Raw genomic sequence first — 57,671 nt, forward strand, 5'->3', positions numbered from 1 at the left:
TCCCTACCGACCAACTCAAATCTCTGTGGCAAAGAGGGGACATCTAGCGGACTAGGATTATTTGAGTTTATCTGAGTATTACTAGCCCTAGGACCGCTTAACTTAACTCGTGCGACAACTTTTCCTCTATCAACACCAGGAATCCATCTATCACTAGGTGTAACATTTGTCACCGTAGCCGTTATTCCACCACGAGTGACCGGAGACCACGTCAACTGACTTGCATCGACGCCACCTATGAGCAAATCAAAATACAACCCATCTGAACCTGTAGTTGGAAAGTTTCGGTCGTAAGATGCAGAATCGTTAGACTGAGTTAAAAAACCCTTATTAGGATTCCATATGCTAGATGGGCCGGCGTAATAGTTTGTGCCAAGGTTAAGATTTGGGCGTGCGTGACTCGCAAAATAACAAGCAACAGGACCAGTAACACCATACGGATTAATATAATAATCCACCGTAGCTCCACTAAAACTTGTTCTACTAGGAACACCGTACTGGGTCTGTAAATATCCCCCTGTACTACTTAATCTTACCCTATAAGGAGCCTTACATATATCCAATGCACCGTTACGACTAACTGTATTGCCATCCTTATCCGTAAACGATACCGATATTCTTCCCGATACACCATTTACAGCCGGCTCATCTCCATCATCATCTCGCCAATAATTATACCTTGTGACCAAATCACTTAAACTCACTGAATTAGTTGATGATGGGACTATCATTTCTATATGACTTAAATTACTCCCAACGTACGGCAAACTGATTGGATTTGTTGAACTTGTTGGATTGGTTGACGGCGTGATTACCCGACCATCCTGCAACCGAATTGACAACAATTTATCCGTTGATGTGGCTTTTGTTCGACCATTGTCGAATGTTAAATACGGCGCACTACCCTCGATATACCTTGATGTATACGCCGTTAATGCCACAGAACACTGTGAATACGACAACAACAATACCACGAAGAACAACGCCGATTTAAGGTATCTAAATAATCTAAGTAAACTGAGTAAGCCTGATAAGCCTGATAAGCCTAATAAGCCTAATAAGCCTAATAAGCTTGGTAAACTTGGTAAACTTGGTAAACCTGAAAATTTAAATAGAAGAGGTAAACGCCTCGACCCCGGCGATAACCCTGCCGATAACGTCTCCGATTTCGCTACGCGAAATGACCTCGCTGATGAAAATAAGAACTGAGTCTGATTTAGACTACCGTGAAAATTAAAAAGTTTTAGGGCGTAGGTTTGGCAGGCCAGATGCCAGATGCCAGATGCCATAAATGGTAACGCATTTCGATCATCCTGTCAAGTAAATTTTTGTTTTATTTCGATTTTTTATAAATGACTGCTCTAATAATGAGCACTCCCTTGCTTTGAAAGCGATTAAATTATAACCGCTTGACCAATAATGCGCTACATTTTTTGTTAAAAATCTGTAAAGTTTTGTTAAAGACTGAGTCAGCTTATGTATGTGCTTTGGGATAAGGGTGTTGGGTGGTGGTTTTTAGCTAAAAACCAATAAACAAAAACTTTAATAAAATCAATACCTTTTCTGACCGATTTTTTGGTAATTAAATGGCTGTTATTAAAGTGCTCTATTTATCACTGATTTGTTAGATGTCATCACGTTGCTAACGTTTTTAACGCATTAATTTTAATTTAAAAAATCCCATAAAAATAAATTAATTTATTTTTTTCTTTTTTAGCGTACAATCAAAATCATCCCCCTAAGCGAGGTAACGTTATGTTATATAATAACAAATCTATGTACCACGAACATCATCTTCATGAATGTTGTCATGATAATTGTCAAAATCTGGCGCATAATCATGCACATTTATCTCATGAGTTACATTGTCATCAAGATTCAACGCATTGTTCTGGTGGCGATTCCCATATGACTAACCCCAAAAATGAGTTTGACGATACTCCTGATGACCCCAACAGGCAAAGTAAGCAGACTAAACTGACATGGAAAATAGAAGGCATGGATTGTGCGCACTGTGCGCAGCAAATTGAAAATAGCTTAAAGACATTACCCGATATTTGCCAAACTAAAATTATCTTTTCTACCGAAAAATTAGTCGTTTTAGTTCCGCAAAAGAATGAACAAACGATTAAATTAATTGAAGATAAAGTTATCGAGTTAGGCTATAAACCCATTTTTGAACCTTCCCCAGAACATTCGCATCATCATGACCATTCCCATAGTTTTGATAAAAAAGCATTAATTCCTTTAGGAGTATTAGGCGCTTTAATTGTGGTGAGCTATATCCTGTTGTTATGTAATAAAACCGTTGGCGAATATGCCTTTATGGTGACAGCAATTGTTGGATTAATGCCTATTTTGAAAGAAGCGGTAATTTTAACGCGTAGTGGTACACCATTTGCGATCGAGTCGTTAATGAGTGTGTCAGCTATTGGGGCTTTATTTATTGGAGCTGCCGAAGAAGCCACTATGGTTATATTTTTATTTATGATTGGTGAGATGTTAGAAGGTATTGCAACAAGTAAAGCCAAAAAAGGCATCTCTTCGCTTGCTCAGCTCATGCCAGAAGAGACCGTTATTATCATTGACGGTGTACGAAAAACCGTTGCCAGTCATAGCTTGAAACCCGATGATATTATTGAAATTTCATCTGGAGGCCGGTTGCCTGCTGATGTGATTTTAATGAGCGAGCAAGCCAATATTGATGAAAGCGCATTAACCGGTGAATCCATTCCAGTTAATTATCTTTCAGGCGACAAAATTATGGCCGGTTCGCTGGTGATTGATAATACAATTCAACTCAAAGTGGTATCAGAAGTCGGGCAAAATGCAGTTGATCGTATTTTACAGATGATTGAAGATGCCGAGGAGCGTAAAGCGCCTATTGAACGTTTTATTGATAAATTTAGCCGTTACTATACGCCTACAATTGCTTTTTTTGCACTATTAGTGATTGTTGTGCCGCCTTTGTTGCTCAGTGCTGATTGGTATACTTGGTTTTATCGTGGCTTGACCTTGTTATTGATTGGTTGTCCTTGTGCGCTGGTGATTTCAACACCTGCGGTGATAACATCGGCCTTATCGAATGCTGCAAAGCAAGGCGTGCTAATTAAAGGTGGTGCGGCGTTAGAGCATATTGGTTCGGTTAAACGGGTTGCGTTTGATAAGACTGGTACCTTAACTGAAGGTAAACCGCAAGTAACTGATGTGATTGCTCAAGATATTTCAAAAGAACAATTATTGGCGCTAGTTGCGGCAATTGAAAGTGGTTCGCATCATCCTATAGGTAAAGCTATTGTTGATTATGCATTGCAGAATCAATTAAATATCAATGAGGCAGGTAATCGTAAAGCAATCGCGGGAATTGGTATTCAAGGCGAGATTGATAATCAGATTTTGTATATTGTTTCGCCAAGCAAAGTTGCGACCGTTTCAACGCCTTTAAATGATGAACACGCTAAAATCATTGCAGAGCTTGAAAGTGCTGGTAAAACCGTGGTAGTTGCGGTAACAAATCAACAATTGATGGGTATTATTGCTCTGCAAGATGTGTTGCGATCAGATGCAATTACTGCAATAAATGAACTTAATCAACTTGGTATTAAATCTTTGATGTTAACTGGTGATAATGCACGAGCGGCCAAAGCTATTGCCGATCAGTTAGGTATGGATTACCGCGCTGAACTGTTGCCTGCCGATAAGTTGATTGCCATTGAAAAAATCCGCAACACAACGTCAATTGCTATGGTGGGTGACGGTATTAATGATTCGCCAGCCATGAAGGCCGCAACTGTGAGTATTGCCATGGGAAGTGGCACAGATGTTGCGCTAGAAGCTGCCGATGCCGCATTGACTAAAAATAGCTTACTCAGTTTGCCTAAATTAATTCGTTTAACTCGCTTTGCTCGTCGTAATATTAAACAAAATATTACCATTGCATTAGGCATTAAGCTGGTATTTTTGATTACCAGTTTGTTTGGTTTTACTGGACTGTGGCTGGCGGTGTTGGCTGATTCTGGCACGACGGCTATTGTGACCGCTAATGCTCTTCGGGTTTTGAAATTTAAAAATAAAAGTTAAGAATATGTTTGCTTAATCTATTCCGCTTTTTATAAGCGGAATAGTTTTGTTAAATCATTTTGGGTTTATTATTCATCAATTCTTAATGATATTTCGCCACCAATATGGGCATTAATTTTACCGTTTTGTTCTAACAATAAAGCACCTTGCTCATTAATACCTTTTGCAATGCCGCGAATGATATTATCACCAATTAATAGTTTTACTGGTCGATTGGCAAAGTTATCAAGTCTATTCCAATCATGAATAAATGGCGCTAAACCATGTTTTTCAAATTCGATTAATTTACTTTTTAAGACTTTGGCCACTTGTGCAACAAGTAAGTTACGATCAACATTACCTAAATTAGCCCATTTTTGGTTAACTATGTTAGTATCAGGATTTGTCATGGTTAGATTGACGCCAACACCAATCACTACATGGGCACAGTCGCCAGTTTTGCCAGCGAGCTCAACTAAAATACCTGCTAACTTTTGGTCATTAAGATAAAGATCATTTGGCCATTTAACTTTGATATTTTGACCTGATAATGTGCGTAAAGTGTCGGCAAGTACTATCCCTACCACCAAACTTAACCCCATTGCTGCGGCCACGCCTTGTTCTAACTTCCAATACATTGAGAAGTATAAATTGCTTCCAAAAGGGGAAAACCATTTTCGCCCTCTTCGGCCTCGTGCTTTTGATTGAAATTCGGCAACACAGCAATCACCCGATGTTAATTGACCGATTCGATCAAGTAGATATTGGTTGGTTGAATCAATAATCGGTAATATTTCACAGTGGCTGTCGGATTGGTAATGCTGATCAATCTTGTTTTTGTTGAGCAAATTAAGTGGCGATGCCAAGCAATAGCCTTTGCCTTGCACTGAAGTTAAGTCAACTCCCCACTCACGCAGTTGTTTGATGTATTTATTGATGCCTGCGCGTGTTATGCCAAATATTGTTGCTAATTCTTCACCTGAATGGTATTTGCCATCTGCGAGTATTTCTATTAATTTAAGTGGATTTTTGTGGCTGCGCATCCGTTCCTCTTTTTTTAATTAATAACACAATGAAGTATAACGAGATTATAGCAAAGCTGACAAATAAATAGGTATTATTCATTTTGTCCATAATAAAGGCAATCACCGCCGGGGCAATCAAACTGCCTAACGTATTGGTCAATAGCATGGCTTGATTCATGGCGACGATATCTTGCTTTTTAACACACGAACAAGCCCAAGCCATGGATATAGGATAAATGGTGTAAATCGTTGCGCCTAATAAGATAATCGCTAATGCATTAAACCAATTAAATATCAGCATGATACATGCAACTAACATGAACAAAGATTCAATTAGCAATACAATCTGCCGTCCAAATTTATCTGCACACCAATTGGCTGGCATTTGTGCTATGACACCGGATAAAATCAGTAGAATCATCCAATTAGCAACTTGAATATCGCTATATCCTAAGTGTGAATAATAAGCCGGTAAGAGTGAATATAACGATCCAATTAACATACCTGCAATAATGCAACCGGTTAACCCAAGCCGCGAGGGTTTATTCAATATCATTGGCATAATGTTAAAGCTGCTTTTTTTCCTTTTTGGTAGTTTATAATGTGTGCGCAAAATAAATAAAATCGCGAGCCCCATTAGTAACATAATAACCAATCCAAAATACAGTACATCTTGTGGAAAATACTGTAACAAAGCTTGCCCCAGAACCGTGCCTAAATAATAAGTGGTTAAATAAACTGCAAGCATCCTTCCACGTGTATGCACTGGACCAGTGAGTAATATGCAACTTTCAATCACCACCCACGTGACAGCGCAAGCAATGCCAATAAAAAAGCGCCACATTATCCAGCTATAAAAATTTATTGAAAAACTTAAGCCAATAGTTGCTATGGCAAAAATAATACAACTGTAGGTATAAGTATGACGAGCATTAAATCTACTAATAAACCAATTGGCAAAAATAGTGCCAATCAAGTTGCCAGTAAAATAACTTGATCCCACAAGACCAATTTGCCCCAGCGAAAACTCATTACGCACTAACCACAATGGTACTTGTGTGTTGAGTGCAGACAACGAGATAGTCACAAAAAGTAAACTTATCAATAAAATAGGAAATGAATACGAATGTTTCATAATGTTATCGCATATAATTTATGGGTTATGCTTTGGCAAACAATAATAATTTTGAGTTAATTACAAATAACTGTCTGCTTCAATTTCGCCCTTGTTGCCGATAAATCGGATTTCTGGCGATAAACTCACCAAGAATTTTTGTAATACACATTTTTTTATATAACGAGCTAATTCAACCACATCTTGTGCTGTTGCTTGATTTTTGTTGACTAATACGAGCGCTTGTTGTTGATGCACAGCAGCTCCGCCTATTTGATAGCCTTTTAGACCACACTGATCGATAAGCCAACCTGCGGCTAATTTTATTTGTCCGTTAACTTGTGGATATATTGGCATGTTTGGGTAAATTTCAAGTAATTTGTCTGCCTCAATTTTGTCGATCACAGGATTTTTAAAAAAACTTCCCCCATTGCCAAGCACTTTGGGATCGGGCAATTTACTGCGGCGAATTTCGCACACTTTATCAAAGACTATTTTGGGGGTGACACTTTTTGGATCAAAGTTTCGTAATTCACCGTAAGTTAATACTGGTTGCCACTGTTTGGCTAATTTAATACCAACATTGATAACCGCATAACCTTGCAAATATGCTTTTTTGAAGATGCTTTCACGGTATCCGTATTGACCATCGGTGACTGTGATGATGTTACCTGTGGCAAGCTCAAGCAGTTCCACATAATCAGCTACTTTTTGAAATTCAACTCCGTAAGCACCAATATTTTGAATAGGTGCCGAACCAACACACCCCGGAATTAATGCGAGGTTTTCAAGCCCTGATATATTTTGTTCTATCGTTTGCAATACAATATCGTGCCAAATTTCTCCTGCGCCAACTTTTAAATACCACGCTTGATCGGTTTCGGTTATTGTGATGCCTTTGATGCGGTTAACAATTACAATACCATCAAAATCACAGGTAAAAAGAGTGTTACTGCCTTCACCAATAATCATAATCGGTAAATGCGGCGAGTTATCTTGCCAAATTTGTTGTAATTGTTCGACTGTTGTAACAGTAATAACTTTTTGAGCAAAAACAGTTAGACCAAATGTGTTAGGAATTTTTTGTTTCATTAATAATCACTACCTTTATTTTGTGAAAGTAGACACCCAAGTGTAATTCGATTTTATCTGTTGTTGTTATGATTTGGGCTCTATTGTACTTGCTTTCTATATTATCACAGGGTTGATGTTATTTGATGATTTATTTGGTCATGAATGCATTTGAATTTTTTTATAAATTTGCTGTTGTGTGTATTTTACTAAAACAATGTTATTTTTTTATAAAAAGCATGAGCCAGATCAAATTAACAACATTATTTATACAAATATTCAACTATTCGATTAAAGCAATGCTTAAATCTTTTTTGTTTTTTGCTATTATATATGGCAACTATACGAGTAATAGTTTTATGAATTATTGTTAGCCCAAAAATAGTCGTCGGTATTTAATTAGCTGTGATTGATTATATCTATTGTGCTTGACTTAAGTGTTGTTTATCAGTTAGAGGATATTATGAAAAGAGTATTTATTATGATCCTAGATTCGTTTGGGATCGGCGGTGCTGAAGATGCAAAAAAATATGGCGATGAAGGAGCTAACACTTTAGGCCATATTGCTGAAGCTTGTGCTTTAGGTAAAGCGGAACAAGGGCGCACTGGGCCATTAAAATTGCCAAATTTAGGTAAATTAGGTTTAATCGAAGCGGCGTACGAATCAACTGGCTATTACCCAAAAGGCATGCAAACTGAAGGCGAAATTATTGGCTCTTACGGCTATGCTAGCGAAATTTCTTCCGGTAAAGATACGCCGTCAGGACATTGGGAAATCGCCGGCGTGCCCGTGCTGTTTGATTGGGGCTATTTTACCAATACCACCAACAGCTTTCCTCAAGATCTGTTAGATAAAATCGTTTCTCGCGCTAAACTCCCCGGTTACCTTGGTAATTGTCATTCATCTGGTACCGTTATTCTTGATGAATTGGGTGAAGAGCATATGGCTTCTAATAAGCCAATTTTTTATACTTCTGCCGATTCAGTATTCCAAATTGCCTGTCATGAAGAGACTTTTGGTTTAGATAGACTTTATGAAGTTTGCGAAATTGCTCGCGATGAACTAAATAAGGGTAATTACAATATTGGCCGTGTTATTGCAAGGCCATTTGTAGGTAAAAAACCGGGCGAATTTGTACGTACAGGTAACCGTCACGATCTTGCTGTTGAACCACCAGCACCAACGATGATTAAAAAGCTTGTTGACGAAAAACACGGTACGGTCGTGTCAATTGGTAAAATTGCCGATATTTATGCCCAAGTTGGGATCACAAAGAAAGTGAAAGCAACCGGTCTTGAAGCCCTGTTTGATGCATCACTTGAAGAAATCAAACAAGCTAAAGATAATACCATTGTCTTTACCAATTTTGTCGATTTTGACTCTTCTTACGGTCACCGTCGTGATGTTTCGGGTTATGCTGCTGCGTTAGAATATTTTGATCGTCGTCTTCCTGAAATGTTAGCACTCATTGAGCCCGGCGATCTGCTTATTATCAGTGCCGATCACGGCTGCGATCCAACTTGGGCTGGTACCGATCATACTCGTGAACATATTCCTGTCATTGTTTATGGCGACAGTGTGCCAGTAGGATCTTTAGGTCATCGTGAAACATTTGCCGATATTGGACAAAGTGTTGCCGATTATTTTGATTTATCGCCAATGGATTACGGTAAATCGTTTATAAAAAAGAAGTAATTTAAATTTGAGTCATACCGACTTAGTAATAAATATCAGGAGAAGTTAATGTCTACCCCGCATATTAATGCCATTGATAATGCGTTTGCAAAAACCGTTTTAATGCCTGGCGATCCACTACGAGCAAAATTTATTGCAGAAACGTTTTTAGAAAATGCCCAAGAAGTAACTAATGTAAGATCGATGTTAGGTTTTACAGGTTATTATAAAGGCCAAAAGATTTCAGTTATGGGACATGGTATGGGTATTCCATCTTGCTCTATTTATGCAACCGAACTGATTAAATTTTATGGTGTTGAAAACATTATTCGTATTGGTTCATGTGGTGCAATTAGCCCTAATGTTAATGTGGGTGATGTTATTGTTGGAATGGGCGCATGTACCGATTCAAAAGTTAACCGCTTACGTTTTAAAAATCATGATTTTGCCGCTATCGCTGATTTTGATTTGACCTGTAATGCCGTTAATGCAGCTAAAAAGTTAGGTGTAAATGTGAAAGTAGGTAATATTTTTTCTGCCGATCTTTTTTATAGCGTTGAGCCTGATATGTTTGACGTAATGGAAAAATATAATATTTTAGGTGTTGAAATGGAAGCTGCTGGGATTTATGGGGTTGCTGCCGAATATGGCGCTAAAGCACTGGCCATTTGCACGGTTTCGGATCATATTCGAAAAGGCGAAGCAATGTCGGCTGAGCAAAGACAGTTAGGCTTTAAAGAAATGATCACCGTTGCACTAGAGTCGGTATTATTAAATCAAAACTGAAACTAAAAATGGCAGAATAACTGCCATTTTTTTTAGCTAATCAATATTGATAGCGATAACAGTTTTCAAATGCATTATTCATATTTATGTGTAGTAGGTTATAAAAATCTTGTTTAATAAGGAAACAAAATGAACACCAAGTTACAACTTAAAATAATATTTTTTCTGCAATTTTTTATATGGGGAAGCTGGTTAATCACCTTAAATTATTATCTTGAGCATCAATTAAATTTTATTGGTATTGAGGTAGCTTCTGTATATGGTTCGATGGCAATTGCTTCACTAATTATGCCAAGTTTACTCGGTATTGTTGCCGATAGATGGATACCAGCCAATCGCCTTTATGTTCTTTGTCATCTAATTGGTGCTATAACACTAATTATTGCTGCATCTGTTACATCACCGTTAATGATGACAATTGTCATGTTAATTCACTGTTTAGCCTTTATGCCTACCATCGCTATTTCAAATTCAATTTCTTATTCATGTTTGAACTCTCAAGGACTTGATGTTATCACTCAGTTTCCGGGAATTAGGATATATGGTACTATCGGTTTCATCGTTGCAATGTGGATAGTTAGCTTTTTGAAATTAGAAGCTAGCAATACACAACTTTATATCGCCGCTGCGGGTTCTCTTTTACTAAGTTTGTATTCATTAACACTTCCATTTATTTCGACATCACAAAACTCAGATAAAAAAAGATCACTTATTAGCTCATTGGGGTTAGATGCGTTTGTATTATTCAAACAACCTAAAATGGTTATCTTTTTTCTATTTGCAGCTTTTTTAGGCGGTATTTTACAAATTACCAATACCTTCGGTAATTCATTTTTGCATAGTTTTGATGATATTCCAGAATTCAAAGATAGCTTAGCAATTCAATACCCTGCTGTATTACTTTCTATTTCACAAATTTCAGAAGTGATATTTATTTTATTTGTACCGTTTTTTATGAAGCGCCTTGGTATTAAATATGTTATGTTAATTAGTATATTTGCTTGGGTTGCCCGCTTTGGACTATTTGCTTACGGCGATCCTTCTCCTTTCGGTTTTGTATTATTACTTCTATCAATGATTGTTTATGGTTGTGCCTTTGACTTCTATAACATTTCAGGCTCGATGTATGTTGAAAAAACGGTCTCGCCAGATATCCGTAATAGTGCACAAGGGCTATTTATGATGATGACTAATGGAATCGGTGCTTATTTGGGAACAATGGCTAGTGGTTTTGTGGTCGATTATTATACTTCAGGAAAAACCGTAAATTGGCATGCTGTTTGGCTTGTTTTTTCAGGTTATGCTTTAGTTTTAGCTATTGTGTTTATGTTGATTTTTAAAAACGAACATTCAAACAAAGAAACAGCTCAAGCTATTAATTAATCATTTATTGTGTGGTAGGTTAAATTTAGCACTACCAATATAATGGCAACAATATAGGTTGTTGCCTTTTTAATTATCAATCAGTCAGCTTTAAAAATATGATTTACCACACAAAAAATCAATCAGTAATGCAAAATAGATGGCTGAAAGCTATCTTATCAAGGTACACTAACTGAGTTTATAATTCACAATGTTAGTATGCTATTTTGAGCTTTTTGATAAGTGTTTTTATATCATTATTACCAGAGCCCATTTAGCTTATTTAAATAGATTAAATTTTTAATGAAAAATCAAATAATACCCAAAGTCATATTACATGAGCATATTGAAGGGAGTATTACCCCAATGATGGCTCGCCAGTTAGCCCAAAAAAACAATATTCCGTTCCCTGCAACTTTATGTTATCCACCTGGCCAATATGATGCTAATGAGTATAAAAATGGTAGATATTCGTACGACGAATCTAAGTTTGAAGAGTTTATTAAAACGTATGATATCGTTTCTAGTTTTCTAAAAAATCCTGAAGATTATTACGATATTACTTATGATTTTCTTTTTAGAAATGCTAAACAAGGGTTAATTTATTGCGAGCTGTTTATCTCCCCTTTTCATATCTGTGCAACACCATCCCACGACGGGCAAGTTGTTTGGAATCAAGATAGATTTCACCAAACACTAAAGCAGATGGATAAGGCTATTATTGACGTTAGTCAGCAATATGATATTACTGTGCGATACCATGTAATTGGTGTTAGACATCTTGGTGCGAATGTGGTTTATGATACTCTGCAATTTATTCAAAATAACCCTCATCCGTTGATTACCGGTTTCAATATCGCAGGTAATGAAAAAGCAGGCCATTTTGATGATTTTAAAGCCGCCCATGAATTAGCCTCTCAACTTAATTTAAAAAAATCGTATCACGCAGGCGAAATAGACTCAGCCGAGAGTATTATTCAAGCGCTTAAACATGGTGCAAATAGAATTGGGCACGGTATTCGCGCCATTGAAGACAAAGTGCTTATTCGTGAACTGATCGATAAAAAAGTCACCCTTGAAATTGCCTTAACAAGCAATCGAATTTTAGTTAATGAGCTGCATGGCGATATTTATAAGCACCCCATTAGGCAACTTTATGACCAAGGCGTTCGCATTACGCTAAATACCGATGATGCAGGGATTTTTGGCACTGATATCGAAAAAGAGTATCACATTGCCCAATCGATTTTCTCATTTTCACGATTAGAATTGCTTGATATCACGCTCTGTGGTGTTCAGGCGGCATTTGTTGAAAACGCAGTTAAAAATCAATTAATTGGCAAAGTTCTAGCATATTTTACATCTGATGATAAGCAATTATTAGAAACATGCATCAATGACCAAAAATATCACCCAGCAATTATTGAACGTTTTTTAGAATATCAAAAATTGTTGGTAGCCATACCAGTTAACTAAATTAGTTGTCAGAATAATAGGAGATTTGCATGAAAAAAACTAAGTTATCCCTCACCTTTTTAGCCCTATTTATTTCTGGCGCGGCATGTGCTGCAACAGTTGATTTAAGGATTATTGAAACAACCGACTTGCACGGCAATATGATGAATTATGATTATTTTAAAGATCAATCCATCGATGCTTTTGGATTAGCCAAAACTGCTAATTTGATTCACCAAGCAAGACGTGAAGTAAAAAATAGTGTGCTGGTCGATAATGGCGATTTAATTCAAGGTAGTCCAATGGCTGATTATGCAGTGCATAAAGGCCTTAACGATGGCGATATTCACCCCGTTTATAAAGCGCTCAATACGCTTGATTATGTTGTTGGTAATATTGGTAATCATGAATTTAATTTTGGGTTGGAATTTTTACAAAAAAGCCTTGCTGGTGCTAAATTCTCTTATGTTAATGCAAATGTCTATGATGCTAAAACCAATAAGCCGTTCTTTAAACAATATCTTATTGTCGATACCCCCGTCGTTGATAGAAGCGGCAATAAACAAACAATTAAAATTGGCTATATTGGCTTTGTGCCACCACAAATTATGCAATGGGACAAACTTAATCTTGATGGTAAAGTTGTGGTTAAAGATATTACCGAAACAGCCAAGCACTTGGTTCCAGAAATGAAAAAGCAAGGCGCTAATATCATTATTGCCATTCCCCATTCGGGTGTTTCTTCTGAACCTTATAAAGCTTTGGCCGAAAATTCGGTTTATTATTTAAGTCAAGTTAAAGGTATTGATGCAATTATGTTTGGCCATGCCCATGGCGTGTTCCCAAGCGAGGAGTTTAAATCATTACCAAATACCGATATCAAAACAGGTAACATTAATCATGTACCAGCTGTTATGCCTGGACATTGGGGTAGCCATTTGGGCGTGGTGGATTTAGTACTTGATGGCGATAAATCTAATTGGCAAGTGACATCAGGCAAATCTGAAGCTAGACCGATTTATGATGTCAAAAATAAAAAAGCACTAGTTGAAGCAGACCCTAAAATTATCGATATTCTAGCCAAAGATCACCAAGGTACGCGTGAATTTGTTGGCAAACCAATTGGTAAGGTTTCAACTGATATTACTAGTTATTTGGCCTTGGTTGAAGATAGCTCAGCGTTACAAATTATTAGCGATGCGCAGATCGATTACGTTAAGCAATTTATTCAAGGTGACCCTGACCTTGATGGATTACCTGTTTTATCGGCCATTGCACCATTTAAAGCAGGTGGCAGGAAAAACGATCCCAGCGCTTTTGTTGATGTTAAAAAAGGTAATTTGTCATTTAGAAATGCAGCAGATATCTACCTTTATCCGAATATTTTGTCTGCCATAAAATTGACAGGTAAAGACGTTAAAGAGTGGTTGGAATGCTCAGCGGGTGTCTATAACCAAATCGATCCCCATTCATCTCAACCACAATATTTGATTAATTGGGACAAATTTAGAACTTATAATTTCGATACCATTGATGGTGTGAATTATCAAATAGATGTCACTAAACCACCGCGTTATGATGCAAATTGTCAGTTAATTAACCCTTCATCAGAAAGAATTAATAGTCTGACTTATCGACAAAAACCGATTGATCCTAACCAAACATTTTTAATTGCCACCAATAATTATCGTGCTTATAGCGGTATATTTCCGGGAACAGGTGAAAAAAACGTCAAATTTAATTCACCTGATGATTTAAGAGTGATTCTTTCAGCTTATATCACCAACACCACCCAAAAATACGGCGCTGTGGAGGTTAGCGTCGACAATAATTGGCGAATTGCCCCAATTATTAGCGATACCAATTTGGATATTCGTTTTGAATCATCACCAACTGATGAAGCTAAAGATTATATTCAAAAGCATTCAATATACCCTATTCACTTTATCGAAAAAGATGATTCAGGTTTTGGGGTTTATCGACTTGATTTACAATCATTGGTTAACACTCAGCTCCAAAATTAATTAGTATTATTATGCCCCCAAAGGATTTATAAATATGAAAATAGAAAAACTAATTGAGCTTGCTAAAACAGCACGTTCTAAAGCTTATGTACCTTATTCTAAATTTCAAGTTGGCGCAGTGCTCATTACTGAAGATGATGAAGCAATTTTAGGTTGCAATGTTGAAAATGCCTCTTACGGCTTAACTAACTGCGCAGAACGCACAGCGATTTTTAAAGCAGTATCAGAAGGTAAACGTAAGTTCAAAAAATTGGTGGTAATTGGTGATACCGATGGACCAATTTCACCTTGTGGTGCTTGTCGTCAAGTTATTAGCGAGTTTTGTGCTAAAAATATGCCGGTTATTTTGACCAATATGAACGGTAAAATTCAGGAAACCACTGTTGGAGAATTATTACCTTGGTCTTTTTCACCAAGTGATTTGGACTAATTTGTTCTTAATCATTTTCCTAACTAAGCTATTACACTTAGGGTGATTTAACAATTAAAGATTCACCCTATTATCAATATAAGAGAGTATCGTTATGAGATTTGTTGATATTATTGAAAAAAAACGCGACGGAAAAGCACTATCAACCGAGGAAATCCAATTTTTTATTACAAACTACACTGACGGCAAAATTCCCGATTATCAAGTTAGTGCTTTATTAATGGCAATTTACTATCAAGGTATGACATCAAAAGAGTGTGCAGATTTAACCAGCGCAATGATGCATTCAGGCGATACAGTAGATCTTTCTTCAATTAAAGGCATTAAAGTGGACAAGCATTCAACAGGTGGGGTGGGCGATACAACAACATTAGTGCTTGCCCCTTTAGTTGCAGCCTTAGATGTACCTGTGGCTAAAATGTCGGGACGTGGACTTGGGCACACTGGTGGTACCACCGATAAATTTGAGTCTATTCCAGGATTTAAAATTGAATTAAGTAAACAAGATTTTATTAATCAAGTTAATCATAAAGGCCTTGCCGTGATTGGCCAATCTGGCAATCTAACACCAGCAGATAAAAAGCTATACTCGTTACGGGATGTAACAGGGACAGTTAATTCTATTCCGCTTATTGCAAGCTCAATTATGAGCAAAAAATTAGCCGCTGGCGCTGATGCCATTGTTCTGGATGTCAAAACTGGCGATGGCGCACTAATGAAAGAGATGGCCGATTCCGAAAAATTAGCCCATGAAATGGTGAATATCGGTAACCAAATTGGTCGTAGAACTATGGCTATCATTTCAGATATGTCACAACCACTTGGTTTTGCAATTGGTAATGCGCTTGAAATAAAAGAAGCCATTGATACTTTACAAGGCCATGGCCCCGCTGATTTAACTGAATTAGTTTTAACATTAGGTAGCCAAATGGTTGTGCTTGCCAATAAAGCCAAAACCTTGGAAGAAGCTAGAGCAAAACTTCAAGAAGTCATTAAAAATGGCAAAGCTATCGAGAAGTTCAAAACTTTAATTGAAGCACAAGGTGGTGATAGTTCTATTGTTGATCATCCTGAAAAACTAGCTAGTGCACCTTACCAAATTGCCCTACCGGCTCTTAAATCAGGTTATGTATCAAAAATTATTGCAGATCAAATTGGTATTGCGGCAATGCAACTAGGCGCTGGACGCGCAACCAAAGAGGACATTATTGATCCAGCGGTTGGAATCGTGTTACATAAAAAAGTGGGCGATCAAGTTGCCGAAGGCGAAGCATTGTTAACCATTCATGCTAGTACAGATAAGCTTGATGCGATTAAGCAAAAATTGTATGACAATATTATTATTAGTGATTGTGCCAATGAACCACAATTGATTTATAAAGTGATTACTGAGTAATCATTGGCAATAAGGATTTAGGAGGCACCATGTATAACTCAAATTTGAATAAAAAAATATCACTGCTTGTTGTTTTGGGGCTATTTTCAGTTAACGCTATAGCGGCTGCTTCAACAATACAATCAACAACACCAAGTTGGGAGAAAAACAAGCCTTATCAATTTACGATCTTACATACTAACGACCACCATGGTCGTTTTTGGCAAAATGATATCGGTGAATATGGTCTTGCTGCACAAAAAACAGTTGTTGATGAAATAAGAAAGGAAGTAGCCACGAAAGGTGGAAAGTTGCTGCTTCTATCTGGTGGTGATATCAATACTGGTGTTCCTGAATCAGATGTACTTCAAGCTAAACCAGATTTTTTAGGTATGAATGAAGTTGGATATGATGCGATGGCGGTGGGTAATCATGAATTTGATCACCCTTTAGCCGTTATTCGTGAGCAACAAAAATGGGCTCATTTTCCATTTTTATCTGCCAATACTTACTTTAAAGGTACTGATAATCGTGTTTTTGATGCTTATAAAATGTTTGATTTAAATGGCATTAAAGTAGCGGTATTTGGATTAACCACAGATGATACAATTTTTTTAGCCTCTCCAAAAAATACTGATGGCGTTGAATTTCGAAAAACATTACCTGAAGCACAAAAAGTTATTGCCCAAATAAAAAAGACAGAAAGTCCAGATATGATTATTGCTGTTACACATATGGGACATTACGAAAATGGAGAACATGGCTCGATGGCACCGGGTGATGTTGAATTAGCCAGAGGCTTGCAAAGTGGCGAATTAGATATGATTGTCGGCGGTCATTCGCAAAATCCCGTTTGTATGGCTAGCCCGAATAAACGCATTACCGAATATGTACCTGGTACCCCATGCGCACCCGATAAACAAAATGGCACATGGATTGTACAAGCCCATGAATGGGGTAAATATGTTGGGCGTGCTGATTTTGTCTTTTTAAATGGTAAAATAACTTTACAAAATTACCAGTTAATTCCAATCAATCTAAAAAAAGAAGTAGATAATGGTGACGGGACCAAACGCCTTGAATATTACACTAAAGAGATCTTACAAGATAAAACACTACTCGAAAATTTAAAACCTTATCAAGAACAAGGTAAACAACAATTACTGGTTAAAAGTGGTGAATTAATCGGTCGCCTTGAAGGTGATCGCAGTGTTGTAAGATATCAACAAAGTAATATGGGACAATTATTACTCAGCGCTTTTATCGAAAAAACCAAGGCTGACATTGGTATTATGTCTGGTGGCATGATTCGCGATTCATTAATTGAAGGCAATATTACTTATCGCGACATCCTAAAAGTTGAGCCTTTTGGTAATAGTGTTGTTTATTTTGAATTGACTGGTAGCGAATTAATCGATTACCTAAAAATAGCACTCAATAAAAAACAAGGTTCGGGGGGATATCCACACCTGAAAAATATCACTCTAACACGATCTGGCGATAATATTAAAGATGTAAAAATTAAAAATGAACCCATTGATTTACAAAAATCATATCGTATTGCTACACTAGATTTTTTAGCTGCAGGCGGTGATGGTTATCCAATAACCAATACTTCACCAACTTATGTGGATACTGGTTATCGAGATGCTGATGTTGTAAAACAATATTTTGAGGAACATTCGCCAATTAATGCATCTGATTATGAACCAACACAATTTATACACAACTAAATTATTTAAGGATGCCTGAGCGTAAATGTTTATTAGCAATACATTGTTCGAGAATAATCGCCATATTATTCGGTAATCGTAACTAAGCTAACAGCTGTAGTGCCGTGTTCAAGGTTTATACCCTATTGTTGGCACTACAGTTTTTTTGTAGTGTTTAATATTGAATGATTTTTATTTAGTAACTTATCAAAATATCATGAAATTTATTAATAATATTCAATAGTTCGTGTAGTTATCATGTGGTCATCACACTCTTTAACTATCCAATCACCTTTTTCGTTATGTTTAGAAAATTGACACTCAAGAGTTGCTTTCTTGTTGTTATCAACATATTTTTTTAATTTGGTTAGCTGACCTTGTTTATTATACTCCATAGTATATGTTTCATTACCGATCACTCTAGAAATCAACTGATTTTTATTATTATATTGAAATGTCATATTCTTATCAAAAAATAGTATCTTATCTTCATCATCGTAGCCGACAGAAACTGAGCGAAGTTTATCTAACTCACCCATTTTTTGAACAAATTTTGTTCTATAGTCTGTTTGGAAAATATCAAATAAATCGGTTTTATTATAATTATCGGTTGCAAACGGATTCGTATAGTTTTGATTTATGCTAGGCAAAGACATGGTAAAATAATCATAAAATTTCCAGCTAGTTCGTTCTGTTTCTAAATCGTCAGAAGCGACAATACTACGCTTCAGTACATAATTATAACTTTTAGTTGTCTCAACAAAAGAAGTAACTAACCCACTATCATCAAAATTCATTTCAAAAACAGAGCTGCCGCCATTATCTAGCAAATGTTGATATTGACCCAATAACTTGTTTTTTATATTGCCTGTTGCAGACTTAATACGATTTTGGGTAAGGGCATGATCAAAAAAGTAATACATTACAACTTGGTTAGTTGAGCGAGCTAAATTTTCTGAAGGATTTGCTTTTGCAAATAATACGGGATCTGATTCTATACCCCAATCATTAATGATGCGATTATATGAAAAAAAATATTTTCTTATTTTTGCTACTTTTTCTTTATCGTAATATGCATAAGTAAAATGTTCCTGATCCCATTTGTTTTCATCTTCACTATAAAAAAATGACTGTCTTATTGAATCATCGTTATCAAAGATAAACTCACCATTGACCAATTTAGCTAACTTAATATCAGACGATATTTGATTTGGAAATTGCCCATCGATGAGTTTAGGGTAACTATAGGCAAAATGTGCATCTTTTTTATTTTCGTCTAACTCTCCAGCATAAAAATATTGTTTAAAGATATCATTATTAACCCAAGAAGGAATTTGTTCAATATTATAAGTGACTGTTGCAAATGAATTTACATTATTGCTCATACCTAAAAAAAATAGTTTATCTAAAGTCACTTGTCCAAAACAAAAACTACCTTTTTTAAATTTTGTGTCGCTGTTTAATTTAGCTAATTGATAGGTTGTGGTTTGGTTGTTAGCATCTAATGAACGGTCTAATAAACCTAAGCTTGTAAAAACTTCTAATCGCCGATTTAATTCGTTATTTATCCACACTTCCGATCGTTCGTTTGCTGGATAACTGAGATCTTTTTTAAGGTAAGGGAATGTTACTTTGCCTAGATAGAAACAAATTGGTTTGTCTTGATCTTCCAGTGTTGCTTTAATTTCTTCCGTTAATTTTACTTTACTTTTATCACATCCTGACAGCATAACCAATAATGTCAGTGGAACAACATTAAAATATTTTTTCATTGTTTTTGATAGTCCTTTTCCTATTACTTTTATTTCTGATAAATCTTTTAAGAAATAATCCATTTTTGATTGTAACATGATTTAGGTAAGGTGATAAGTTTGCTCATTTTTCTTATCTGTTCTAGATCAATATTTGGACAGATTATTATTGATGATTTTTGCTAAAGAACTAAAATTCATATTGATAATATTCAATATTAAAATAGCTATATATCGGAAGGACTTTAATAAAAAAATAGGGACAATCGTCCCTTAATTTTTAACATGTTGTTTATTTATTTTTTTTAAACGCGGCAGCAAATGCATTACCCATCGCATTATTGACACTCGACGATGTGTGCGTTTTTTGGGTATTATTGACGCTCCCTTTATTAATAGATTGACGATTGTCAACTTTCGAAATAGCAGGATCATTTAACCTCATTGATAAAGCGATACGTTTGCGTGGAATATCAACTTCAATCACTTTCACTTTAACAATATCACCAGCTTTTACCACTGTTCTTGGATCGTCAACAAACTTATCTGAGAGTGCCGAAATATGCACTAAACCATCTTGGTGCACCCCAATATCCACAAAAGCACCAAAGTTGGTTACATTGGTTACCGAACCTTCCATAATCATGCCAACTTTTAGATCTTCCATCGTTTCGATATCATCAGCAAATTGAGCGGTTTTAAATTCAGGCCTTGGATCACGTCCAGGTTTATCGAGCTCTTTAATAATATCAGTTACAGTTGGAACGCCAAAATGGTCATCAACATAATCAACTGCGTTAAGCGATTTTAAGTAATTTGTATCACCTAAAATCTCTTTTAATGATTTATGATTTTTTTCTAAAATTCGCTCTACGACAGGATAAGCCTCTGGATGAACCGCTGATGCATCAAGTGGATTTTTACCATCCATAATCCGTAAAAAACCAGCACACTGCTCAAATGCTTTAGGACCTAAGCGTGATACTTTTAATAACTGCTTACGGTCGGTAAATTGTCCATTTTCATTACGCCAATCAATGATATTTTGGGCAATCACTTTATTAAGTCCAGCAATACGTGCAAGTAGCATCATTGAGGCGGTATTCAAATTAACACCAACGGCATTTACACCATCTTCAACAACTGCATCAAGTTTTTTAGCTAACTGAGTTTGGCTTACATCATGCTGATATTGACCCACACCAATTGATTTAGGATCGATTTTAACAAGCTCTGCCAATGGGTCTTGTAAACGCCTAGCAATAGATACCGCACCTCGAATCGATACATCAAGATCAGGAAACTCTTGCGCCGCAAGTTCGGATGCTGAATACACTGACGCTCCAGCTTCGCTAACAATCACTTTTTGCGCTTTGACCTCTGGGTATTTTTTTTGAACATCAAGATAAAAACGCTCAGTTTCGCGCGAAGCCGTACCATTGCCAATAGCAACTAATTCAACTTGGTACTTGATACAAAGCGCTGCCACCATCATAGCCGCTTTATCGGCTTGCCCAGTATGTGGATAAATTGTTTCAGTCGCAACTAATTTACCAGTTGCATCAACAACCGCTATTTTGACCCCAGTACGTAATCCTGGATCCATACCCATAGTCACTTTCATACCTGCCGGAGCTGCCATTAACATATCATGCAAGTTGGCAGCAAATACATTAATCGCTTCTTCTTCGGCGCGTTCTCGTAATGTTGTCATTAATTCGGTTTCCATGTGCATTAAAATTTTAATGCGCCATGTCCAATTAATAACGGCTTTACGCCATTTATCCGCAGGCTGATCATTAAAATGGACACCTAAATATTCAGTAATAATTTGTTCACAATAGCTTTCCTTTGGTGGCTCTTCAAATTGTGGATCGGCATTTAATGAGAGCTGTAAATAGCCTTCATTTCTCCCTCGGAACATAGCTAATGCACGATGAGATGGAACTTTAGAAATAAGTTCGCTTTGCGAAAAATAATCTCGGAATTTTGCCCCCTCGTCTTCTTTGCCACTCACCACTTGTGAAACTAAATGAGCGTTATTCCAAAGATAATGACGTACTTTTGCCAGTAATGTCGCATCTTCAGCAAATTTTTCCATTAAAATATAACGCGCACCATCTAATGCTGATTTTGTATCAGTGATACCTTTATCTATATTGATATATTTTTCTGCTTCGATTTCTGGATTTAATAAAGGATTTTGCCACAAGTCATCAGCAAGCGGTTCAAGCCCAGCTTCAATCGCAATTTGACCTCGAGTACGGCGCTTAGGTTTATATGGCAAATAAAGATCTTCAAGTTCGGTTTTACTCAACGTTGATACAATACGTTCACTTAATTCTGGCGTTAATTTACCTTGATCTTCTATCGACTTTAAAATTGTTTGTTTACGATCTTCAAGCTCACGCAGATAATTCAATCGGCTATCTAAATTACGTAATTGGGTATCATCAAGCCCACCAGTAACTTCTTTTCGATATCGCGCAATAAATGGAACAGTGCTACCTTCGTCTAATAATTGAATCGCAGCTAAAACTTGTTCTGGTTTTACTATAAGTTCACCAGCTATAATATGACTAATTTGATTATTTACCATGGTATCTCTGAATATTTTGTCAATTAACGGAATTTATCTTCAACATGCAAAAAGCTAATTATATAACAAGAGAGGGCTATTTAGCACTCGATCGTGAGCTAAAATATTTATGGAAAGAAGAAAGGCCTAAAGTTACCCAGGCGGTATCAGATGCTGCAGCGCTTGGAGATCGCAGTGAAAATGCCGAATATATCTATGGTAAACGAAGACTCAGAGAAATCGATAGACGAGTTCGTTTTCTTGCCAAACGATTAGAATCATTGACTATTATCGATCCAGATCCAAGACAAGAGGGTAAAGTATTTTTTGGTGCATGGATAAAGTTAGAAGATGAAAATGGAAATCTACACGTTTATCGCATTGTGGGGGCTGATGAGTTTAATCCTAAAAAAAATTGGATATCCATCAACAGCCCTGTAGCAAGAGCATTAATAGGACATAAAGTTGATGATGAAATAACCGTTATCACCCCAAATGGAAAAACGTTTTATTATATTGTAGAGATCAGCTACACAAAGTTAGAGGTTTAACTATATAAATTATTAAGCATTAAGTATATAATCATACTAACATATTGATAATTAATTTAATTTATTATGATTTCCATTGATCAGATCTATATCTATCCAATCAAATCGATGCAAGGCATACCGCTAACAACGGCAAATACTGGCGATGGGGGCTTTGCACACGATCGTATTTTGATGCTTAGTGAACCCGATGGTTCATTCATTACTGCAAGGCAGTACCCTGAACTTTTGAAATTCAAAACATCTATAGTAAAAAATGAAGTATACGTTTCGCTATCTTCAACAAAAATGATAAAATTCAATCTTGATGAATTTTCATTAAGTAATGAGCCGACCGAAATTTGGGGAAATCATTTCACCTCGCAAATTGCTCCCATACGAGTAAATCAATTTTTCAGCAAAATTCTACACAAAGACGTGCAATTGCGATGGGTTGGCCAACAATTAACTCGTCGAACAAAACGCTACCCAGAAGTACCGGTTAGTTTTGCTGATGGTTATCCTTATTTGTTATTAAACAAGGCTTCATTTAATTATTTACAACATCAATGCCCTGAACAACTCGATATTAGGCAATTTCGAGGTAATATTATTATTCAAGGAGCACTCCCTTTTGCTGAAGATGGTTGGAAGACAATCAAAATTGGCGAGGTGATTTTTGATATCGTTAAACCTTGTACTCGCTGTGTACTAACAACAATTGATGCCAATTCAGCAAAACCATTAGCCAATAATGAACCGCTTAATACATTACGATATTTTAGAGCTGATGAACAAGGTCAAATTGATTTCGGTATGAATATGATTGCCCGAAATCATGGCACCATTTCGATTCACGATAAAATAGAGATATTGGAAAGGCAAGTAGCCAAAAACTATATAAAAACCTTTCCACCAGAAATAAAAACTGAAACACAACTTTGCACAATTACTTTTGAAGATAAAACTATTAAAGGTAATAATAAGCAAACCATTTTAGAGCAGTTAGAACAACATAAAATAGCATTACCTTATTCCTGTCGTTCAGGTATTTGTGGGCGTTGCTCAGTTGTTTTAAAAAAGGGAGAAATAAGTGCATTAACTCAGTCAGCTATAAAACGTAATAATCGAATTTTAGCCTGTAGCTGCATTCCTAAAGGAGATATTACTATCGAATCACCTAAAAAAGGATGAAACTGATATGTCCATTATTCTACTTATTTTGATTTTTACTATTAAGAAATAGCTTCTAATTCACAATGTTCTACCAATCCCATCTGCTCAGATAAAGATTGCGACATAGGCTTTAATCTGTCATTCATGACTTTAATAGCTTCAGAAAAACTGAACGTCTTGTTCATAGCAACAAAAGAAGGCTGCGCAATAATACAAAGCGAAGCATTTTCACCCGCCTCGACAATCATCAAACAAACCTTTTGTCCACCTTCTTGCAAACTCACCTCGACAACATCGGCGACTTTTGGAACGTATAACATTGGCTGTTGAGAGAAGTACCAGCTTTTAGGCATTTGAGGTTTTAAAAAATTAGCCGCAACAATAGCATTAATGGATAATTCAATTTTTTGTGCATCATTCAAATTAAGCGACTGGCAACTATCATGAAATTGATAATAAGATGTTGCATCGCTAACAGAAAATGAAAATTCACCAAAAACATCAGGAATTAGCATTTTACTTGGATAACAAGAACGGAATAACATTTCAGATGAAACTTCAAGCATTAGGCTATCGTATTCGCTGTCAAAATACCAACGCCAACAATCAGTCGGCCGAAAAGCCATTTTCATTGATGTATCATCCTCGCTAATTGAACTAAATTTAGCCAAAAAGATAACATAACTTAGATAAAAAATAAATAAAAATTTAAAATAAAAATTATTTAATTATATAATTTTTAAAAATTTTAAATAACAAATAAAAGGATCCAAAAAATCTAAGTTAGATCTAATTAAGATCCATTTCGATCCTTTTGGATCAATTTTTTATGGAAAACTCTACACATAAAAAAAAGGTGCTTTTCAGCACCCTTTCATTTAGTCATAAATTATGGTTTAGCTTGCAACATTAATACGCTTCATATCAGTCATATAACTACGTAGTTTACGACCTATTGCTTCTATTGGATGATTACGAATTTCTTCGTTTACATCGCGTAATTGAGCATTATCGACGCTACCTTCAGGAATTGCTTTACCAAGATCACCCGGTTGTAACATTGGCATAAATTTTTCTTTTAATAACGGTACAGCGGCATTAGCAAATAGATAGTTACCATACTCAGCTGTATCAGAAATTACCACATTCATTTCATATAGACGTTTACGCGCAATAGTATTAGCAATGAGTGGTAATTCATGTAACGATTCATAATAAGCTGATTCTGGTAAAATGCCTGACTCAAGCATAGTTTCGAATGCAAGTTCAACACCAGCTTTAACCATCGCAACCATAACGACACCTTGGTCAAAGTAAGCTTGTTCATCAATTTTTCCTTGATATTCAGCTGCTTTTTCAAATGCGGTTTCGCCGGTTTCTTTACGCCATTTAAGTAGGTTAACATCATCATTTGCCCAATCTTTCATCATGGTCGATGAAAATTCACCAGATATAATATCATCCATATGTTTGCGATAAAGATCAGTCATGATCACTTTCAATTCTTTTGCTAAAGCATTAGCTCTTAATTTAGCTGGATTTGATAATCGGTCCATCATTAAGGTAATTCCGCCTTGTTTTAACGCTTCAGTGATTGTTTCCCAACCAAATTGGAGTAATTTGCACGCATAAGCAGGATCAACACCATCAGCAACCAGTTTATCAAAACAAAGTAAAGATCCAGTTTGCAACATACCACAAAGAATTGTTTGTTCACCCATTAAATCTGATTTAACTTCAGCAACAAATGAAGATTGTAAAACACCTGCACGATGTCCACCTGTTGCTGCTGCCCATGCTTTAGCAATAGCTAAACCTTCACCTTTCGGATCGTTTTCTGGATGAACCGCGATCAGGGTCGGTACACCAAAGCCACGTTTATACTCTTCACGCACTTCAGTTCCTGGGCATTTAGGTGCTACCATAACAACGGTAATATCAGAACGGATCTTTTCGCCTACTTCAACAATATTAAAACCATGTGAATAGCCAAGTGCTGCGCCTTGTTTCATTAGTGGTTGGATTGCTTGCACAACAGCAGAATGTTGCTTATCTGGAGTTAAATTAATAACAAGATCAGCAGTTGGAATCAATTCTTCATAACTTCCTACTTTAAAACCATTTTCAGTTGCTTTTTTCCAAGATGCTCGTTTTTCAGCAATGGCTTCTTTACGTAAAGCATAAGATATATCTAAACCCGAGTCTCGCATATTAAGACCTTGATTAAGTCCTTGTGCACCACAACCTACTATGACAATCTTTTTACCTTTTAAAAAATCAGCTTCAGATGCAAATTCATCACGAGCCATAAAACGGCATTGACCTAGTTGTTCTAATTTTTCACGTAAATTTAGGGTATTAAAATAGTTTGACATTATTCTCTCCAAGCGTTGAGTTATTTATAATCGACATCAACCACTATATAGTAATTTTAATATTGCTAAAATTGATATATTTAAAATACAATATTGCATAAATCGCAATACTCTTGCTAAGTTAAGTACTTTCTTTTAATCTAAGCCACCCTCAATTCATCAATAAACCAATATGGATGCTCGATATCTGCAAGCAAATAAAGAAGCCAAGCTTTCGTTATTGTTAACTTTTATTTATCTTCTAGGATGGATCGTTTGTGCTTACTGCGTTAGTGATAAAATAGGATTTTTAGGATTGCCATTATGGTTTGAACTGTCATGTATCATGGTACCTTTGGGTTTTATATTACTGTGTTGGGTAATTGTAAAATTTCAATTTAAAAATATGTTATTAGAACAAACTAAGTGATTAAACAATGCATTTTGATATTATTTTACCACTTGTCATCTATCTTATTTTTGTTTTCGCGTTATCAATTTATGCTTATGTAAAACGAAAAAAAGTTAATCAATTTACTGACTATTTTATTGGTAATCGCACAATGGGTGGCTTTCTACTTGCGATGACACTTGCTGCAACATATATTAGTGCAAGTTCATTTATTGGCGGTCCTGGAGCAGCATATAAATATGGTCTTGGTTGGGTACTTTTATCAATGATTCAGGTTCCAACCGTATTACTTTCACTTGGTATTTTAGGTAAAAAATTCGCCATTTTAGCGCGAAAATATAATGCAATAACACTAAGTGATATGCTTTATGCACACTATAAAAGTAGGACCATTGTTTGGTTTGCAAGTATTGCTCTTGTCGTTGCATTTATTGGTGCTATGACAGTACAATTTGTCGGCGGGGCTCGATTACTACAATCATCAGTAGGTATTCCTTATCATACTGGGCTATTAATATTTGGTATTGGTACTGTTGTTTATACCGCATTTGGCGGTTTTAGAGCCAGCATTTTGAATGATGCATTTCAAGGTTTAGTAATGATTATTGGCGCAATATTATTACTTGGTGCGATTATCTATGCAGGCGGAGGAATTACGACAATAGTTGATCGATTAATGGAAATTGATCCTGCACTTTTAACACCACAAGGGCCCAATAATTTCATGGACTTGCCGTTTATGGCGTCATTTTGGATATTGGTTTGTTTTGGTGTGGTTGGTTTACCTCATACAGCAGTGCGTTGTATGGCCTATAAAGATAGCAAAGCCGTGCATCAAGGAATTATTATTGGTACTATTGTTGTTTCTGTGATTATGCTAACCATGCATTTATCTGGCGCTTTAGGCCGAGCTATTATTAGTGATTTAACAATTCCAGATCAAATAGTGCCGACATTGATCATAAATGTATTACCTCCTTTTGCAGCAGGTATCTTTTTGGCGGCACCTCTTGCTGCGATCATGTCCACTATTAATGCTCAGTTATTACAAGTATCATCAGTTCTTATTAAAGATCTATTTTTAAGCATCAAACCTCATGTTAATTTTAGCGATAAATTTCTCACTCATATATCAATCACTATCACTTATATTTTTGGTGGATTGCTTATTTTAGCTGCATGGACTCCTCCTGACATGATTATTTGGCTAAATTTACTTGCTTTTGGAGGGCTTGAAGCTGTTTTTCTATGGCCGTTAGTGCTTGGGTTATATTGGAAAAACGCTAACGCTACAGGGGCGCTTTGCTCAATGTTAACTGGCGCTGTGAGTTATACATTATTAGCAAGTTATGATATTAAACTATTATCTCTCCACCCAATAATACCATCTTTAACTATTGGATTTATTGTTTTTATTATAGCCAATATGTTTGGCAATAAAAGGAAAAATTATGCCTTGGATTCAACTCAAAATTAATACAACTAGTGATATTGCCGAACAAATTAGCGAGCAATTAGAAGAATCAGGCGCAGTATCTGTCACATTTCAAGATACTTATGATACTCCTGTATTTGAACCATTACCCGGTGAAACTAAACTTTGGGGTAATACCGATGTCATTGGCCTATATGATGCTCAAACAGATATCAATGAATTAAAATCTATACTAAATCTTGCTCAATATTCTTATAAGATTGAACAACTAGAAGATAAAGACTGGGAACGTGAATGGATGGATAACTTTCATCCTATGCAATTTGGTAAGCGACTTTGGATTTGTCCAAGTTGGCGTGATGTACCCGATACAAACGCAGTCAATGTTATGTTAGATCCTGGTTTAGCTTTTGGTACGGGCACTCATCCCACAACGGCATTATGCTTAACTTGGTTGGATAGCTTAGATCTGAAAGATAAATTAGTAATTGATTACGGTTGTGGGTCTGGTATTTTAGCAATTGCAGCACTTAAATTAGGTGCAAAGCGAGTAATTGGTATCGATATCGATCCTCAAGCTATTCAAGCTAGCCGTGACAATGCGCAGCGTAATGATGTCAGCGAAAGATTAGAGCTTTATTTATCAAAAGATATCCCTGATAATTTACAAGCAGATATCCTCGTTGCCAACATTTTAGCCGGTCCGTTAAAAGAGCTTGAACCACATATAAGTAAATTAATAAAACCACAAGGTAAGCTAGGCTTATCGGGTATTTTAGCAACTCAATCACCAAGTGTTTGCATGGCTTATCAACCTCATTTTACATTAGATCCTGTTATTGAACAGGAAGAGTGGTGCCGCATCACTGGTAAAAAAAATTAAAAAAATAACGTTACCCCCTTTTAAGTTAGAGAAAAAATGCGTAATATAGCCGGCCTTAATTTGCTTAGCATTGGTGAGATTAAATTAAAAAATAATTTAATTGCTGCACCAATGGCTGGAATCAGCGATAAACCATTTCGTAATTTGTGCTATCAGTTTGGTGCTGGTATGACAGTTTCAGAAATGTTTTTAGCAAATTCGGATGTTTGGCATACCGATAAATCTGCTTTGCGGATGACTGCAAGCGAGGATATTGGTGTTCGTGCAGTACAAATTGTTGGTTCTGATCCCGACGAAATGGCTAGAGCTGCAGAATTTAACGTTAAACATGGCGCTCAATTGATCGATATCAATATGGGGTGCCCAGCTAAAAAGGTCAATAAAAAATTGGCAGGATCTGCTTTAATGCAGTATCCAGAACTTATTAAAAAAATTTTGCAGAAAGTTGTCGGTGCAGTTGATGTTCCGGTAACATTAAAAACGCGGACTGGATGGAATAAAGATCATAGAAATTGCATAGAAATCGCACAAATTGCACAGGACTGTGGCATAAAGGCAATTACTATTCATGGAAGAACACGTGCTTGCTTATTCAATGGTGTGGCGGAATATGATTCTATTAAGGCAGTGAAAGAAAAAGTTACAATTCCTGTAATTGCCAATGGGGATATTTGTACACCTGAACAGGCAAAAGATGTTTTTCAATATACGCAAGCTGATGCTATAATGATCGGCCGAGCGGCACAGGGGCGACCTTGGATATTTGAAGAAATTGCATTCTATTTAGCACATGGACAGTTACAGAAAAATAAAAGTATTGATGAAGTAGAACAAGTTGTATTGTCACATCTTGATGAACTTTATCAATTTTATGGAGAATACAAAGGATTAAGGATTGCCAGAAAGCATGTAAATTGGTATACCAAGAATTATGCTGACAGCGATCAATTCAGGCGCTTATTTAGTGTACTTAGCAATACAAGTGAGCAAGTAAACACTCTAAAAGCATTTTTTAGTCAAATTAGAAACAACCCAAAGAGTTAAGAATACTATGTCAGAACAACGCGTTACAGCTGCAGCACTTAAATTTACAACTGTAAATTCTCAGGACCAAATAACACAAAAGCCATTACGAGATTCCGTAAAGCAAGCTTTAAAAAACTATTTATCTCAATTAAATGGTGAAGATCCTACAGATCTTTATGAATTAGTGTTAGCTGAAGTTGAACATCCATTCCTTGATATGGTTATGCAATATACACGTGGCAATCAAACTCGAGCAGCAAATATGCTTGGTATCAACCGCGGTACACTTCGCAAAAAATTAAAACAATACGGAATGAGTTAATCATCTATTATTTAACATATTTATAATATAAAAAGGCACCTTAATATAAGGTGCTTTTTTTCTATTTTAGAAAACAATTACAAAATTCATTCAATGATCTACTTTTATAATGTTTACTAAGCAGACAAACGTTTAATTAATGTAGGTGTTAAAGTTAATGTATGGAGTGAATCTGTAGGGTTATGAAATCGATTTAATAATGTTTCAACAGCCAATTGCCCTAATTCTTCTTTTGGTTGATGGATGGTAGTTAAAGGTGGCGTCATATATTGTGCAATTTCAATATCATCATAACCAATAATTGCAATATCTTTTCCTGCTTCAAGGCCATTTTGATAAAGTGCTTGATAAGCACCAATAGCCATAGCATCATTAGAACAAAACACAGCTTGGGGGGGAATAGATAGTTCTAATAAATTTTGCATAGCAACAATTCCTGATGCAAATTGAAAGTCACCTTGCGCTTCATACTTTCTTAAAATTTCTAAATTAGCATCTTGCATAGCCTGGCGATATCCTTGTAGGCGAGATTGAGCTTGAGTATTATTTAAAGGACCAGTGATGCAAGCTATCTGTTTGTAGTTTTGCTTAATCAGATATTGTGTAGCAATCATGGCACCAAAAAAAGAGTTATCTTGAATAATATCACACATACCATCGAATGGTTTCCAATCCATCATCACTATAGGAAGCTTGGGATATCGAGCAAATATCTGCTTTGGAATTGAATAAGTTTCAGTGCACATAGCCAGTAAACCATCAACACGCTTTTGCAGTAAATGTTCAATATTATCAAGCATGCGCTGATGATCACCTTCGGTACTACATAAAATCAAATTATAACCAAGCTCATAACAACTACGCTCAACACCTTGCACTACTTCTGAGAAAAAAGGATTATTGCTTGCTGTCACCAACATACCAATGGTATAAGTTTTATTGCTTTTTAAACTGCGAGCAATAGCTGAAGGGGTATAATTCAGCTGTTTGATGACCAACTCAACTTTTTCACGTATAGCAGGGCTAACATAACGATCATTATTGATAACATGAGAAACAGTTGAAGTTGATACATTCGCAGATTTTGCGACATCTTTTATTGTAACCAAGTTTTTATTGCTCTTTTATAAACCTTGTAATTTAATGAAATCTTCCACCTCATTACGCGTTGGCACTGATGTCTGTGCTCCCGCTTTAGTCACCGATAGTGCCGCAGCGGCATGAGCATATCTAACAGCTTGATTGAGTACTTTTCCCTCTAATAAGGCAGTTACTAACATACCATTAAAGGTATCACCGGCACCAATAGTATCAACAGCTTTAACATGAAATCCTGACACGATTTCACCCTTACCACAATAACTTACCCAAGCGCCTTTACTACCAAGTGTAATAATAACGGTGTTAATACCCTTATTATGTAAAAATGCTGATGCTTTTTGTGCATCTTGTTCTGTAACAATTTTTATACCTGTTAAATACTCAGCTTCTGTCTCATTTGGTGTAATGATATCAATGTGTTTAAGTAAATCATCTGATAAACTTTGTGCAGGTGCTGGATTTAAAATTACTTTGGTATTATTTTGTTTAGCTAATTTTGCTACATGCTCTATAGTTTGTAATGGTGTTTCAAGTTGCATTAATACCGCATTTGCTTTTATTATATCATCTTCAAATTGACCTACATATTCAGGTGTAACGGCTGAATTTGCTCCTTCATGGATAGCAATTTGATTCTCTCCTTGTTTATTGACTAGAATCAATGCAACACCGGTATTTTTGCTTTCAACTACAGCAACAGTATGGGTATCTATATGATCGCTTTCTAATTGTTGCTTAAATTTCTTACCCAAATCATCATCTCCCACTGCGGCAATAAATTGAACGTTAGCACCTAAACGCCCAGCAGCAACAGCTTGATTAGCACCTTTACCTCCATATGAAATTTTATAGTTTGAACCTTTTAATGTTTCGCCTGGTTTAGGAAATTCATTTACATTTAAGATATGATCAATATTTACGCTACCAATAACAATTAATTTATTTAAATTCATATAACTACTCCATAATCACATAGCAATAGGACGCTAGAATGCGTCCTAAAGGGGTTTATTTAGTGATAAGTTTTAATTCTACAGGGATTTTTGTATCAACTTTTTCACCTTTTATAACTTTATCTGCAATTTCAATACCTATTGAGCCTATTTTTTCTGGTTGTTGAGCTACCGTTGCTGCCATTTTTCCACGTTCAACAGATTTAATACCATCCTCAGTACCATCAAAGCCAACCACTAAAATATCATTTCGTCCAGCAGTTTGAATTGCACGTACAGCCCCTAATGCCATTTCATCATTCTCTGCAAATACCGCTTGCACTAAAGGATAAGCAGTTAATAAATTTTGCATAACATTCATACCTTTGGCACGATCAAAATCAGCTGGTTGTGCTGTTAAAATAGTAAATTGGTTATCTTTCATTGAGTTGGTAAAGCCCTCACCACGTTCACGAGAAGCGGAAGTACCAACTATACCTTGTAATTGAATCACTTTTGCACTAGCACCTAATTTTTGAAAAATAAAATCACCAGCCATTTTACCTCCTGCAACATTATCCGATGCAATATGGCTAATAACCTCTCCCTTAACGGAAGCACGATCAAGTGTTATAACAGGAATGCCCGCTTTATTTGCAGCAAGTACTGCATTACCAACAGCCTCTGAATCAGTAGGATTAATAAGAATTACTTTAGTCCCTTTGACAATAGTATCTTCAACATTTGCAAGTTCCTTAGCGGGATTATTTTGTGAATCTAATATCACTAATTCATAACCAAGCTCCTTAGCTTTATTTACTGCACCTTCTTTTAAATTAACAAAAAAAGGATTATTAAGGGTTGAAACAACTAAAGCTATGTTTTCTTTTGCTAACGCTTGAGAGGCAAAAGAAAAATTTAATGTAATGGCAACAATGGCTGTAAAAATTTTTCTGAATTTCATAACTTTCTCCTAGAATAAGACACCTCTTATAAGGCAACTATTTATTGGTCTTTTTATCGACTAAAACTGCTAATAAGATAACAACACCTTTTACAATCATTTGGTAATAAGCATCCACACCCAACATATTTAATCCATTATTTAAAAAGCCTAAAATTAAAGCACCTACCAATGTTCCTATAATCTTTCCTCGTCCCCCAGACATACTAGTACCACCAAGAACAACAGCAGCTATTGCATCCATTTCATAACCTGTACCCGCTGTAGGTTGTGCTGAAGATAATCGTGCCACTTCAATAGTACTCGCAAGAGCACAAAGTAAGCCACTAATGGCATAAACAATAATTTTTACCCGATCAACATTAATTCCTGAAAGACGAGTTGCAGCCTCATTTCCACCAAGTGCATAGATATAGCGACCCAAGCGAGTATATTTTAATAAGTACCATGCAAAGATAAAAACAAGAGTCATAATTAATATTGGCACAGGAATGCCTAGCACTCGACCAAATGCAACCCATTCAAATAATTCAGAATTATCATTACTACCGGTAGAAATAGGACTACCTTTAGTGTAAACCTGTGTTACACCCCGTAGAATAAGCATCATAACTAAGGTGGCAATAAAAGCTTGAAGTTTCCCTTTAGCTATAATAAGCCCCGAAAAAGCACCCAATAACCAACCTAAAGTTAAAGAGACAAAAATAGCAACAAAAGGGGAAATATCTGCACCAATCATAGAAGCAGTAATTGCACCTGTTAAAGCAAATATTGATCCTACACTTAGATCAATTCCAGAAGTTAAAATGACTAGAGTCATCCCAACAGCAATAACCGCATTAATTGAAGTTTGCTGTAATATATTGAAAAAATTATTTAACGTAAAAAAGTTATCACTTAAACAAGAAACAATAGCAATTAAAACCAGTAAAGTGATTAAGGACTTTTGTTCAATTAATATGTTCTTAAATGTTTTATTTTGCAACATCAGCGCTCTCCTGTGTTTTTCCAACGGCTGCTGCCATAATTTTTTCTTGTGTTGCCTCACAACTTAAAAAGTGTCCTGTCACTCTTCCCTCGTGGATAACTAAAATACGATCACTCATACCCAGTATTTCTGGCATATCTGATGAAACTAAAATGACACTTAAACCTTGCTCTTTAAATTGATTAATAAGTTGATAAATCTCTTTTTTAGCTCCAACGTCTACCCCTCGTGTCGGTTCATCTAGAATTAATATGCTTGGGCGAGTCATTAAACCTTTGGCAATAGCAACTTTTTGTTGATTACCACCAGATAAGAATCCAATTGTTTGATTAATTGACGGTGTTTTAATATTAAATAATCCTACAAAGTCTTTAACTACTTCTTGTTCTTCAGTTAAACGTAATTTCTTAAATTTGCTGGCAAAATAATTTAGAGCATTAAGTGACATATTATCTTTCACTGACATGCCTAAAATTAGTCCATCTTTTTTACGATCTTCAGAAATATAAACAATACCATTTGTTAAACCGTCACGCGGTGAACTGATTTTAACTGATTTATTATTTACAATGATTTCACCTGACTTAGCAGGGTTAGCACCATAAATCATTTTCATTAATTCCGTTCGCCCAGCCCCCATTAAACCTGAAATACCCAGTATTTCACCTTCATGAAGACTAAAACTAATATCATTCACCCCTACGCCATTTAAATTTTTAACTTCTAATGCAATGTTACCTCGAGGTACATTAACTCTTGGATATTGTTCTTGGAGCTTTCGACCAACCATCATTTCAATTAACGTATCTTCATTTAATTGATCAATCTTTTTTTCACCAATAAATTGTCCATCACGTAATACAGTCACTTCATCACAAATTTCGAAAATTTCTTTTAATCGATGCGATATATAAACCACTCCACAATTTTGTTTTTTAAGTTTCTTTATTACTTCAAAAAGAGAAACTGTTTCAGTATCTGTAAGCGCATCAGTAGGTTCATCCATAATAATTACTTTAGAATTAAAACTAAGAACTTTAGCTATTTCAACCATTTGCTGCTCACCAATAGATAAGTCACTAACTAAACGACGACTGTCATAATTTAGATGAAGTTCGGCGAGTAACTTATCGGCTTGAGCGTATGTTTTTCTCCAATCTATACAACCGAATTTATTGGTAAATTCACGCCCTAAAAATATATTTTCAGCAATACTGAGTTGTGGAATTAAATTTAATTCCTGATGAACTATACCTATCCCAGCTTCTTGTGAAGATTTAGGTCCATGAAAGTTCACTTTATTACCTAAATAAATAATATCTCCCTCATCTTTTTGGTAAATCCCAGTTAAAACGTTCATCAAAGTTGATTTACCTGCACCATTTTCACCAATCAAAGCCATAACTTGGCCTGCGCGTACAGTTAAATTAACTCCGGCAAGTGCTTTTACACCTGGAAAGGATTTGTGAATATTTATAAGCTGTAAAAGATTATCGTTCATAAATCACTCATTATTTAGCTTTATAACTGAGGTTTAAAAAATAACACCAGACTGTAAAATTACATTAGCAAATGGTGAACATTCACCAGTTCTAATAACAGCTTTACAGTGACGAGTTTGAAGTTTTAGTTTTTCATGACTGACATAAATAGTTTCTATACTGCTATTTTGGACCTGTTCAAGTTTCTTAATTTGTTCTAGTATTAGCTTATGCATTTCACAATTTCGTTTAATAATTTCTTCAGCTAATATCACTTTTTCAATCTGCATATCTTTTGACACTGTTTGGAAAACTTGAATAAATGATGGTACACCGTAAGTCACTGCTAAATCGATTCGTGGAGTATCGCTTGCAATGGGTAGGCCAGCGTCACCTATCGCAATTTGATCTGTATGCCCCATTTTGGATAGGACCTGAATAATTTCAGAATTAAACAATTGACCTTTATACATAACATAATCCTTGGATAGTTGAATAATAACCAATATCGAAACGTTTCGATACTTATCATCTACCGGATAGGTCATGGTTGCAATATATAAAAATTAAACTTGTGATCTTGATCAATGTGAAATGATTCAGCTAAGCATACACTTTTGAAAATTTATAATATGTAGAGAAATCCGAGTTGTTTTCATCTCATAGTTAAAATAACCTTATAAAAACTCATAAGACGTTTTATCTGTTGAATGCTAACTATTTGGCTGATTATATTAATTTTTTTATTTATATTTAATACAGTAGCTTATCTAATTACTGTAAACAACGCGAGTAACTCCTAAATATAATTAAAAATAGACTCATTGTTATTAAATAATAATTTTACAGAACGTAAAAACTTATCAGTATATTGATGATGAATTTTAGGTAAATATTTGCTAAAATATGGTGATTTTTAAATTATTATCTGGAGAATTTTATGGCAGGTCATAGTAAATGGGCCAATACCAAACACCGCAAAGCAGCACAAGATGCAAAACGCGGAAAAATCTTTACCAAAATTATTCGTGAGTTGGTAACTGCAGCAAAACTTGGTGGTGGCGATCCAGCGTCAAATCCACGACTACGTGCTGCAATGGATAAAGCATTATCGAATAATATGACTCGTGATACCATGAATCGAGCCGTTGCACGTGGTGTTGGCGGCGAAGATGATAGCAATATGGAAACAATTATTTATGAAGGCTATGGTCCCGCAGGTACAGCTGTCATGGTTGAATGTTTAAGTGATAACCGAAACCGTACGGTATCAGAAGTGAGACACGCCTTTACCAAATCAGGTGGTAACTTAGGTACTGATGGTTCAGTTTCATATTTATTCACTAAAAAAGGGGTGATTTCATACCCTGTTGGCACAGATGAAGATAATGTCATGGATGCAGCACTTGAAGCAGGTGCCGATGATGTTGTGACTTATGATGATGGTGCTATTGATGTATTTACTACGCCTGAAACTTTTGGTGAAGTTAAAGATGCACTTGATGCAGCAGGTTTAGTTGCCGAAGCGGCTGAAGTATCTATGATTCCATCAACAAAAGTGGATCTTGATATTGAATCTGCACCAAAACTATTACGTTTAATTGATATGCTTGAAGATTGTGATGATGTTCAAGAAGTTTATCATAATGGTGAAGTTTCAGACGAGGTGGCAGCAACACTCTAATGGCCATTATTCTTGGCATCGATCCTGGCTCTCGTTTGACGGGTTACGGCGTAATCCAACAAACGGGACGTCAACTCACTTACCTTGGCAGTGGATGCATTCGTACTGCTATTGATGATTTACCGACCCGATTAAAACGCGTATATGCAGGTGTCAGTGAAATTATTTTACAATTTCAACCTGATATGTTTGCAATCGAGCAAGTTTTTATGGCACGTAATGCCGACTCTGCATTAAAGTTAGGTCAGGCAAGAGGCGCAGCCATCGTCGCAGCAGTAAATAATAATCTACCTGTGTTTGAATATGCCGCTCGTTTAGTTAAGCAATCTGTCGTGGGAACTGGTGCAGCCGATAAAACACAGGTGCAACATATGGTAAAATTGTTATTAAAATTACCCGCTAGTCCTCAAGCTGATGCTGCTGACGCATTAGCCATAGCAATTACCCACGCTCACACTAGCCAACAGCTAATAAAGTCTCGTAAGTAAAGACTAAATATTATTTTTTAACAAACATATATAAATAAAAATGCGCCATAAAATTGGCGCATTTTTGTTTTTTTTATATCTTCATTTTCAGCACAAGCCATACAATCTAACTCATGCATATAAAACTAACTATTCAGACTTCATTTTCGAACGGTTAGTTAGTAATACGACTTTATTTCTATGTTTAGTAAATAGCTTTGTTACAAACAAAAAGAACAGTGGAACATAAAATATGGTTAAAAATGTTGCGGCTAACATACCACCAATTACACCTGTACCTACTGCATTTTGACCTGCAGACCCAGCACCACTACTAGAAGCTAGTGGGTATACACCAAGAATAAAGGCAAATGATGTCATTAATATTGGACGTAAACGCAAACGACAAGCTTCAAGCGTTGCATCAATTAATGATTTTCCTTCTTTTTCAATAGCATCTTTAGCAAATTCTACAATCAAAATAGCATTCTTAGCTGATAACCCCATTGTCGTTAATAAGCCAACGATAAAATAAATATCATTATCAAGTCCTTTTAACATAGTCGCATAAACTGTGCCTAAGATACCAAGTGGGATAATAAATAAAATCGAAATAGGAACTGTCCAACTTTCGTATAATGCCGCTAATGATAAAAACACAACGATAATAGAAATAAAGTAAAGCGTTGTAGTTTGTGAGCCTGTTTGGCGTTCTTGATAAGAAATAGAAGTCCAATCAAAGGTAAAACCCTTAGGCAAATGTTTTGATAGATCTTCCATTACAGCCATTGCTTGTCCAGAACTCATTCCTGGAGCTGGAGAACCACTTATTTCCATTGCTGATACACCGTCATAACGAACAAGTGATGGGGAACCATAAGTTTTTGTCGTTGTAGCAAATGCATCATATGGCACCATTTCACCATTTCGATTTTTAACATGCCAATAACCAAAATCGTCAGGTAACATACGATATGGAGCATCAGATTGTAGGTACACTTTTTTAACTCGATTATTATAAACAAAGTCATCAATATAAGCAGAACCTAACGCTGTCGACAATACCGTATTGACTGAATTGACCGAAACGCCCAATGCTTGTGCAGCTTCAAAATCAACATTAATTTTGTACTGTGGAATATCAAGCATACTCCCAGGTCTCACTTGTTGTAGTCCTGGATGAGCAGAAGCTTGCCCCAACATTTGGAAAAATGCACCGACCAACGCATCATGCCCATAACCAGCAGTATCTTTCAGTACATATGAAAAACCATTGGCCATACCTAATGCAGGTACGGCAGGTAAATTGGCAACAATCACCCGTCCTTCAGTTGTACTAGAAGTAAGTTCTCCGCCACTTTTAACCAAAGCATCAATTTTTTGATCAGTTCGTTTACGTTGTTCCCAATTTTTTAATCGAACAAAACCCATCCCCATATTTTGCCCACGTCCCACCGGGCTAAAACCTGCAACAGTAAAAATTTCATCAACAGAATCTGCCTTTTTTTGGGTATAAAAATCAGATGCCTTATTTAATACTGACATCGTTTGTTCTAATGTCGAACCTGGAGGTAATTCAACTATAACAAAAAGAACCCCCTGATCTTCGTCTGGTAAAAAACCTGTAGGTAAACGGTTAAATCCAAATAATAATCCAACAAATATCAAAGCATAGCAACCAAAAGCAATTATTGGATTACGAATAACCTTAATAACTCCTTTTTCATAAGAGCGTAAACTTTTGTCATAAAAATTATTAAACCATTTAAAGAAAAACTGAGTTCCTTTTGAGCACCAAGTAAACGGTGGTATTGATTCTAATTTTTCTCCCAATGAAGTTTTTCTAATTTTACTTTTAGATGGTGCTTTCAAAATCTGCACACAAAGTGCCGGTGTCAATATAATAGCCATCAATACTGATAATCCCATCGCTGTTACGATGGTAATCGAGAACTGACGATATATTCCACCTGCTGCCCCACCATAAAATGCCATCGGCACAAATACAGCAGATAATACAACCGCAATACCTATTAATGCTGAAGTGATTTGCTCCATCGACTTAACAGTTGCATCATAAGGTGATAACCCTTCATCATGCATAATCCGCTCAACGTTTTCGATAACAACAATGGCATCATCCACCAACAATCCAATAGCGAGTACCATCGCAAACATAGATAAGGTATTAATAGTAAATCCACAAATATAAAGAATCGCAAATGTACCTAACAATACTACAGGTACAGTAATAGTCGGAATAAGTGTAGAACGTAGGTTTTGTAAAAACACATACATTACAATAACAACCAAAACAATTGCTTCAATTAACGTGTGAATTACATTACTAATTGATAATTTAACAAATGGAGTTGTATCATATGGAAAAGCATATTTGATATCTTCAGGGAAGATTTTAGATAACTCTTCTAATTTTTTATCAACCTTATCAGATGTATCTAATTGGTTAGCACCTGTTGCCAAATATATCCCAAGACCAGCTGATGCATTACCGTTATAACGAGAAATAAAGTTGTAATCAGATGCACCAATTTCAACTGTAGCTATATCTTTTAATAAGATATTAGAACCATTAGTATTAACTCGAACAAGAATATTTTGGAATTGTTCAGGCGTTTTTAAACGCGATTGCGCGGTAATTGTTGCATTAAGTTCTTGCCCTTCGGTTGATGGTAAGGCGCCTAATTGTCCTGCCGTTACTTGCGCATTTTGCGCTTGGATAGCAGTTATAATTTCCTCAATGGATAAATTGTAATAAGTCAATTTATTTGGATCAAGCCAGATACGCATAGCATATTCAGAACCAAATAATTGTGTATCACCAACACCTTGCACTCTTCTAATTTGATCTTGCACAGTAGAATAAACAAAGTCAGCAATATCTGACTGTGTTTTTTCTGGGTTCGTGGAGTAAAAACCAACAACTTTTAAAAAGTTAGTATTGTTTTTAGCTACCGATACTCCATTTTTTTGCACACTTTCAGGCAGACGGGATTTAATACTTTCAACTTTATTTAACACTTGCACCTGAGCAAAATCGGGATTAGTCCCAGGCGCAAAGGTTAACGTTGTTTGAACAACACCTTGTGCACTACTGGTTGATTTCATATAAATGAGATTATCTAACCCAGTTAAATTCTGCTCAATCAACTGAGTAACAGTGTTTTCGATAGTCTGCGCATCAGCACCAGGATAGGTTGCACTCACTGTCACGGCTGGTGGTGCAATATCAGGATACTGTTCAACGGCTAACAGCTTTATACATAAAGCACCGCCTAGCATCATCATGATAGCAATCACCCATGCAAAAACAGGTCTATCAATAAAAAACTTAGCCATAATTCAATCTACCCCTGTTTTATTTCATGCTTTTTTGGATGATACTATCTAACTGTCCTTGAGTAAGCGTTGTCGGATCGCCAACCATTTCACCTTTCATGGTTTTCCCCATTTCAACACCCGTCAAATTAAGTAAGCCTGTCACGATGACTTGTTCACCAACATCAATACCTTTTGTCACAACCCAATAACCACCTATACCAGTATAAACTTGAATATCTTGTCGATATTCAATTGTATTGTCGGATTTCAAAATTTTTGCAGTGTACTGACCTTGTTTATTACTGGTAATACCTTGTTGTGGAACAAGTATAGCATTTTTAATATAACCTAATGTCACTTGCGGTTTAACAAACATACCTGGTAAAATTTTGTTTTCATTGTTGGCAAATTGAGAGCGTAATGTCACTGTACCTGTAGTTTCGTTTACAGTCATATCTGAAAATTTAATATTACCTGATAGAGCATATTTTGAACCATCGTTAAAAAATAATTCTACATTATTTCCTTTTGCTGGCTCATAAATAACATTTTCATCTTGAAGATACTTATTATAACGAGTAGCCGCTTCTGTCATATCGACATAAATCGGATCTAGCTGTTGAACTAATGCAAGCGGTGTTGACTGACCAGCTGCGACTAATGCACCTTCAGTTACGCTTGATTTACCTATATATCCATCAATTGGTGAATACACTTTCGTATACTCTAAATTAACTTTAGCTGTATGCTCAGCAGCTTGTGCAACTAATACAGCGGCTTCTGCCTGTTTAGCATCGGCTGCTGCTTTATCGTAATCTTGTTGACTGATTGATTTGGTATTTAGTAACCCAGCATAACGTTTTAGTGTAAGCTGTGCAATATTCGCATTTGCTTTGGCACTAGCAACACTAGCAACAGCACTATCATAATTAGCTTGATAAATAGCTGGATCGATTTGATAAAGTGACTGTCCTGCCTTAACATTTGAACTTTCGTCAAACTCACGCTTTAAAACAATACCGCCGACTTGAGGTCTAATTTCAGCAATTTGAGATGCAACAACCCTACCCGGCAAACTAATTTTTAGAGTATAGTTTAACGGTTCAACCTTAAACACAGTTACTTTCGGTAATTGATTATTACCGTTTTGTGATTTACCATTATCACAACTTGTTAATAAAAGCAGACCGACGCACGCCACTGGCAAGGCTAATAATAGCTTGTTAAATCTCATATAAAAATGACCTCAGTAAACTTAATAATTATTTTATTTTTTAATAATAATTCTTATTCAAAAGTGATCGGTAATTTTACAAAAAATATGTATAGATTGTAAGTAGCTTTATCTCTTAATAGCACAGAGTTCTAAAAAATAACTAAGTGAGTCATCATATTAAAAAAATATATTGATAATTATGATTATTGCTATAAATAAAGTAATATAGACTAACTAATTTTTTGTGCTATAAAGTATCTTAAAGAAAATGTTATACTACGAATATCAGATACGGTTGCTTTAATGAAAATTGCTAAGATTAAAGTAAAAATTTACATTGCAGTGCTCCGTAATCATTTTTTTTTAAAATATGATTAAATAATTTGAGTCTATATTTAATTTAATACAGAGATGGTTATTATGGATAATTTACGTATTGTTCTAATTGTTGTTGCATCCTTGGTCATTATTGCATTGCTTATCCACGGATTTTGGATCAATAGAAAAGAACGTTCTTCGCTTTTTAGTTCAAATAAAAAAGGAGAATTTGGACAAAAAACTCAAAAACATCAAAACTTATCTATGACTGAAATTGAAGATGATGATGTCATTTTACTCAAACCTAAAACAACAAAAAATAATGAGACTGTTGAAAGTAATGTAGTTATAGATGAAGCGATAGAAAAACAAGATAATAAACCTGAACAAAAAGATTTATTTGTTGATAACGACGATCAACAAGAGTCTCATGCAGACAAAGTGCAAGAACCTGTTATTAACATTAATCGTGATCTTTTTGAAGACGAAAAGGAACTTGAGCCAGCGCAAATTACAAAAGAAAAACAAGTTAATACTAATGACAATAAACAAAAAACATTAAACATTAACGAAGAACAATCCAAAACCGAAATTATCGTGTTAAATGTCACTGGTCTTAACGGAAAATTACTACAAGGTGATGTATTACTCGCTAGTATTATGCAATCAGGTTTTCAGTTTGGCGATATGCGAATTTTCCACCGCCATGTAGATCCTGCTGGTAATGGTCCAATATTATTTAGTTTAGCCAATATGGTCACACCAGGCTATTTGGATCCTGAAACAATGCATGAGTTTACCACCCCTGGAGTATCTATTTTCATGGTTGCACCGACAGAAGGCAACAACCAACAAAACTTTAAATTAATGTTACAGACAGCGCAACGCATAGCAGATGATGTAAACGGTGTGGTATTAGATGATGAACATCACATGCTAACGCCACAAAAGATTGACAGCTATAAAGATCGAATAAAAAAGGCCTGTAACGAAATTTAGCCACAATATTTTCAGCAAATCTTTAACAAAACGTCACCAATCTAGGTTGGTGACTACAAATAAATATTAAACGTATTTATTTAAATGACTTAATTTGGCTATGCATTATTCACAGTTAAATTAATGCAATTGTAATGATTTCCCCAAACCCTACGTTTTAATTTAAGAGCCTATTATTATGTCACTATCTAATAAAGCCGAAAACTCAACAAATTTATCTGAATCGATTAAAGATATAGCAAAACAATTGATTTCACTACGGAACCTAATTAGGCATCATGAATACTGCTATTATGTACTCGATACGCCAGAAATTCCCGATGCTGAATATGATAAATTAATAAAACAACTTCAAACATTAGAGCAACAATACCCAGATCTTATTACACCTGACTCCCCCACCCAGCGAGTTGGTGGAGTCCCATTAGCACAATTTGCATCAATCAAACATAAAATACCTATGTTATCACTTGATAATGTTTTTGATGAAGCTAGTTTTATTGCATTTAACAAACGAATTAAAGATCGTCTTCATTTAAGTGATACTGAGAAAGTTGAATATTGTTGTGAGCTCAAACTTGATGGACTTGCTGTTAGCCTACTTTACGAAAATGGACACTTTATACAGGCTGCAACCCGAGGTGATGGAACAACAGGAGAAGATATAACAGCAAATGTAAGAACCATCAAAACAATTCCGCTCACTCTAAGGGGAGACAACATTCCAACTCGGCTAGAAGTCCGCGGTGAAGTATTTATAACGCATAAAGGCTTCGAAAAACTTAATGCCGACGCCCAAAAGCATAACGAAAAAATCTTTGCCAACCCACGTAATGCAGCGGCTGGATCATTAAGACAGTTAGATCCAAAAATTACAGCTAAACGACCATTAACATTCTTTTGCTATGGTGTTGGTATTGTCGAAGGCGCTACATTGGCTAATACCCATTACGACCGTTTAATGCAATTCAAAGCTTGGGGCTTACCTGTTAGCGATAAAGTGCAAAAACAGCTAGGTGCACAAGCTGCTTTAGCCTACTTTAATAAAATTGGCGAACAACGCATGTCGCTAGGTTTTGATATTGATGGCGTGGTCATCAAAGTTAATAGCATTGAACAACAAAACGAACTTGGTTTTGTTGCTCGTGCACCAAGATGGGCTACTGCATTTAAGTTCCCTGCTCAAGAACAAATTACACAATTAAACAAAGTAGACTTTCAAGTCGGACGAACAGGTGCAATTACACCAGTTGCAAGACTTGAACCAGTTTCAGTCGCTGGTGTTATTGTGAGTAACGCAACACTACATAATATTGATGAAATCGCTCGTTTAGGTGTTCGCGAAGGCGACTATGTAACAATACGCCGAGCTGGTGATGTAATTCCTAAAATTGTAGCCGTTATATTAGATAAGAGACCTAAAGACACAAAAGAGATTATATTCCCAACTTACTGCCCTATTTGTGGATCACTAATAGTTAGAGACGAAGGCCAAGCCATATCACGTTGTGCCGGAGGTCTAATTTGCCCAGCGCAACGTAAAGAAGCTTTAAAACATTTTGTGTCACGAAAAGCAATGAATGTAGAAGGAATGGGTGACAAGGTCATTGAGCAACTCGTTGATAAAGACTATGTCAAAACGCCTGCTGATTTGTATAAACTAAATCTACCAATGCTATGTAGTTTAGATAAAATCGGTGAAAAATCTGCCAATAATTTATTAAATGCATTAGAGCAATCTAAAAATACCACATTAAGCCGATTTATATTTGCACTCGGTATACCAAATGTAGGCGAAGTGACTGCCGAAAACCTAGTTAACCAACTTGGCAATTTATCGGCAATTGAAAACACATCACTTGAACAGCTACAAATGGTAAACGATATTGGCGTTGTCATTGCAGAAAGCATTATAGACTTTTTTCAAGAACCGCATAATCGCAATGTCATTGAACAATTAACCAGTAATGAAATTGGTATTCACTGGCAAGATGTTAATCCGCAAATGCAACCACTTAATACTGACTCGCCGTTTTTTGGTAAAACTATAGTATTAACTGGAACATTATCAGTTTTAACTCGAGACGAAGCCAAAAAGAAATTAAAACAATTTGGTGCCAAAGTAACGGGCAGTGTATCGAAAAATACCGATCTAGTCATTGCTGGAGAGGCCGCCGGTTCGAAACTAAATAAAGCCCAAGAACTGGGCATCAAAGTTATTGATGAACAAGAAATGCTAAATTTACTTGCTCAGTAAAAATAAACCCCACTGGTACTCGTTAATCGATTGATTAAAAAAAGTATCAAAAAACAAGGAGGAAGTTATGCCTTTACTAGATAGTTTTAAAGTTGATCACACCAAGATGAAAGCCCCTTTTGTACGAATTGCAAAAACAATGGCAACCCCAAAAGGTGATAATATTACTGTATTTGATCTACGATTTACTATTCCAAACAAAGATAATCTACCTGAAAAAGGGATTCATACATTAGAACATTTATTTGCAGGCTTTATGCGCGACCATCTTAACAGTGATAAAGTTGAAATAATAGATATTTCACCGATGGGATGTCGTACAGGCTTTTATATGAGCTTAATTGGCAAGCCAGACGAAACATTAATAGTTGATGCATGGTTAAAATCAATGCATGATGTATTAAATGTTAAATCGCAAAATCAGATCCCAGAATTAAATGAATATCAATGTGGCACTTATAAAATGCATTCATTAGATGAAGCCAAAACCATCGCCGAAAAAATTATAAAATGTGGTATTTGCATATGCCATAACGATGAAATCGCGTTAACGGATGAACAGCTTGCTAAACTTAATCACTAGGAGATATCTATGCCAAACGTTGTCATCGATTTTTTAGAAGGTCGCACTATAGAACAAAAAAGAGAAATGGCAAAACGTGTAACAAATGCCATTGTCGAAACGCTTAACTGCAAACCCGAAGCAGTTCAAATCATCATGCATGAAATATCAAAAGATCAGATTGCTAATGGTGGCGTGCTACGCTGTGATAAGGACTGATTTTAACATGACCCAATTAATGGCAAAATAAGTTAAAAACATTTTTTAGATATTAAGACGCTTAAAAATCTCAAAATATAAAATATATTTTGAGATTTTAGGTTATTATTTACTTAAATTATCAATGATTGCAATGACTGTGATGCAAATGAAGTAAATGCCCCATTTTATTGGCTTTGGTTTCTAAGTAGTGTTCATTATCTGGATTTTCGCCAACTTCCAATGGTTCTCGTTGCGTAATTTTAATGCCAGACTGCTCAAGCACTCTTATTTTTTCTGGGTTATTGGTTAATAAACGAATTTGTGATACTCCTAGTAAAGTCAGTATGTCTGCACATAAAGTAAAATCGCGCTCATCCGCCGCAAAACCTAATTGTTCATTAGCTTCAACCGTATCTAAACCTTGATCTTGCAATGCATAAGCTCTAATTTTATTCAATAAACCAATATTACGCCCTTCTTGACGATGATAAATTAAAATTCCCTTACCTTCTTTTGCTATTTGTTTTAAGGCCGCTTCTAACTGAAAGCCACAATCACAGCGTAAACTAAAAAGCGCATCACCGGTTAAACATTCAGAATGAATTCTTGTAAGAATGGGTATATCGCCAGAAATATCGCCAAAAATCAATGCTACATGATCCTTTTTTGTTGCAATTTCTTCAAATCCTACAATAGTGAAACATCCCCATGGGGTTGGTAGTTTCGCTTGTGCAACACGTTTTAATTGCATTATTGTCTCCGTTTTAAATAAAACATAGCTAAGATTTTATAAAAATAAATCTATCTTATATGCTAAAATATTAAGCAATTTGTACTTAATTGAGTTTATAAATGGGGTTAGTAATAAAAAAAACAATAGCCATATTGGCTATTTTCTTAGTTGTGCCTTTAGTTATTATAGCTATAAATTGGCATTGGCAACCAGCATCATTAAATGATACATCTAAATATTTATTCGTAGTAACTGAAACAGCAAGTTTTCCTTGGGCAATAATTACATCAACAATTTTATTCTTAGTATTTTGTCTATTATTACCCAGTAAAACGAAAAAAAGAATTATATTATTATGGTTACTTCTTGTTAGCGCAATATTAAGTGGGCAGACAATTAAAAGTTTTTTAAAATCGCAGACTGCCGAATCAAGACCTTATGTACTTTGGATGGCAAAAGAATTTAATATTAGTAACCAACAATTTTATTCGAAATCAGAATCAGAAAGAAAGGAACTTATTGAGCAGTTATTTAAAAATTCATCCACAATTCCAAGTTGGTTATCTAACCACTGGCAAAATGAAACTGGATTTGCTTTTCCTTCTGGACATACTTTATTTGCTGTGACTTGGGCATTTTTGGCTTTAACATTACTTAAATTTAAACAGCATTATGTGATAGTATCAATTACCATTATTTGGTCGATATTAATTGAAATTAGCCGGCTATACCTAGGAATGCACAGCCCGATTGATCTAATAACAAGCATATTAATTGCTTGGATAATTTCATTAATCAGCTATTTTTATGCTAGAAAATGGCATATAGTAGACAAATAATTTTTGAATATCATTGATAACTGCTTAACTAAAAAGAAAGGTCAACATTATGAAATTTGTTATATCAATTTTATTGATAATTATCATCTTTGCTATCTCGATAGCAATAGGTTCAGCTAATGATCAAATAGTAACTTTTAATTATTTAATAGCTAAAACTGAAATCCGCTTATCGGTATTGTTAGCCATTTTATTTGGTTCCGGTTTTATTGTTGGTTGGGTATTAACAGGCGTATTCTTTTTAAAATCTAAATTCCAACATTCATCAACAAAACGTAAACTAAATAAATTACAAAAAAAATATGATGAAGGCGTAACTAATCATCAACAAACAAACTTAACTAAAACCAATTAAGAATTAGATTACTATGTTTGAACTGTTATTTCTGCTACTTCCCATTGCCGCCGCATACGGCTGGTATATGGGCGACAGAAATGCAAAACAAAAACATCTAAACGAATCTAACCGACTATCTCGTGAATATGTAGATGGTTTAAATTTTCTATTGTCTAACCAAAAAGACAAAGCTGTCGATCTTTTCTTAGACCTGTTAAAAGAAGATGATGGCACACTTGAAGCACATTTAACATTAGGAAACCTATTTCGCTCTCGGGGGGAACTTGATAGAGCGATACACATTCACCAAGCACTTTTAGAAAGCTCGTCTTTAACATTTGAACAACGATTATTAGCTATTCAACAACTGGGGCGTGATTATATGGTTGCAGGTCTTTACGATCGTGCCGAAGAGATGTTTTTGCAACTCATTGATGAAGAAGACTTTCAACAACAAGCATTACAGCAACTTATCATCATATACCAATCAACCAGTGAATGGATAAATGCCATCAATATGGCAACTAGACTAGTCAAACTTGGCAATGAAAAATACAAAACCGATATCGCACAATTTTATTGTGAACTAGCATCACAAGCTATTGCTAATGATGATCTTGATAAGGCAAATAGCTTATTACAAAAATCAGCAATGGCTGATGCTAAATGTGCTCGCACTTCGCTCATGTTGGGTCGAGTTCTTATGGTACAAGATAAAACAGAGCAAGCTATCCAATCTTTTCAACAAATATTGCAACAAGACAAAGCTTTTGTTGGCGAAGCACTACCTTTATTAAAAGAGTGTTATTTAAAACTAAATAACCAACATTCATTTCAGCAATTTTTACAATTATGTGTCGATCAAGATACCGGTAATGTTGCCGAGTTGATGCTTGCTGATCTTATTGAAAAACAAAAAGGTTTAGATTCTGCACAATACTTCATGTATCGTGAATTACTTAAACATCCTAACTTAAAAGGATTTTATCGACTAATGAACTATCATGTTGCTGATGCAGAACAAGGTAAAGCCAAAGAAAGCCTTTTACTTTTAAGAAACATGGTTGGCGAACAGATAAAAACTGTGCCCAATTACCGATGTCAAAAATGTGGATTCACAGTTAACTCAATCTACTGGTTATGCCCTGCTTGCCGTTCGTGGTCGACAATAAAACCTGTTCGTGATTTTGAACAACATTCAGATAAATAAAAAAGAGATTTTTATGTTTTTAATTGACTCTCACTGTCATTTAGATAGTTTAGACCTTAGTACTAAATCTATCAAAGATGTATTACAAGAAGCTACCAACAACGACGTTAAACATTGCCTAAGCGTGGCAACAACACTGTCGGGCTATGAATCTATGAAACATAAGCTTACACCTTATCAAAACCAATGCTCTTTTTCGTGTGGAATTCACCCACTTAATCTTGATGACGAAATATACGATGCCGAGCGTTTTCAAAAGTTAGCCCAAGAAGATAACGTCGTAGCACTAGGTGAAACAGGTCTTGACTATTATTACCAACAAGACAATTTAGAGCAACAACAAGAGAATTTTAAAGAGCATATTCGATTAGGTCGAAAACTAAGTAAGCCCGTCATTGTCCATACACGTAATGCCAAAGAAGATACCTTAACAATCTTAAAAAATGAGCATGTTCATTCTGGCGTGTTGCACTGCTTCACAGAAGATATCGAAACAGCAAAACAACTATTAGATATCGGTTTTTATATCTCATTTTCAGGGATTATCACCTTTAAAAATGCCGAAGCTCTACGCGAAGTTGCCAAATATGTACCGCTTGATCGTATCTTGATCGAAACCGACTCACCTTATCTTGCCCCCGTTCCATACCGAGGCAAAGAAAACCAACCCGCTTATGTTCGTGAAGTTGCGCAATATTTATCTGCTTTAAAAGGTGTCTCTTTAGAAGAGATAGCGCAAAAGACCACATCTAACTTTTGTCAATTATTCAATCTTCAAGGAAAATTAAATGAATTATAAATTAGCCATTGATTGGGATGATTTTTTAACAAACTATTGGCAAAAAAAACCGGTAATCCTACGCAAAGCATTTGCGCATTTTATTGATCCTATTACACCAGACGAACTCGCTGGCCTAGCGATGGAAGAAGAAATCGATAGCCGTATTGTTTCTAATAAAGATGGGGTTTGGGATGCTAGATTTGGACCATTTACTCAATATGATAACTTAGGCGAAGATCATTGGAGTTTGCTAGTACAAGCTGTTGATCACTGGCACGAGCAAGCAGCCACCCTACTTGAGCCTTTTAAATGCATGCCACAATGGCAATTTGATGATCTAATGATTTCTTACGCAACACAAGGTGCTGGCGTTGGACCCCATATCGATAATTATGATGTATTTATTATTCAAGGAATGGGTAGCAGGCGTTGGCAAGTTGGCGATCGCAACCAACATTATAAACAATTTAATGCACATAAAGCATTATTACATGTTGAACAATATCAACCCATCATTGATGAAGAAATCACCGCTGGCGACATCTTATACATTCCACTAGGTTGTCCGCATAATGGCACATCCATTGGTGAATCACTAAGTTATTCTGTTGGTTTTATGACACGAACCTCACAAGAGCTATTAAGTAGCTTTGCCGATTATGTCATTGATAATCTGCCAAATGGTATTTATTATCAAGATCCAGATTTAAAACGACCTAAAGATCCATACCAAGTTCAGCCTTATGAACTAACAAAACTACAAGATCAAATCATCGATTTAATCAAAAAACCAGAGTTATTTAACGATTGGTTCGGTAAACACATTACACTACCAATGCACGATTTAAATATTGTACCAGTTGAACCACCATACGATTATAACGAATTTGAATCGCTACTAAAAAATGGAGCAGAACTAAACCGAGTACCAAGTATTCGAATCCTTAAGGTGGGCGATTGTGGCTACATCCATGGCGAACAAATTAATCTACCAATGCCCGTCATTGATCTTCTTTGTAAAACTGAAACACTCTATTACGAGCAGTTACAAGATAAAGACACACTTCAAGTCATGCTTGATCTTGTTAATAAAGGCTATTGGTACTTTGCCGAAGAATAACATCACATCTCTGCCGATAATAAAATCGGCAGATAAAACGACTATTTAGTGCTTTAAGCTTGGCTTTTTTTAACTTTTAAGGATATACTTGCCCCGCTTTAATTTACCCGCCGTTTAATCGAAAATTAAACATCATAAAATGGAAATTTTAAGTAACTATCTAATTTTAAAAACTAGAGGTATACATGAAAACCGAAGCAAACGCAGTCCTGCAAGCAGAAAGTGAAAGCAAATGCACAACTCCATATCAAAAAAGAACCCTATTTGCATCTACTGTTGGTTACGCACTAGATGGCATGGATATGATGATTTTAGGTGTTTGTTTTAGTCTAATTTCAGTCAGCTTCAACTTAACAAAAACAGATTTAGGCACTTTAACCTCAGTAACTTTACTTGGCGCCGTATTAGGTGGCATTTTATTTGGTGTACTTGCCGATAAATATGGTCGAGTAAGGGTCTTTTCATGGACTATTTTGATATTCTCTCTTTTTACTGGATTATGTGCAATTTCACCTAATTACGAGTGCTTTTTAATATTTCGCTTTTTAAGTGGACTTGGCCTAGGTGGTGAATTTGGGATTGGCATGACTTTAGTTTCTGAAAGTTGGCCTAAAAATAAACGCTCAAGAGCAACATCTATCGTTGCATTAGGCTTTCAAGTCGGTATCATTTTAGCCGCATTAACCGTCAATTTTATTGGTGAAATTCATGGTTGGCGCTGGGCTTTTGCCATGGGTGTGCTACCTGCGCTATTTGTCGCTTGGACACGTAAAGGTCTAAAAGAACCAGAAATCTGGCAAAATCTAAAAGACCAAAACAAAAACAAAATAGCCGTTGGCAAATTATTTAAAAACCCAAGAACCATAGCAACCACAATAGGATTAACCATCGCTTGTGCAGTACAAAACTTCGGTTTTTATGGACTTATGGTTTGGATGCCAAATATGATTGCAACTGAGCTCAAATTGCCATTTAAAAATACTATGTTTTGGACTATTTCAACCACTATAGGTATGTCATTAGGAATTCTAATTTTTGGTTGGTTATGTGATAAGTTTGGTCGTCGCCCTTCTTATATCTTCTTTTTATTCATATCCGCCGTTTCAATTTGGTTCTATTTTCATCAAACCGACATGTTTATATTAATTATCTTTGGATCAGTAATTGGCTTCTTTGTCAATGGCATGATGGGTGGATATGGCGCGCTACTTGCTGAACATTACCCAACAGATGCCCGTTCAAGTGCTGAAAATATTATTTTCAATGTCGGTCGAGGCATTGCCGGTGTATCACAAGTACTAATTGCTTATTTAGCCACCGTTTACTCAATTAGCTACGCATTAGCTTTACTGTCTGCCGCTTATTTATTATCGGCTGCTGCATTTGTCTTTTTAATACCTGAAACAAAAGGCAAAGAACTCGAATAAAATGACACACAAACAGGGCAATTGCCCTGTTTTTTTTATGCGAGTCACTTTAATTACCTCAAACACTCTTAAATTGTTTAATTTGTTTTAATGACAAATTAAATACGCCATATTATATTGTCGATATTCAAATCATTTTAAACAAAAGCATTATTGGTCAAGATATAGTGACGAACTAATAAAACTAACTATCAACAAAAATTAAGGTGTGTATTTATGTTGTGGAAACTATCTAACCGAGCTATAGCATTAAAAAGCTCCGCTATTCGTGAGATTTTAAAAATTACCGAACAACCTGATGTAATTTCATTTGCTGGAGGCCTACCTTCGCCAAATACCTTTCCGATCCAAGAAATAAAAAATGCCTTTAACCACATTATTACTGCGGATGAAATGAGTGGCTCTTTGCAATATGGTCCAACCGAAGGTTATGCCCCCTTACGCATCTGGTTAGCTGAATATTTATCTCGTCGCGATCACACCAACATTAAACCCAATCAAGTTTTAATTGTAACAGGTTCTCAACAAGCTTTAGATCTTATTGGTAAAGCATTGATAGACAAAGGAAGTAAAGTCCTAGTTGAAACCCCAACCTATTTAGGTGGATTACAATCTTTTACTCAATATGAACCCGAGTATATTTCTCTAGAAAGCGATGAAAAAGGCATTATTCCAGAAAAACTTAACGACAAAACTGCGTCCGATGCCAATTTTATGTATATTATCCCTAACTTTCAAAACCCTACAGGACGTCGTTTATCATTAGAGCGACGACAACAATTAGCAGAAAAGGCAATTCGTAACAACCTCACATTGGTCGAAGATGATCCTTATGGGGAGTTAGATTATCAAGGTCACCGCTTACCAAGCTTATATAAACTAGCACCAGAAAACACCATCTATTTGGGATCTTTCTCAAAAATTTTAGCGCCTGGACTACGCCTTGGATATATCGTAGCCAATGAAAAATTAATCAACAAATTAGTACAACTAAAACAAGCAGCAGATCTACATACACCAAGCCTAACTCAACGTATTGCTTACCATGTGATAAAAGATGGTTTTCTTGATAACCATATCCCTACTATCCGTAAATTATATGGTCACCGTTGCCAAGCAATGCTAAAGGCATTACAAAAATACATGCCTACCACAGTTACTTGGAACAAACCTGAAGGTGGCATGTTTATTTGGATTGAATTACCCAAAAATATTAATGCAACTGAACTACTCAGCGAAGCCATTCAACATAAAGTCGCTTTTGTACCCGGTGAAACTTTTTTTGCCAATGCTATTCGAACTAATTGTATGCGACTTGCTTTTGTCACAGTACCAGAGGAAAAAATAGAACAAGGCATCAAAATCCTAGCAAATTTAATAACCAACTGGTCAGACATACTAGAAGAAAGCCCAACCATAATGTAACTCATGCCAATAAAAAAAGGCTCAAATAGAGCCCTTTTACTACCAAATAAATTAAACATTCTTGTCATTAATCAACCATTATTGGTTAGCACCACAATCACTTGGTTTTACATCTAACGTCAAGACTTTTTCGCTATTAATATAGTAACTATGACTAGCGCCTTCAGGGAATACTAACCGTTGTGTATTCATATTGGCATTATTACTACAATAAAGCCCAAGCAAATTAGTGCGTACACTTTTTTGATTGCTTTCGGTTTGTAACGCATCTTTAGTTATATCTTTTACTGTATATTTATAATCAATAACATTATTACCTTTTGACACATCAACTAAAGTCGTGTTTTGATCGACAACTACAGGTAGTTTTGTTTTAATTGCTTTAACCACCAAATCTTGAGCTACACTATAATTGCCATCTTTTAGCTTATTCATAATTTCTTCGCTTTCCGATTTTGTTTGCTCATACAAATCTTTGGCTTTATCACTAACGGCAGCGCTTGTTTGCTTAGCTTGATCGCTAAGATCCGAAGCCATTTGTTTGGCTTTTTCGCTAACATCTGATCCCTTTTGATTGGCCTTATCGCTAATTTCTGAACCTGTTTGTTGCGCTTTTTGTTTCATATCATTAGCTGTTGATTTTGAATTATCACAATTAACTAAAAAAAGTCCCAATACAGCTAAAGAGATCACTTTAAAAAGTTTCATTTTATTATCCTTTTTGTTTTCTATTTTATATGTGACTACAATGAATCAAGTTATCATAGTCCGTTTATTTAAAATAAATTAATCAAATCTAGCACTGTCAGCAAAATGACTTAGACAAGCCATTTTGCGCTAACAGATATTAATTAGTTAATATGCATACCACCTGTAACACCATAGGTTTCGCCAGTTGTATAGCTTGATTCTTCTGACGCTAAGTGCACATAAACACCAGCAAGCTCAACCGGTTGTCCAGCTCTTTGTAGTGGAGTTTGTTTACCAAATTCAGGGATAACATCACTTGGCTGACCTCCACAGATTTGTAGTGGTGTCCAAACTGGACCTGGTGCCACACTATTTACACGAATGCCCTTTGGCGCTAATTGCTTAGCTAAGCCACGAGTAAACGCGATAATAGCTGTTTTAGTTGCAGCATAATCTAATAAATTACCACTAGGTTGATAAGCCTGAACAGAGGATGTTGTAATGATGGTTGAACCCGGTTTTAAATACCCTAAAGCCGCTTTAGTGACCCAGAAAAGTGAAAACACATTCACTTCAAAAGTTTTTTTAATTTGCTCGGTGGTAAGCTCCATAATATCTTCAACTGCAGTTTGCTTACCTGCAACCAATGTCAAATTATCTAATCCGCCTAATTTATGGTGTGCTTCATCAACTAATTTTTTACAAAAAGCCTCATCACTTAAATCACCGGGAATTAAAACGGCTTTACGCCCCGCGGCTTCAATAATTTTAGCAACCTCTTCAGCATCTTTTTGCTCAAAAGGAAGATAATTGATTGCCACATCGGCACCTTCTTTAGCATAAGCAATCGCCGCTGCACGCCCAATCCCAGAATCACCGCCAGTAACTAGCATTTTACGCCCTTCTAAGCGGCCGTGACCTTGATAACTCTTTTCACCACAATCAGGAATTGGATTCATTTCACACTGTAAAGCAGGTGCAACTTGTTTTTGTTTTGGAAACTTGTCATGATGATATTTTGTAAGTGGGTTATAGATTTGTTTACGCATAATTTGCTCCTAATTTAATCTATATTTTCATGCTACTTCCATATGATTTAAATAAAATCGATTAATACTCACAAATTCCTATGTGTACTTATATCAATATTAAAAATAATTAATAAATTTAATAAATTATATGACTTAAGGTTGGGACTCTTGTTTTTAGAACTGAACTCAGTTACTTAGTAACATCCTCCAAATTTTTAAATAAATTAAAAATCAAGACTAAAATTCATTAAGGGAGACTTTGATTGGGCTTGGTGAGATCAGTGAAATTAGTCGTATCAAAGCCATGTATATTACATAATTTTTTACCTGATTTAGTGTAGCAAATTAAAATTAACTAAGCTAGTGATCGTAAATGTCAAAAATGGCTAATTACTATTGCAATCTGTTGATTTTAATTCAATTATTATAATTTCTTGATTATTAATATCGTAGTGATAGTTAACACCATCAGGAAAATCTTTTTTTAGCTCTTTCATTTCATCACTATTATTGCAATACGCTTTGAGTAGTTTTTTACGAATAGTATCAATAGTACTTGGCAATAATAGCGCTTGTTCAGGTGTGTTTTTAACACTATAGGTATAATTAATCGTATCATGATCTCTTGATATATCCACTAATGTAGTAAGCTCATCAATATCAATTGGTAACGTTTTTTTTATTGGTTCAATCACTGAATTCTGAGCATCATTAAGATCGCTATTTTGCGAGTCCGTAGTAGACACATTTTGCGAAGGATTCTTAACATTATCGCAACTTACTAAAAATAGATTAAAAAAAACAAAAACACTTAGTTGCAATATTTTCATACTGATATCTCTTTTTAACGTTTTAGATATTTAATATTTCTGAATATTACTTATGCTTACTATTTATATACTAAATCAGTAAAAACACCAAAACAACCCTCAAAACTTGAACTTTTATACTAAAACAAATGTTTTCTTTAAATTTTTCTATATGTTATTTATACCGTATAATAAAAACGAC

Annotated in this window: 48 protein-coding genes and 1 pseudogene; 29 read left to right on the forward strand and 20 right to left on the reverse strand. The window is 35.6% G+C overall.

Annotation, left to right across the window (positions count from 1 at the left end; all coding sequences use genetic code 11):
• Nucleotides 1–1,289, reverse strand: a 1,289-nt coding sequence (locus GA0061081_RS10970; RefSeq protein ID WP_141683329.1) for a hypothetical protein, incomplete at its 3' end; no start/stop codon positions are given.
• A 466-nt stretch (nucleotides 1,290–1,755) separates the two neighbouring features.
• Between GA0061081_RS10970 and GA0061081_RS03900 the strand changes: the two genes are divergently transcribed.
• A complete protein-coding gene (locus tag GA0061081_RS03900) occupies nucleotides 1,756–4,080 on the forward strand; it encodes a zinc/cadmium/mercury/lead-transporting ATPase (protein WP_209435357.1) in 2,325 nt (774 codons plus the stop codon).
• A 68-nt stretch (nucleotides 4,081–4,148) separates the two neighbouring features.
• Here GA0061081_RS03900 and birA read toward each other — a convergent pair whose 3' ends face one another.
• From birA to murB, 3 genes are read right to left on the reverse strand one after another with little or no spacing between them, the layout of a single operon-like run.
• Complete coding sequence (gene birA, locus GA0061081_RS03905) at nucleotides 4,149–5,102, reverse strand: bifunctional biotin--[acetyl-CoA-carboxylase] ligase/biotin operon repressor BirA (RefSeq protein WP_091347263.1); 954 nt, start codon at nucleotides 5,100–5,102, stop codon at nucleotides 4,149–4,151.
• A complete protein-coding gene (locus GA0061081_RS03910) occupies nucleotides 5,077–6,219 on the reverse strand; it encodes an MFS transporter (protein ID WP_091347265.1) in 1,143 nt (380 codons plus the stop codon). Before GA0061081_RS03910 ends, birA begins: the two co-directional genes overlap by 26 nt.
• A gap of 60 nt (nucleotides 6,220–6,279) precedes the next feature.
• Nucleotides 6,280–7,290, reverse strand: coding sequence for a UDP-N-acetylmuramate dehydrogenase (gene murB, locus GA0061081_RS03915; RefSeq protein ID WP_091347267.1), 1,011 nt, complete (start codon nucleotides 7,288–7,290; stop codon nucleotides 6,280–6,282).
• Between the two features lie 442 nt (nucleotides 7,291–7,732).
• Here murB and GA0061081_RS03925 point away from each other — a divergent pair, with 442 nt between their 5' ends.
• The 8 genes from GA0061081_RS03925 (at nucleotide 7,733) to ushA (ending at nucleotide 18,109) form a co-directional block, all read left to right on the forward strand.
• Nucleotides 7,733–8,965 carry a phosphopentomutase gene (locus GA0061081_RS03925; RefSeq protein WP_091347271.1) on the forward strand — a complete coding sequence of 411 codons (1,233 nt, stop codon included), beginning with the start codon at nucleotides 7,733–7,735 and terminating at the stop codon, nucleotides 8,963–8,965.
• A 48-nt stretch (nucleotides 8,966–9,013) separates the two neighbouring features.
• Nucleotides 9,014–9,730, forward strand: coding sequence for a purine-nucleoside phosphorylase (gene deoD / locus GA0061081_RS03930; protein ID WP_091347273.1), 717 nt, complete (start codon nucleotides 9,014–9,016; stop codon nucleotides 9,728–9,730).
• A gap of 129 nt (nucleotides 9,731–9,859) precedes the next feature.
• Nucleotides 9,860–11,113 carry a nucleoside permease gene (locus tag GA0061081_RS03935; protein ID WP_091347274.1) on the forward strand — a complete coding sequence of 418 codons (1,254 nt, stop codon included), beginning with the start codon at nucleotides 9,860–9,862 and terminating at the stop codon, nucleotides 11,111–11,113.
• Nucleotides 11,114–11,395: 282 nt separating this feature from the next.
• Complete coding sequence (gene add / locus GA0061081_RS03940) at nucleotides 11,396–12,568, forward strand: adenosine deaminase (protein ID WP_091347276.1); 1,173 nt, start codon at nucleotides 11,396–11,398, stop codon at nucleotides 12,566–12,568.
• 29 nt (nucleotides 12,569–12,597) lie between these two features.
• A complete protein-coding gene (locus GA0061081_RS03945; RefSeq protein ID WP_091347278.1) occupies nucleotides 12,598–14,571 on the forward strand; it encodes a bifunctional 2',3'-cyclic-nucleotide 2'-phosphodiesterase/3'-nucleotidase in 1,974 nt (657 codons plus the stop codon).
• 34 nt (nucleotides 14,572–14,605) lie between these two features.
• Nucleotides 14,606–15,001, forward strand: a complete 396-nt coding sequence (locus tag GA0061081_RS03950) for a cytidine deaminase (protein ID WP_091347280.1) — start codon at nucleotides 14,606–14,608, stop codon at nucleotides 14,999–15,001.
• A gap of 94 nt (nucleotides 15,002–15,095) precedes the next feature.
• On the forward strand, nucleotides 15,096–16,397 hold the full coding sequence (locus GA0061081_RS03955; protein ID WP_091347282.1) for a pyrimidine-nucleoside phosphorylase: 1,302 nt from the start codon (nucleotides 15,096–15,098) through the stop codon (nucleotides 16,395–16,397).
• A 29-nt stretch (nucleotides 16,398–16,426) separates the two neighbouring features.
• Nucleotides 16,427–18,109 carry a bifunctional UDP-sugar hydrolase/5'-nucleotidase UshA gene (ushA, locus tag GA0061081_RS03960; protein WP_091347284.1) on the forward strand — a complete coding sequence of 561 codons (1,683 nt, stop codon included), beginning with the start codon at nucleotides 16,427–16,429 and terminating at the stop codon, nucleotides 18,107–18,109.
• 206 nt (nucleotides 18,110–18,315) lie between these two features.
• On the opposite strand, the gene GA0061081_RS03965 is transcribed toward ushA, so the two are convergent.
• Both GA0061081_RS03965 and GA0061081_RS03970 read right to left on the reverse strand, forming a co-directional pair.
• Nucleotides 18,316–19,860 (reverse strand): hypothetical protein, encoded by a 1,545-nt coding sequence (locus GA0061081_RS03965; RefSeq protein WP_141683330.1) that lies wholly within the window; start codon nucleotides 19,858–19,860, stop codon nucleotides 18,316–18,318.
• A 411-nt stretch (nucleotides 19,861–20,271) separates the two neighbouring features.
• Nucleotides 20,272–22,438: pseudogene (locus tag GA0061081_RS03970) on the reverse strand (Tex family protein); the annotation flags it as partial.
• A gap of 44 nt (nucleotides 22,439–22,482) precedes the next feature.
• Between GA0061081_RS03970 and greB the strand changes: the two are divergent.
• Together greB and GA0061081_RS03980 are read left to right on the forward strand one after the other, a co-directional pair.
• Nucleotides 22,483–22,968, forward strand: a complete 486-nt coding sequence (gene greB, locus GA0061081_RS03975) for a transcription elongation factor GreB (RefSeq protein WP_091347290.1) — start codon at nucleotides 22,483–22,485, stop codon at nucleotides 22,966–22,968.
• Nucleotides 22,969–23,034: 66 nt separating this feature from the next.
• A complete protein-coding gene (locus tag GA0061081_RS03980; protein WP_091347292.1) occupies nucleotides 23,035–24,141 on the forward strand; it encodes a YcbX family protein in 1,107 nt (368 codons plus the stop codon).
• A gap of 41 nt (nucleotides 24,142–24,182) precedes the next feature.
• Here the strand turns inward: GA0061081_RS03980 and GA0061081_RS03985 are convergent, their stop codons facing one another.
• Nucleotides 24,183–24,755 carry a cell division protein ZapC gene (locus GA0061081_RS03985; protein ID WP_202983792.1) on the reverse strand — a complete coding sequence of 191 codons (573 nt, stop codon included), beginning with the start codon at nucleotides 24,753–24,755 and terminating at the stop codon, nucleotides 24,183–24,185.
• A gap of 264 nt (nucleotides 24,756–25,019) precedes the next feature.
• Nucleotides 25,020–26,498 (reverse strand): ketol-acid reductoisomerase, encoded by a 1,479-nt coding sequence (ilvC, locus tag GA0061081_RS03990; protein WP_091347294.1) that lies wholly within the window; start codon nucleotides 26,496–26,498, stop codon nucleotides 25,020–25,022.
• Nucleotides 26,499–26,670: 172 nt separating this feature from the next.
• Here ilvC and GA0061081_RS11315 point away from each other — a divergent pair, with 172 nt between their 5' ends.
• The 5 genes from GA0061081_RS11315 to fis are packed head-to-tail and all read left to right on the forward strand — an operon-like array spanning nucleotide 26,671 to nucleotide 30,555.
• Nucleotides 26,671–26,907: a YhdT family protein gene (locus GA0061081_RS11315; RefSeq protein ID WP_091347295.1), complete on the forward strand. Its 237-nt coding sequence runs from the start codon at nucleotides 26,671–26,673 to the stop codon at nucleotides 26,905–26,907.
• Nucleotides 26,908–26,914: 7 nt separating this feature from the next.
• On the forward strand, nucleotides 26,915–28,366 hold the full coding sequence (panF, locus tag GA0061081_RS04000; protein WP_091347297.1) for a sodium/pantothenate symporter: 1,452 nt from the start codon (nucleotides 26,915–26,917) through the stop codon (nucleotides 28,364–28,366).
• Entirely contained in the window at nucleotides 28,341–29,207 is an 867-nt protein-coding gene (gene prmA, locus GA0061081_RS04005) for a 50S ribosomal protein L11 methyltransferase (RefSeq protein WP_091347299.1), read from the forward strand. Before panF ends, prmA begins: the two co-directional genes overlap by 26 nt.
• A 36-nt stretch (nucleotides 29,208–29,243) precedes the next feature.
• Nucleotides 29,244–30,251 (forward strand): tRNA dihydrouridine synthase DusB, encoded by a 1,008-nt coding sequence (dusB, locus tag GA0061081_RS04010; RefSeq protein WP_091347301.1) that lies wholly within the window; start codon nucleotides 29,244–29,246, stop codon nucleotides 30,249–30,251.
• 7 nt (nucleotides 30,252–30,258) lie between these two features.
• Nucleotides 30,259–30,555 (forward strand): DNA-binding transcriptional regulator Fis, encoded by a 297-nt coding sequence (fis, locus tag GA0061081_RS04015; protein WP_034883623.1) that lies wholly within the window; start codon nucleotides 30,259–30,261, stop codon nucleotides 30,553–30,555.
• A 116-nt stretch (nucleotides 30,556–30,671) separates the two neighbouring features.
• Here the strand turns inward: fis and rbsR are convergent, their stop codons facing one another.
• The 6 genes from rbsR to rbsD are packed head-to-tail and all read right to left on the reverse strand — an operon-like array spanning nucleotide 30,672 to nucleotide 36,494.
• Nucleotides 30,672–31,664 carry a ribose operon transcriptional repressor RbsR gene (rbsR, locus tag GA0061081_RS04020; RefSeq protein WP_091347303.1) on the reverse strand — a complete coding sequence of 331 codons (993 nt, stop codon included), beginning with the start codon at nucleotides 31,662–31,664 and terminating at the stop codon, nucleotides 30,672–30,674.
• A gap of 15 nt (nucleotides 31,665–31,679) precedes the next feature.
• Nucleotides 31,680–32,609, reverse strand: coding sequence for a ribokinase (gene rbsK / locus GA0061081_RS04025; protein ID WP_091347305.1), 930 nt, complete (start codon nucleotides 32,607–32,609; stop codon nucleotides 31,680–31,682).
• A 55-nt stretch (nucleotides 32,610–32,664) separates the two neighbouring features.
• Nucleotides 32,665–33,552 (reverse strand): ribose ABC transporter substrate-binding protein RbsB, encoded by an 888-nt coding sequence (gene rbsB, locus GA0061081_RS04030; RefSeq protein WP_091347307.1) that lies wholly within the window; start codon nucleotides 33,550–33,552, stop codon nucleotides 32,665–32,667.
• Between the two features lie 37 nt (nucleotides 33,553–33,589).
• Nucleotides 33,590–34,540 (reverse strand): ribose ABC transporter permease, encoded by a 951-nt coding sequence (gene rbsC, locus GA0061081_RS04035; RefSeq protein ID WP_091347309.1) that lies wholly within the window; start codon nucleotides 34,538–34,540, stop codon nucleotides 33,590–33,592.
• Entirely contained in the window at nucleotides 34,527–36,041 is a 1,515-nt protein-coding gene (rbsA, locus tag GA0061081_RS04040) for a ribose ABC transporter ATP-binding protein RbsA (protein ID WP_091347311.1), read from the reverse strand. Before rbsA ends, rbsC begins: the two co-directional genes overlap by 14 nt.
• Nucleotides 36,042–36,074: 33 nt before the next feature.
• Nucleotides 36,075–36,494: a D-ribose pyranase gene (gene rbsD, locus GA0061081_RS04045; RefSeq protein ID WP_091347313.1), complete on the reverse strand. Its 420-nt coding sequence runs from the start codon at nucleotides 36,492–36,494 to the stop codon at nucleotides 36,075–36,077.
• Nucleotides 36,495–36,961: 467 nt separating this feature from the next.
• Between rbsD and GA0061081_RS04050 the strand changes: the two genes are divergently transcribed.
• Together GA0061081_RS04050 and ruvC are read left to right on the forward strand one after the other, a co-directional pair.
• The gene (locus GA0061081_RS04050; protein WP_091347315.1) at nucleotides 36,962–37,705 is read left to right on the forward strand and encodes a YebC/PmpR family DNA-binding transcriptional regulator; all 744 of its coding nucleotides are present in this window, start codon (nucleotides 36,962–36,964) and stop codon (nucleotides 37,703–37,705) included.
• Nucleotides 37,705–38,193: a crossover junction endodeoxyribonuclease RuvC gene (gene ruvC / locus GA0061081_RS04055; protein WP_091347317.1), complete on the forward strand. Its 489-nt coding sequence runs from the start codon at nucleotides 37,705–37,707 to the stop codon at nucleotides 38,191–38,193. The genes GA0061081_RS04050 and ruvC overlap by 1 nt, the downstream gene beginning before the upstream one ends.
• Nucleotides 38,194–38,322: 129 nt before the next feature.
• On the opposite strand, the gene GA0061081_RS04060 is transcribed toward ruvC, so the two are convergent.
• Together GA0061081_RS04060 and GA0061081_RS04065 are read right to left on the reverse strand one after the other, a co-directional pair.
• Nucleotides 38,323–41,532, reverse strand: coding sequence for an efflux RND transporter permease subunit (locus GA0061081_RS04060; protein ID WP_091347319.1), 3,210 nt, complete (start codon nucleotides 41,530–41,532; stop codon nucleotides 38,323–38,325).
• Between the two features lie 19 nt (nucleotides 41,533–41,551).
• Nucleotides 41,552–42,748 (reverse strand): efflux RND transporter periplasmic adaptor subunit, encoded by a 1,197-nt coding sequence (locus tag GA0061081_RS04065; RefSeq protein WP_091347321.1) that lies wholly within the window; start codon nucleotides 42,746–42,748, stop codon nucleotides 41,552–41,554.
• A 399-nt stretch (nucleotides 42,749–43,147) separates the two neighbouring features.
• Here GA0061081_RS04065 and zipA point away from each other — a divergent pair, with 399 nt between their 5' ends.
• The 4 genes from zipA (at nucleotide 43,148) to GA0061081_RS04085 (ending at nucleotide 47,085) form a co-directional block, all read left to right on the forward strand.
• A complete protein-coding gene (gene zipA, locus GA0061081_RS04070) occupies nucleotides 43,148–44,047 on the forward strand; it encodes a cell division protein ZipA (protein ID WP_425337783.1) in 900 nt (299 codons plus the stop codon).
• Nucleotides 44,048–44,273: 226 nt separating this feature from the next.
• Nucleotides 44,274–46,304, forward strand: coding sequence for an NAD-dependent DNA ligase LigA (gene ligA / locus GA0061081_RS04075; RefSeq protein WP_091347742.1), 2,031 nt, complete (start codon nucleotides 44,274–44,276; stop codon nucleotides 46,302–46,304).
• A 67-nt stretch (nucleotides 46,305–46,371) separates the two neighbouring features.
• Nucleotides 46,372–46,887 (forward strand): S-ribosylhomocysteine lyase, encoded by a 516-nt coding sequence (luxS, locus tag GA0061081_RS04080; RefSeq protein WP_091347324.1) that lies wholly within the window; start codon nucleotides 46,372–46,374, stop codon nucleotides 46,885–46,887.
• Nucleotides 46,888–46,896: 9 nt separating this feature from the next.
• Nucleotides 46,897–47,085: a 2-hydroxymuconate tautomerase gene (locus GA0061081_RS04085; RefSeq protein WP_091347325.1), complete on the forward strand. Its 189-nt coding sequence runs from the start codon at nucleotides 46,897–46,899 to the stop codon at nucleotides 47,083–47,085.
• A 121-nt stretch (nucleotides 47,086–47,206) separates the two neighbouring features.
• On the opposite strand, the gene ribA is transcribed toward GA0061081_RS04085, so the two are convergent.
• Nucleotides 47,207–47,818 (reverse strand): GTP cyclohydrolase II, encoded by a 612-nt coding sequence (ribA, locus tag GA0061081_RS04090; protein ID WP_091347327.1) that lies wholly within the window; start codon nucleotides 47,816–47,818, stop codon nucleotides 47,207–47,209.
• 101 nt (nucleotides 47,819–47,919) lie between these two features.
• Between ribA and GA0061081_RS04095 the strand changes: the two genes are divergently transcribed.
• The 7 genes from GA0061081_RS04095 (at nucleotide 47,920) to GA0061081_RS04125 (ending at nucleotide 54,939) form a co-directional block, all read left to right on the forward strand.
• Entirely contained in the window at nucleotides 47,920–48,639 is a 720-nt protein-coding gene (locus GA0061081_RS04095) for a phosphatase PAP2 family protein (RefSeq protein ID WP_091347329.1), read from the forward strand.
• A 49-nt stretch (nucleotides 48,640–48,688) separates the two neighbouring features.
• Nucleotides 48,689–48,994: a LapA family protein gene (locus GA0061081_RS04100; protein ID WP_180214315.1), complete on the forward strand. Its 306-nt coding sequence runs from the start codon at nucleotides 48,689–48,691 to the stop codon at nucleotides 48,992–48,994.
• Between the two features lie 13 nt (nucleotides 48,995–49,007).
• Entirely contained in the window at nucleotides 49,008–50,186 is a 1,179-nt protein-coding gene (lapB, locus tag GA0061081_RS04105; protein WP_091347332.1) for a lipopolysaccharide assembly protein LapB, read from the forward strand.
• Between the two features lie 13 nt (nucleotides 50,187–50,199).
• Nucleotides 50,200–50,985, forward strand: a complete 786-nt coding sequence (locus GA0061081_RS04110) for a YchF/TatD family DNA exonuclease (protein WP_091347335.1) — start codon at nucleotides 50,200–50,202, stop codon at nucleotides 50,983–50,985.
• Nucleotides 50,975–52,087, forward strand: coding sequence for a ribosomal protein uL16 3-hydroxylase (locus GA0061081_RS04115; RefSeq protein ID WP_091347337.1), 1,113 nt, complete (start codon nucleotides 50,975–50,977; stop codon nucleotides 52,085–52,087). Before GA0061081_RS04110 ends, GA0061081_RS04115 begins: the two co-directional genes overlap by 11 nt.
• 185 nt (nucleotides 52,088–52,272) lie before the next feature.
• Nucleotides 52,273–53,514: an MFS transporter gene (locus GA0061081_RS04120; protein ID WP_091347339.1), complete on the forward strand. Its 1,242-nt coding sequence runs from the start codon at nucleotides 52,273–52,275 to the stop codon at nucleotides 53,512–53,514.
• A gap of 216 nt (nucleotides 53,515–53,730) precedes the next feature.
• Nucleotides 53,731–54,939, forward strand: coding sequence for an aminotransferase-like domain-containing protein (locus tag GA0061081_RS04125; RefSeq protein ID WP_091347341.1), 1,209 nt, complete (start codon nucleotides 53,731–53,733; stop codon nucleotides 54,937–54,939).
• A 78-nt stretch (nucleotides 54,940–55,017) separates the two neighbouring features.
• On the opposite strand, the gene GA0061081_RS04130 is transcribed toward GA0061081_RS04125, so the two are convergent.
• The 3 genes from GA0061081_RS04130 to GA0061081_RS04140 all read right to left on the reverse strand — a co-directional run bounded on the left by GA0061081_RS04130 (nucleotide 55,018) and on the right by GA0061081_RS04140 (nucleotide 57,490).
• On the reverse strand, nucleotides 55,018–55,647 hold the full coding sequence (locus GA0061081_RS04130; protein ID WP_091347343.1) for a YtxH domain-containing protein: 630 nt from the start codon (nucleotides 55,645–55,647) through the stop codon (nucleotides 55,018–55,020).
• A 143-nt stretch (nucleotides 55,648–55,790) separates the two neighbouring features.
• The gene (locus GA0061081_RS04135) at nucleotides 55,791–56,678 is read right to left on the reverse strand and encodes an SDR family oxidoreductase (protein WP_091347345.1); all 888 of its coding nucleotides are present in this window, start codon (nucleotides 56,676–56,678) and stop codon (nucleotides 55,791–55,793) included.
• Nucleotides 56,679–57,046: 368 nt separating this feature from the next.
• Complete coding sequence (locus GA0061081_RS04140; RefSeq protein WP_091347347.1) at nucleotides 57,047–57,490, reverse strand: hypothetical protein; 444 nt, start codon at nucleotides 57,488–57,490, stop codon at nucleotides 57,047–57,049.
• Nucleotides 57,491–57,671 lie beyond the last annotated feature (181 nt).

Source organism: Gilliamella bombicola, from assembly GCF_900094945.1.
GTDB classification, from domain to species: Bacteria; Pseudomonadota; Gammaproteobacteria; order Enterobacterales; family Orbaceae; genus Gilliamella; species Gilliamella bombicola.

Bases quoted from the DNA above. Each gene is read 5' to 3' on its own strand.
- GA0061081_RS03980 (WP_091347292.1), top strand. From the start codon at position 23,035: ATGATTTCCATTGATCAGATCTATATCTATCCAATCAAATCGATGCAA.
- ilvC (WP_091347294.1), bottom strand. From the start codon at position 26,498: ATGTCAAACTATTTTAATACCCTAAATTTACGTGAAAAATTAGAACAA.
- GA0061081_RS03935 (WP_091347274.1), top strand. From the start codon at position 9,860: ATGAACACCAAGTTACAACTTAAAATAATATTTTTTCTGCAATTTTTT.
- lapB (WP_091347332.1), top strand. From the start codon at position 49,008: ATGTTTGAACTGTTATTTCTGCTACTTCCCATTGCCGCCGCATACGGC.
- rbsC (WP_091347309.1), bottom strand. From the start codon at position 34,540: ATGTTGCAAAATAAAACATTTAAGAACATATTAATTGAACAAAAGTCC.
- GA0061081_RS04115 (WP_091347337.1), top strand. From the start codon at position 50,975: ATGAATTATAAATTAGCCATTGATTGGGATGATTTTTTAACAAACTAT.
- GA0061081_RS03965 (WP_141683330.1), bottom strand. From the start codon at position 19,860: ATGAAAAAATATTTTAATGTTGTTCCACTGACATTATTGGTTATGCTG.
- rbsD (WP_091347313.1), bottom strand. From the start codon at position 36,494: ATGTATAAAGGTCAATTGTTTAATTCTGAAATTATTCAGGTCCTATCC.
- dusB (WP_091347301.1), top strand. From the start codon at position 29,244: ATGCGTAATATAGCCGGCCTTAATTTGCTTAGCATTGGTGAGATTAAA.
- GA0061081_RS03910 (WP_091347265.1), bottom strand. From the start codon at position 6,219: ATGAAACATTCGTATTCATTTCCTATTTTATTGATAAGTTTACTTTTT.
- panF (WP_091347297.1), top strand. From the start codon at position 26,915: ATGCATTTTGATATTATTTTACCACTTGTCATCTATCTTATTTTTGTT.
- GA0061081_RS04100 (WP_180214315.1), top strand. From the start codon at position 48,689: ATGAAATTTGTTATATCAATTTTATTGATAATTATCATCTTTGCTATC.
- GA0061081_RS04130 (WP_091347343.1), bottom strand. From the start codon at position 55,647: ATGAAACTTTTTAAAGTGATCTCTTTAGCTGTATTGGGACTTTTTTTA.
- GA0061081_RS04135 (WP_091347345.1), bottom strand. From the start codon at position 56,678: ATGCGTAAACAAATCTATAACCCACTTACAAAATATCATCATGACAAG.
- GA0061081_RS04125 (WP_091347341.1), top strand. From the start codon at position 53,731: ATGTTGTGGAAACTATCTAACCGAGCTATAGCATTAAAAAGCTCCGCT.
- GA0061081_RS04085 (WP_091347325.1), top strand. From the start codon at position 46,897: ATGCCAAACGTTGTCATCGATTTTTTAGAAGGTCGCACTATAGAACAA.
- GA0061081_RS03900 (WP_209435357.1), top strand. From the start codon at position 1,756: ATGTTATATAATAACAAATCTATGTACCACGAACATCATCTTCATGAA.
- GA0061081_RS03985 (WP_202983792.1), bottom strand. From the start codon at position 24,755: ATGAAAATGGCTTTTCGGCCGACTGATTGTTGGCGTTGGTATTTTGAC.
- ruvC (WP_091347317.1), top strand. From the start codon at position 37,705: ATGGCCATTATTCTTGGCATCGATCCTGGCTCTCGTTTGACGGGTTAC.
- GA0061081_RS03955 (WP_091347282.1), top strand. From the start codon at position 15,096: ATGAGATTTGTTGATATTATTGAAAAAAAACGCGACGGAAAAGCACTA.
- ribA (WP_091347327.1), bottom strand. From the start codon at position 47,818: ATGCAATTAAAACGTGTTGCACAAGCGAAACTACCAACCCCATGGGGA.
- add (WP_091347276.1), top strand. From the start codon at position 11,396: ATGAAAAATCAAATAATACCCAAAGTCATATTACATGAGCATATTGAA.
- GA0061081_RS11315 (WP_091347295.1), top strand. From the start codon at position 26,671: ATGGATGCTCGATATCTGCAAGCAAATAAAGAAGCCAAGCTTTCGTTA.
- GA0061081_RS04065 (WP_091347321.1), bottom strand. From the start codon at position 42,748: ATGAGATTTAACAAGCTATTATTAGCCTTGCCAGTGGCGTGCGTCGGT.
- fis (WP_034883623.1), top strand. From the start codon at position 30,259: ATGTCAGAACAACGCGTTACAGCTGCAGCACTTAAATTTACAACTGTA.
- GA0061081_RS04095 (WP_091347329.1), top strand. From the start codon at position 47,920: ATGGGGTTAGTAATAAAAAAAACAATAGCCATATTGGCTATTTTCTTA.
- GA0061081_RS03925 (WP_091347271.1), top strand. From the start codon at position 7,733: ATGAAAAGAGTATTTATTATGATCCTAGATTCGTTTGGGATCGGCGGT.
- deoD (WP_091347273.1), top strand. From the start codon at position 9,014: ATGTCTACCCCGCATATTAATGCCATTGATAATGCGTTTGCAAAAACC.
- rbsA (WP_091347311.1), bottom strand. From the start codon at position 36,041: ATGAACGATAATCTTTTACAGCTTATAAATATTCACAAATCCTTTCCA.
- birA (WP_091347263.1), bottom strand. From the start codon at position 5,102: ATGCGCAGCCACAAAAATCCACTTAAATTAATAGAAATACTCGCAGAT.
- greB (WP_091347290.1), top strand. From the start codon at position 22,483: ATGCAAAAAGCTAATTATATAACAAGAGAGGGCTATTTAGCACTCGAT.
- GA0061081_RS03945 (WP_091347278.1), top strand. From the start codon at position 12,598: ATGAAAAAAACTAAGTTATCCCTCACCTTTTTAGCCCTATTTATTTCT.
- luxS (WP_091347324.1), top strand. From the start codon at position 46,372: ATGCCTTTACTAGATAGTTTTAAAGTTGATCACACCAAGATGAAAGCC.
- ushA (WP_091347284.1), top strand. From the start codon at position 16,427: ATGTATAACTCAAATTTGAATAAAAAAATATCACTGCTTGTTGTTTTG.
- rbsK (WP_091347305.1), bottom strand. From the start codon at position 32,609: ATGAATTTAAATAAATTAATTGTTATTGGTAGCGTAAATATTGATCAT.
- GA0061081_RS04120 (WP_091347339.1), top strand. From the start codon at position 52,273: ATGAAAACCGAAGCAAACGCAGTCCTGCAAGCAGAAAGTGAAAGCAAA.
- rbsB (WP_091347307.1), bottom strand. From the start codon at position 33,552: ATGAAATTCAGAAAAATTTTTACAGCCATTGTTGCCATTACATTAAAT.
- GA0061081_RS04140 (WP_091347347.1), bottom strand. From the start codon at position 57,490: ATGAAAATATTGCAACTAAGTGTTTTTGTTTTTTTTAATCTATTTTTA.
- prmA (WP_091347299.1), top strand. From the start codon at position 28,341: ATGCCTTGGATTCAACTCAAAATTAATACAACTAGTGATATTGCCGAA.
- murB (WP_091347267.1), bottom strand. From the start codon at position 7,290: ATGAAACAAAAAATTCCTAACACATTTGGTCTAACTGTTTTTGCTCAA.
- GA0061081_RS04110 (WP_091347335.1), top strand. From the start codon at position 50,200: ATGTTTTTAATTGACTCTCACTGTCATTTAGATAGTTTAGACCTTAGT.
- GA0061081_RS03950 (WP_091347280.1), top strand. From the start codon at position 14,606: ATGAAAATAGAAAAACTAATTGAGCTTGCTAAAACAGCACGTTCTAAA.
- GA0061081_RS04060 (WP_091347319.1), bottom strand. From the start codon at position 41,532: ATGGCTAAGTTTTTTATTGATAGACCTGTTTTTGCATGGGTGATTGCT.
- GA0061081_RS04050 (WP_091347315.1), top strand. From the start codon at position 36,962: ATGGCAGGTCATAGTAAATGGGCCAATACCAAACACCGCAAAGCAGCA.